Here is a 56,299-nt window from a genome sequence, read left to right on the forward strand (position 1 = left end):
CATATTTACGGCGCCGGTGCCCGGAAACGCTGACTGGGCCGGAACTTCGCGCCACAAATATGCGTAAGCGTCCAGGGCACCACCCCTGCACCCCCACCCCCTCCCGTCTCGTTCGCGGCTCCCCCGCCGTCCTAAGATCCGGGAGAGTCACCACGCCGTACCGGATGGAGAGCCGTGAGCGGAATCGTCTCGCAGCTGGTTGACCTCGTCGGCCGGGGGGAGGCGCGGCATGAGGCCGTCGTGTTGGCGGACCGGGACGACGGCACCGTCGTGCGGCGCGGTCCGGTCGTGGCCAAGGCGCACGCCCCCGGCGTGGATCCGGGGGAGCTGGCCGTCAGGGTGGGGGTCGCTGCCCAGTGTGAGGGCGTCCTGCTTCCGCCGCTGCGGGGGCCCGAGGTCCTGCCCGGCGGGCGGATGGTGACGGTGTGGCCGTACGGGGAGCCGGTGTCACCGGAGGAGCCGGAGGCCGCCCCGTGGGCGGAGGCCGGCGCGCTGCTGGCGCGGCTGCACGCCGTGGCTCCTGGGCCGCTGCCGCCGATGCGCGGGCCTGCCAAGGCCGCCCGTGCCGTGGCCCGGCTGTGCGCGATGGACGGAGGCGGGGCGGCGGCCGAGGCCGTGCTGCGGGCCTGGGCCGCGCTGCCGGGCTGGGCGCGGGGCGAGGGTGCGGCCCCGGAGGGCGCGCTGTGCCATGGCGATTTCCACCTGGGCCAGTTGGTGAGGCGCGCCACGGGGTGGCTGCTGATCGACGTGGACGACCTCGGCCTCGGCGATCCCGCGTGGGACCTCGCGCGCCCCGCCGCCTGGTACGCCGCCGGGCTGCTCGCCCCGGAGGACTGGGCGCGCTTCCTGGAGGCGTACCGCGCGGCGGGTGGTTCGGCCGTGCGGGGCGGCCAAGAGGACCCGTGGGCGCGGCTCGATGTGCCCGCACGCGCCCTGACCGTGCAGATGTCGGCGCTGGCGCTCGCCAAGGGGCGTCCGTTGGACGAGGCCCAGGAGGCCATGGTGGAGTCCTGTGTCCGCATCGCCCGGCTTGCCGCGGCGTAGGGTGAAGTCAACGCCGCCGGGCGGCTGTTCCGGCAGCGCTTTTTGTCTGAATGCTGAGGAGTTGAGCGGACCATGCAGTGTCCCAAGTGCCATGCGCCGATGCACACGTACAACCGCAATGGCGTCCAGATCGAGCAGTGCAGCGGCTGCCGGGGGATCTTTCTGGACTACGGGGAGCTGGAGGCGCTGACCCGGCTCGAGTCGCAGTGGGGCGGGCAGGTTCCGCCGGCCCCGCCGGCCCCGCCCGCCCCTCAGGCGTACCCGGCCGCGCCCGCCTGGGGCGCCCCGCAGCATGGCCACCACGGCCACCACGGTCATCACAAGCGTGGCTTCGGCCACATGCTCTTCTCTTCCTGAGCGCGCATACGACTGAGGGCCGGGGCTCGATGCCCCGGCCCTCGGCCGATCATGTGGACGATACTGGGATTGAACCAGTGACCTCTTCCGTGTCAGGGAAGCGCTCTCCCGCTGAGCTAATCGTCCCGGGCACCGCGATGAAGATCGCGGTGCCGTGGTGTGCGCGATACTGGGATTGAACCAGTGACCTCTTCCGTGTCAGGGAAGCGCTCTCCCGCTGAGCTAATCGCGCGGGTGGGCCCGTGAGGACCCGAGTGGACGATACTGGGATTGAACCAGTGACCTCTTCCGTGTCAGGGAAGCGCTCTCCCGCTGAGCTAATCGTCCGAGGTGGAGACGGGATTTGAACCCGTGTAGACGGCTTTGCAGGCCGTTGCCTCGCCTCTCGGCCACTCCACCAGACGCAGGGGCCGAAACCCCCACTCCGAGCGGACGACGAGATTCGAACTCGCGACCCTCACCTTGGCAAGGTGATGCTCTACCAACTGAGCCACGTCCGCAGGTGTCGTTTCTCCGGGGCGCTCCCGCGTCCCGGCGACGTGTTGAACTCTAGCGGATTCCCGGGCCAGCTCAAATTCCGTTTGCGTACCGTGCTCCCTCCGTTTCCGCAGCGTGCCGCCGTGAACGACCTCCCGCCGCACCGCCGAGGCGGCCGCCATACACTCGCAACCGTGTACGACCTGCCCCCTCTCGCCCGCTTCGGCGGCCTCCTCGCCACCGATCTGCGCGAGGTGACGAGCGATCCCGCGGCCCTGGACTCCAGGGGCTTCTGGGCGGTGGTCGCGGACTTCGAGGGCGGTCTGGTGTGCGCGCGCTTCGGGGACGTCAGGCCTGATCCGGTGCCGGACCCGGTGCCCGGCCGCTGGCGCGGTCCCGCTCCGGCGGACTGGACCTCGTCGCTGGACCGCGCGGCGTACACCGAGGGCGTACGGCGGATCCGGCGGCGCATCGCGACGGGCGAGGTGTACCAGGTGAATCTGTGCCGGGTGCTGTCCGCGCCGCTGCCCGAGCCCGACCGCGCCGACGTGGACGCACTGAGTGCGCTGCTGGCGCTGGGCAACCCCGCCCCGTACGCCGGCACCGTCCGTCTGCCCGCTCGGGGCGTGGAGGTCGCCACGGCCTCGCCCGAGCTCTTTCTACGGCGGGACGGGCGGGTTGTCGAGTCCGGCCCGATCAAGGGCACCGGGCGCGAGGCGACGGACCTGCTGGAGAAGGACCACGCCGAGAACGTGATGATCGTGGACCTGGTCCGCAACGACCTGGGGCGGGTCTGCGCCCCCGGGTCGGTGACGGTTCCCGCGCTCTGCTCGGTCGAGCCGCACCCCGGGCTGGTGCACCTCGTCTCCACGGTGCGCGGGGAGCTGGCGGAGGGCGTGGGCTGGCCGGAGCTGCTCGCGGCGGCGTTTCCGCCCGGGTCGGTCACCGGGGCGCCCAAGTCCAGTGCGCTGCGCATCATCGAGGAGCTGGAGACCGCGCCCCGCGGCCCGTACTGCGGCGGTGTCGGATGGGTCGACGCCGACCGCGGCACCGGCGAGCTGGCGGTGGGGATACGCACCTTCTGGATCGACCGCGGGGCGGTCGGCGGCCCCGCGCTGCGCTTCGGCACCGGGGCGGGCATCACCTGGGGCTCCGACCCGGAGCGCGAATGGGACGAAACCGAACTCAAGGCCGCCCGGCTGCTCGAGGTAGCGTCGGGGGCACATCAGCCGACGGGAGGCACCGCACGATGACAGTCGCCATCTGGCTCGACGGTTCGCTGCGTGAGGCGGACAGCGCGCGGGTGTCCGTTTTCGACCATGGGCTGACGGTCGGCGACGGCGTCTTCGAGACGGTCAAGGCGGTGGACGGGCGGGCCTTCGCGCTCACCCGCCATCTGCACCGGCTGGCCGGCTCGGCCCGCGGCCTGGGGCTGCCGGCCCCGGACCTGGACGAGGTGCGGCGGGGCTGCGAGGCGGTGCTGGACGCCAACGCGGTGCCGCTGGGGCGGCTGCGGATCACCTATACGGGAGGGGTCTCACCGCTCGGCTCCGACCGGGGCACGGCGGGACCCACGCTGGTCGTTGCGGTCGTCGAGACCGAGCGGCGGCCCGATACGACGGCGGTGGTCACCGTCCCGTGGACCCGCAACGAACGCGGGGCGCTGGCGGGCCTGAAGACCACCTCGTACGGCGAGAACGTGGTGGCGCTCGCCCGGGCGCGGGAGCACGGCGCGAGCGAGGCGCTGTTCGGCAACACCGTGGGGCGGCTGTGCGAGGGCACCGGCACCAATGTCTTCGTGGTTCTCGACGGGGAGCTGCACACCCCGCCGCTGGCCTCCGGCTGCCTCGCGGGCATCACCCGGCAGCTGGTGATCGACTGGGTGGGGGCGAAGGAGACCGATCTGCCCTTCGACGTCCTGGAGCGGGCGGAGGAGATCTTCCTCACCTCCACCACCCGGGACGTCCAGGCCGTGCACCGGCTGGACGAGCGGCCGCTGCCGGGCGCGCCGGGCCCGGTGACCGCGGAGGCGATGCGGATCTTCACCGAGCGGGCGGCCGACGACCTCGATCCCTGAGGGCGGTTCGCCGCGAAAATCTGGTGACGATCGTGCGTCGGGTAGGTAGAACACCATCGTGACCACCACCCTGCGGCCCACCGGGCCGGAACAGCACACCGACGCGGGCGGCCGGGCCCGCGCGTACGAGGTCTGTGTCAACGGCCGCGCCGTAGGCACGCTCCGCCTCGCCACCGGCGACCGGCTGGGCCCGGAGGTCGGGCGGATCGAGCGGCTGCACATCGACGAGCCGGACCGGCATCGCGGCCGGGGCACCGTCGCCGCGCTGGCCGCCGAGGAGGTGCTGCGCGGCTGGGGCTGTACGCAGGCCGAGGTGAGCATTCCGGCGCAGGCCACGACCGGGCTCGGGCTCGCGGGCGCGCTCGGCTTCGGCGAGCGCAGCCGCAACATGGTCAAGGAGCTGTCCGAGGCGCCCGAACTGCCGCCGGGCAGCGAGGTGCGGGCCATGGGGGAGGCGGAGTACCCGGCCTGGTTCGAGCACGAGCGGACCGAGCACATCCGCAGCTGGACGGAGCGGGGGGTGGCCGAGGAAGCGGCGCGGGCCAAGGCGGACACCGCCTACGCGACCCTGCTGCCGGACGGCCCCGCGACGCCCGGCACTCTGCTGCGCGTCCTCGCCCACGACGGCACCGACGTGGGCACCGTGTGGGTGGCGATACGCCCCGAGGAGGGGGTGGAGGCAGAGGGCGCCCTCGAGGGCTATGTCTTCGGCGTCGAGGTCGACGAGGAGCACCGCGGGCGCGGCCACGGCCGCACCCTCATGCTGGCCGCCGAGCGCGACGGCTTGGCGGCGGGGGCCCGCACGATCGGGCTGCATGTCTTCGGCGGCAACACCGCGGCGCTGCGGCTGTACGAGTCGCTCGGCTATCGGCCGACCGAGTACCACCTTTTCAAGCAACTGCTCTGAGCCCCGGGCGCCCGCTCACCGGGCGAGCAGCCGGTCGGCGATCGCCTCGATGCGCTCGCGTAGGCCCTCCTGGCTCTTTCCGCCGTCCAGCCGCTCGCCGCCGATCACATAGGTGGGGGTGCCGGCCACCCCGATCGCCTTGCCCTCGGCCTGGTCCGCGTCCACGATCAGGATGTGCCGCCCGTCGATCAGCGCGGTGTCCATCTCCTCGGCGTCGAGACCCAGCTCCCGCGCGACGTCGACCAGCACCACCTCGCCGCGCGCGCCCAGCTCCTCGGCGCGGGCCAGCACGGCCTCGGCGTACGGCCAGCCCCGGCCCTGCACGATGGCCTCCTCGAGGGCCTGGGCCGCGGCGTGGGCGTGCTTGTGCTTCTCCAGCGGGAAATGCCGTATGCGGATCTCCAGGGCCTCGCCGTAGCGGGCGCGCAGCGTGTTCAGGTCCGCCAGCGAACCGCGGCAGTCGGGACACTGGAGCTCGCACCACACGTCGAGCACGACGGGCTCGGGGCTGTGGTGCTCGGCGGCTTCGCCGGAGGCGGGGCGGGCAGGCTGGGGGTCGCTCATGGGGTCAGTCTTCCAGCCCGGAGCCGACTCCTCCGAATCTGCGCCGGAGAGACTGGTCGGGGAGGGGCGTCGGCCCGGGGGAGGAGTCGTTTCCCGGAGATGTCCCTGATCCTCATCCCCGATATGGCCGGAATGGCGCCGCGAGGGTGCAGGATGGAATACCGGTATCCGACGGGCAGGAGGCCCCCGATGCTGACTGACACGGTCTGCGCCGCGGCGTCCGCGGCGGGCCTCGCTGTCGCCTTTGTGACGGCGTACCGCAAGCGGTTCCTGGCCGCGACCCGGATCGCCGCCTATGCGCTGCTCCCCGTGGGCCTGGCGCTGACGGGCATCCTGGGCTGGATCGCCGACCTGGTCTTCAAGCCGAGCGTCTGGCTGGGCTTCGGGGTGCTCGGCCTGTCCTGGCTGCTGTTCCTGGTGGTCCGGGCGGTGGAGCACCGGGGCGACGGCACCCGCAAGGAGCGGCGCGCGGCGGCGGAGCGGGGCGGGGCGCAGGCGCCCGCGCCGGTCGCGGGCGGCCGGCCGAGGGGAATCAAGGGCGCGGCCAAGTCCGGAGGCAGCTCGGGCACGGAGGACTTCTCGGATATCGAGGCCATCCTCAAAAAGCACGGAATCTGACGCTCAAACGATCAATACAGCTCTCGGGTCGCAGGTGGGGTCCCCCTGCGCCATGATCATGCGCGAGATGCTGCAAACACCCGGGGAGCCATCCCCCCTCGAAAGACCCCCTGCACCGCCGAGCGAAGAGCCACGTGGCTGTCTCTTCGCCCTCTCCCAGCCGCCGCTGATGCTCTTCCTCGCGTTCATAGGCACCCTGCTGTTCGTCACCGCCGTCCACGACCTCTACCGGTGGTGAGGGCCGCCCTGGGCCCTGGTCGGGCGTCCTCAGCCCGCGGCCTCCCGGCGCCGGGCCCGGTAGGCCGCCACATGCAGGCGATTGCCGCAGGTGCGGCTGTCGCAGTAGCGCCGTGAGCGGTTGCGCGAGAGGTCGACGAAGGCGTGTCCGCAGTCCGGCGCCTCGCAGCGCCGCAGCCGTTCCCGCTCGCCCGCCACCACGAGAAACGCCAGCGCCATGCCGCCGTCGGCGGCCAGGTGCTCGGCCAGCGACGCCCCTGGGGCGAAGTAGTGCACATGCCAGTCGTAGCCGTCGTGGTCGGTGAGCCGGGGGGTGGTGCCGGCCGCGGCGATCATCGTGTTGAGCAGCTCGGAGGCGCGCCGGGAGTCGGGCGCCGCGAAGACCTCGGCGAATCGGTCGCGCACCGCGCGTGCGGCCTCCAGATCCCGCTCCCCGAGCGTGCCGACGTCGCTGATGGCGTGGTCCGCCACAAAGCGGCGCAGCGTGGCGACATCCGCGAGGGCGTCCGGGCCGTCGTCCTCGGGCGAGGTGTTCACCAGAGCGACGACCGCGTCGAGCGCGCACCGGGTGTCGTGGTTGATCAGCACGGTTGGCTCCCTGGCCGGCCGGATCGGAGGCTGCTGTCGCCTGCCCTTCGATCTGACCGACTCTAGCGGGCCATCCGCCCGGCGGGCGGACGATATGGCGGTGCCGTCGCCGCGGACCGCTCCGCGGCGACGGCACCGCCGCCTGCCGTATGCCGTTGTCGATATGTCGCTGTCTTCCTGTCGCGGCCGGGCTCGCGCCGTCTCCCCGAGTCGGACGGCCGCGCTCAGCTCTCGCCGGGGCTCAGCTCTCCGCCAGGATGTGGGAGAGCTCGGTGTCGAGATCGAAGTGGCGGTGCTCGGTGCCGGGTGGCACCGCGGCGTCGGTCCGCTTCAGGAACGACTCCAGGGCCCGCGCCGGGGCTTCGAGCAGTGCCTCTCCCTCTGGGGAGCTCAGGGCGATGCAGACGACGCCCTGCCCATGGCTGCGGGACGGCCACACGCGGACGTCGCCGGTGCCGGTGGGCCGGTGCAGGCCCTCGGCGAGCAGGTCGCGGGCGAACACCCATTCGACCGTCTCTTCGGCTCCGGTGTGGAAGGTGGCGTGCACGGCGTAGGGATCGGCCGTGTCGTACCGCAGGCCCGCGGGTACAGGCAGTGAGGACTCGCTCGACACAACGAGGCGCAGGTGCAGCTCGCAGCTGACCGTGGTGTTCATAAGCGCCAGGGCCTTTCGCTCAGTGTGCGCTCGGGGATTCGCACGTCGGCGAAATCGACATGCCACCTACGGTGCCGTTGTAAACCCCTCTGACCGTTTTGTGGTCCTTCCAGTAGCTCTAGCAGCGGAGTCTCCGGGCGGCGGGTACCGCCATTCCGGTGACTCTTTTCGATCAGGTAAGTTGGGTCACATGAACGCGGAGAGTGACGAGCGGCAGGAAGTCGCCAAATCGGCGGCCTCGCAGGCCGCAGCGGGGGAGAGCGCCTCTGGTGGGCCGGGTTTCGGCTCGCGGGCGCCGCAGTTCATCCAGAAGTCCCGGGCGCTGCATCTGAGCTGGCAGGTCGGGGTGTTCATCGTCGGGCTCGCGGTCGTGATCATAGGCATCATCATGCTGCCGCTGCCCGGCCCGGGATGGCTGGTGATCTTCGCCGGCATGGCGATCTGGGCGACCGAGTTCGTCTGGGCCCAGCTGGTGCTGCGCTGGACCAAGCGGAAGGTCACGGAGGCGGCGCAGCGCGCCCTGGATCCCCGGGTGCGCAAGCGCAATCTGATTCTGACCACGATCGGGGTGGTGATCTGCGCGGCGGCGGTGACCGTGTACGTGTGGAAGTTCGGGCTGGTCATGCCGTGGAAGATCAAGGAGTGAGTCGCCCCTGGTGAGGCCGGTGCGGTTGGTGAAGGGCACCGTCCGGCATGCGCTAGGGTTGGGCGTGCGCCAGGGCGATTAGCTCAGTGGGAGAGCGCTTCGTTCACACCGAAGAGGTCACTGGTTCGAACCCAGTATCGCCCACCCTGGACCGAGGGCCCGGAGGCTTTGATGCCTCCGGGCCCTCGGCGTTGTCACCCGCGGTGACGACCTGATCGGGTCGCTCGGGTGAAGCGCTTCGAATCGATCCTGTCCGAACCGTTGACGTCTCCGGACCTACCTTCATAACTTAGCCCGGCAAGCGCTTGCCTAAAACGTTTCAAGGCTCGTTGGGCGGTCGGATGACATGCCCGGGAGGGGCGTCTCATGGGTGCTCGATGGGTGCGGGGCGGCAGAGGGTTGCGAGCGGCCGCGGTGGGTCTGCTCGGGCTGGGGCTGCTGGCCTCGGGATGCGGCGGGAGCAGTGGCTCGGGCGATGGCAAGGTGACCATCCGCTACTCCTGGTGGGGCGCGAAGGACCGCGCCGAACTGATCCAGAAGACGGTCGCGCTGTTCGAGAAGAAATATCCGAATATCGAGGTGAAGACGGATTTCGCCGAGTACGCCGACTTCTGGAGCAAGTTCAACACCCAGGCCGCGGGCGGAAACCCGCCCGATGTCTTCCAGAACTCGGTCGCTTTCCTGCGCAAGTACGGCGAGAAGAACATTCTGCTGGACCTGAATCAGCAGGTGAAAGCCGGAAACCTGAGCATGAAGGACTTCCGGTCCGGCCTGGAGAAGGCCGGTGAGGTCGACGGCAAGCTCTACGGTGTGCCGGTCGGCGTCAACACCTTTGCCATGTTCTACAACCCCGCCGAGTTCAAGAAGATCGGGGTGACCCCCAAGGACGGGTGGACCTGGGACGAGTTCTTCTCCGCCGCCGAGAAGGTCAGCCAGGACAAGGGGGACCTCTACGGCGCCAGTGACAACGCCGGGGTGATGTACCTCTACGACCTGTATCTGCGCCAGGAGGGCAAGGCCTTCTTCACCGAGGACAAGAAGCTCGGCTTCACCGAGGACGACCTCAAGAAGTGGTGGGGCGACTGGTACGCGAAGAACAAGGACGGCGTGCTGGTCCCGGCCAAGAAGAGCGAGCAGGTCAAGCCGAAGGCCACGATCAGCGGCGACCTCGCCGCCGCCGAGTTCACCTGGGACAACTTCCTGGTCCGCTTCGCCGCCGAGACCAAGACCGAACTCGACCTCGGCCCGATCCCGACCCTGGACGGGAAGCGGACCGGACAGTACCTCTCCTCGCTGATGCTGAGCGGCTCCAACCGCACCAAGCACCCCAAGGAAGTCGCGCAGTTCATCGACTTCATGACCCATGACCCCGAGGTCGGCAAGATCATGGGCTACAACCGCGGGGTGCTGCCCACCAACGCGCAGTACGACGCGTTCAAGCCCACCGGAGTGAACGCCAAGATCGCCCAGTACGAGGAGAGCGTCACCGACAAGCTGGAGCCGATCACCCCGCACCCGGCCGGCGCGGATGTCGCCGAGGCCGCCTTCCTGCGTATCTACGGCCAGGTCAACCAGGGCAAGACCTCGGTGGACGACGCCGTGGACCAGTTCTTCAGCGAGGCGAAGACCGCGCTCGGCTCCTGAGGAGATCTTCCGTGACCCCTACCAAGACCTCCGTGGCGGACGACCTCGGCCGGAAGGGATCCGCGCCGCGGAAGGCCGAGGCCCCGCCGCCCGCGCCCGCCGCCCTCGCGCGGCGGCGGGCGCGCCGGGAGACGCTGGCCGGGTATCTCTTCCTGACGCCGTGGTGCATCGGGATCCTGCTGCTCACCCTCGGCCCGATGCTCGTCTCGCTCTACCTGGCGTTCACCGACTACAACCTCTTCGACTCGCCCAAGTGGGTCGGGCTGAAGAACTTCCAGGAGATGTTCGACGACGACCGGTGGTGGAACTCGGTCGACGTCACCCTGAAGTACGTCCTGATCGGCACCCCGCTGAAGCTGCTGATCGCGCTCGGCGTGGCGATGCTGCTGGTCAAGCCCCGTAAAGGGCAGGGCTTTTACCGCTCGGCCTTCTACGCCCCGTCCCTGATCGGCGCCAGCGTCAGCATCGGCATCGTGTGGCGGTCGATCTTCCAGGACGATGCGATCGTCGACAAGTCGATGAGTCTCTTCGGCTGGGACGTGGGCGGCTGGATCGGTGACCCGGACTGGATGCTGCCCACGCTCATCACGCTGACCGTCTGGCAGTTCGGCGCCCCGATGGTGATCTTCCTGGCCGGGCTCAAGCAGGTGCCCCGCGAGCTGTACGAGGCCGCGGAGATGGACGGCGCGGGGCCCTGGCGCCGGTTCCGTTCCATCACCCTGCCGATGATTTCCCCGGTGCTCTTCTTCAATCTGCTGCTGGAGATCATCCACTCGTTCCAGGTCTTCACCTCGGCGGTGGTCATCGGCGGCACCGGAGGCTCCGGGGCGGGCGGTCCGGCCGACTCGCTGCTGGTCTACACCTGGTACCTGTACGAGCAGGGCTTCCGCAATATGCGCATGGGCTACGCCTCCGCGATGGCGTGGATGCTGATGCTCGGCATCGGTCTGGTGACGGTGGTGCTGTTCAAGACTCAGCGCGGCTGGGTGCACTACGAGGAGGATGCCCGGTGAGTGCGTTGACCAGTACGGCCCGGCGCAGGGTGCGGTCCGTGGGCTGGCATGTGGGGGCGCTCGCGCTGCTGGCCGTGATCCTCTACCCCGTGGTGTGGGTGATCGGCGCCTCGTTCAAGCCCGGCGACAAGATCGTCGGCAGCCTGGAGCTGCTGCCCACCGACCCCATCACCGACAACTACCGGCGGCTGTCGGAGGGCATCGCCGACATCCCGATCACCAGCTTCTTCTACAACTCGCTGTTCATCTCGGTGGGTTCGGTGATCGGGGTGCTGTTCTCCTGCTCCCTGGCGGCCTACGCCTTCGCCAGGATCCGCTTCGCCGGGCGCAACGCGCTGTTCACGGTCATGATCGCCACGCTGCTGCTGCCCTTCCAGGTGCTGATCATTCCGCAGTACGTGCTGTTCCAGAAGCTCGACCTGATCAACACCTTCTGGCCGTTGCTGCTCGGCAAATACCTGGCCGTGGACGCCTTCTTCGTCTTCCTGATGATGCAGTTCATGCGCAACCTCCCCACGGAGCTGGACGAGGCGGCCCGTATCGACGGCTGCGGCCATCTGCGCATCTACTGGAACATCGTGCTCCCGCTGTGCCGCCCGGCCCTGATCACGAGCGCGATCTTCAGCTTCATCTGGTCCTGGAACGACTTCATCGGACCCCTGCTGTATCTGAACACCACGGACAAGTACACGGTCTCGCTCGGGCTGAAGATGTTCATCGACCAGGACACCGTCGCCGACTACGGCGGCATGGTCGCCATGTCGCTGGTGGCCCTGGCGCCCGTGCTGCTGTTCTTCCTCGCCTTCCAGCGCTATCTGGTCGAGGGCGCGGCGACCTCCGGGCTCAAGGGCTGAGGGGCGGCCCCATGGACGTACGGGAGACCAGCCCCCGGACGCGGGGCGGGCGGGCGGCGTCGCGGCGGGAATCGCGGCTGTTCCTCTTCTCCGTGTTCGCCGAGAGTCTGCTGACCGGGGTGTGGGTGGTGCTCGCCGCGCTGCCCGTGGTCACCCTGCTGCCCGCCTTCGCGGCCGGCTGCGCGCATCTGCGCCGCCACCTGGACGGCGAGCGCTCCACCTGGCGGGACTTCCTCTCCGGGCTGCGGGAGGCGACGCGCAGCGGCTGGCGGTTCTCCCTCCTGTGGTGGGCGGCGCTCGCGCTGCTCGCCTTCGATCTGCGCGTGGCCCGCTCCGGGGCGCTGCCCGGAGGGCCCGTACTGATCGCCGTGAGCGTGACGGGGACGCTCACGGCGATCGTGCTCGGACTGCGCACCGCGGCCCAATGGCGGCCCGGCCTCGGCTGGCCCGCCGTGGCCCGGGCCGCTGTGCGCCGCGGCCTCGGCGCCGACCTGGGCGGGTCGCTGCTGCTCGTCGGCGGGCTCGCGGTGGTCACCGTCGCCACCTGGCAACTGCTGCCGCTGGCCGCACCCGCGGTCGGAGCCCTCGCGGCCTGTGCCGTCGCGGTGGAGCGGCGCGCCCGAGCCTGACGGTGGCCCGCCACAGGGCCCCCTAGCGAGCCACCCATGTGATGCACCTGACCCCCGTTGAAAGGTTGCGCATGTCTCCGATCCCCCGACGCAACGTCCTCAAGGCCGCCGCCGTCGCCGGCGCCGCGGCCCCGTTCTCCTGGCTGCTGGCCGGCAACGCCCAGCAGGCCGCGGCCGCCGACAAGGCGGCTGACGATTCCGTGGACATCACCTGGCTGGAGGACGGCGGCCTCGGCGCGGCCGCGGGCAGCACCTTCGGCGTGCCGTGGCCGAAGGGGGCCCGGCCCGCGGACCAGAAGTTCGCGCTGGCCACGGCCGACGGCAAGGACGTGCCCCTACAGACCTGGGCCACCGCCTACTGGCCGGACGGCTCGCTCAAGTGGACCGCACACGCGGCGGCGGACGGGCTCGACGGCGCCAAGACGTACCGCCTCACGGCCGGCGAGCCCGCGGCGCCCGCCAAGAAGGTCACCGTCGCCGAGAGCGGCGGCAGGATCACCGTGGACACCGGGGTGATCAAGGTCGTGGTCGGCAAGGACGGCGGGGAGCTCGTACGCTCCGTCACCCGCGGCGGCACCGAGATCGCCCGCGACGGCCGGCTGGTCCTGCTCCGCCAGGGCGACATCGACGACGGCGACCACGGCAGCGCCAAGTGGGAGCGGTTCGACGGCGAGATCAGCGGCGCCGAGGTCGAGCAGAAGGGCCCCGTCCGCGCCGTCGTCCGCATCGACGGCAAGCACCGCAAGGGCGGCCGCCGCTGGCTCCCCTTCAGCGTCCGGCTCTACTTCTACGCGGGCGCCGACTCCTTCCGCATGGTCCACACCATCACCTTCGACGGCGACCAGGAGAAGGACTTCATCCGCGGCCTGGGCGTGCGCTTCTCCGTACCCATGCGCGACGAGGCGTACGACCGGCACATCCGGATCGCGGGCGAGGGCAAGGGGTTTCTGACCGAGGCGGTCAAGGGCATCACCGGGCTGCGCCGCGACCCCGGCGCCGCCGTCCGCAAGGCCCAGTTCAAGGGCGAGAAGCTGCCCGACCCGGCCACCTGGGACCAGCGGGTGACCACCCGGCTGCACCTCATCCCCACCTGGGGCGACTACACCCTCTCCCAGCTGTCCGCCGACGGCTTCGCGCTGCGCAAGCGCACCAAGCCGGGCCACGGCTGGATCCCCGCGGGCGGGGGCGGCCGGGCGGGCGGCTTCGGCTATGTGGGCGGCGTCAGCGGCGGACTGTCCTTCGGGCTGCGCGACTTCTGGGAGAAGTTCCCCGCCCAGCTCGACATCCGGGGCGCCGCGGGCGACGAGGCCGAGGTCACCCTGTGGCTGTGGTCGCCCGAGGCCCAGCCGATGGACCTGCGCTTCTACCACGACGGCCTGGGCCAGGACACCTACCCCGAGCAGCTCGAAGGCCTCAACATCACCTACGAGGACTACGAGCCGGAGTTCGGCACCCCGTACGGCATCGCGCGCACCAGCGAGCTGATGTTCTGGGCCAACGAGACCACCCCCGGCGCCGAGGCCCTCGTCGCCCAGGCCGCCGCCGTGCGCACCCCGCCGCAACTGGCCGCCGCCCCCGCCGACCTGGCCCGCGCCAAGGTCTTCGGCGGCCTGTTCGCCCCCGTGGACCGCTCGACCGCCGCCAAGGCGAACATCGAGGACCACCTGGACTTCCTCTTCACCTACCACAAGGGCCAGGTCGAACAGCGCCGCTGGTACGGGTTCTGGGATTACGGCGACATCATGCACACCTACGACGAGGACCGGCACCAGTGGCGGTACGACGTCGGCGGCTACGCCTGGGACAACTCCGAGCTGTCCCCCGACCTGTGGCTCTGGTACGCCTATCTGCGCTCCGGCCGCGCCGACATCTTCCGGTTCGCGGAAGCCATGACCCGCCACACCGGCGAAGTGGACGTCTACCACCTCGGGACATGGGCCGGCCTCGGCACCCGCCACGGCGTACAGCACTTCGCGGACAGCGCCAAGCAGCAGCGCATCTCCACCGCCGTCTACCGGCGCCCCTACTACTACCTCACCGGCGACGAGCGCGTCGGCGACCTGATGAGCGCCCTCGTCGACTCCGACGAGACCTTCCTCGTCCTCGACCCGCAGCGCAAGGTCCGCACCGACCCCGACTACGAGCCGGACCCACACGCCCTGTCCATCGGCTTCGGCACCGACTGGAGCGGGCTCGCCGGGGCGTGGCTCACCGAATGGGAGCGGCGCGGCCCCAAGGCGGAGAAGGCCGAGGCCAGGCTGCGCAGCACCATGGAGACCATCGCCGCCCAGCCCAACGGCTTCGTGCAGGGCTCCGGGCTCTACGACCTCGCCACCGGCAAGTACGCCGTCGAGACCGAGGCGAAGGTCAGCGTCTCGCATCTGTCCGCCGTCTTCGGCCTGGTCGAGATGTGCGCCGAGCTGATCGACCTCGTCGACCTCCCGAAGTTCAAGGAGGCCTGGCTGGACTACTGCCGCTACTTCAACGCCACCAAGGCCGAGCAGAAGGCCCGCTACGGCACGGACTTCGGCTCACTGCTGCTCTTCCAGGGCCACTCGCGGCTCGACGCGTACGCCGGGGTGCAAGCGAAGGACGAGGCCCTGATCAAGCGCGCCTGGCAGAAGTTCTCCCAGGGGGACGGCTACCCCGACGCCACGACCGACTGGAAGACGGCCAAGGTGGAGGGACCCGCGGTGCTGGAGCCCGGTGTCGAGGCCACCTGGGTGTCCACCAACTCCACCGCCCAGTACGGGCTGGCCGCCATCCAGAACCTCGCGCTGATCGGGGACAAGCTGCCGGGCTGACCGGAACCGGAGCGGCCCGTCGGCCCGGCGGGCCGCTCCCGGGCCGGATCCGCCGCAGACTGGTGGGATGGACTGGTGCCGTTACCGCTTCCGGAGCCACTGGGACCTCGACGCCCCGCCCGCCGCCGTCTACCGGCTGCTCGCGGCGGGCGACGACTACCCCGGGTGGTGGCCACAGGTCCGGGAGGCGGTCAGGAGCGACGAGCGGACCGGCACCGCCCGCTTCCGGTCCATGATCCCGTACGACCTGGTCATCACCGTCCGCGGGGCGCGCCAGGACCCGGCGGCCGGGGTGCTGGAGATGACGTTCTCCGGCGATCTGGAGGGGTGGGCGCGCTGGACCGTGACCGCCCGCGGCAGCGGCGCACGCGCCCGCTTCGAGCAGGATGTGGTGGTCCGCAAGCCGCTGCTGCGCCTCTTCGCGCTCCCCGGCCGCCCGCTCTTCCGCCTCAACCACGCGCTGATGATGCGCGGCGGGCGGCGGGGGCTGCGGGCGCGGCTGGCCGCGCGGCCGCCCGGCGCTCATTCGGTTTGAACGAAACCCACCACGACCTGTATTGTTCAGGTCGTTCCACCGGGGAGTACCCCGCCGGGACACCGGGGCGATTAGCTCAGTGGGAGAGCGCTTCGTTCACACCGAAGAGGTCACTGGTTCGAACCCAGTATCGCCCACCTCACGAGGCCGGGCCGCCAGCAGGCGGCCCGGCCTCGACGCATCTGGGGGCGCGTCCGCGGACACCGGACACCTACGCCGCGGCGGGCAGCTCCGGCCGCAGCGGCCAGGCCGGGTCACAGGTCTCCTCGGAGCCGTTGAGCGCGAACCACGCCTGGAGCCCGCGAGCCTGCGCCGCGTACCACACCGTCTGCCGGTCGTGCAGTTCGGTGGGCGTCATCGTCCCCAGGCGGGAGGTGAAGCGGCGGCCCACCGCCCGCACCACGTCCAGGGCGGCCGTGGCGTCCGCGGCCGCGTCGTGGGCGCCCGTCAACTCCACACCGTAATGCGCACACAGGTCGGTGAGGGTGCGGCGGCCCTTGCGGTACCGGTCGAGGTGCTTGTCCAGCACCCGGGGGTCGAGGATGGCCAGCGAGCGCAGCGAGACATACGAGGACAGGCTCGAGTTGCGATGCCGCCGCAACTCCCGGTCCAGCAAGGTCAGATCGAACGGGGCGTTCATCACCACCACCGGGGTGCCCCGCGCGGCCTGCTCGGCGAGCGCCCGCGCCACCTCGTCCACCACCGGGGCGGGCCACCTGCCGTGCCGCTGGAGATGGGCGTCGGTCAACCCGTGTATCGCGCTCGCCGCTTCGGGCACCGGTATGCCCGGGCTCACCAGCCAGCGCCGTGTCTCCGGCAGGCTTCCGGCCCCACGCTGGACCACCAGCGCGGCGGACACGATCCGGTCCTGCTCGACGTCGATTCCCGTGGTCTCCGTGTCGAATGCGGCGAGAGGCCCCTCGAACCAGGACGGCATGGCCTCAACTCCTCGTGCTCGCTCACCAAATGGCACCTACAACCCCGCCCCACCTGGTGATACCCGAGGACAACGGCTCGAACCGCCGCCGTTTGCACACGGCCTGACGCGGAGACAACACACATGTATGGGCTATAACGCCCCTGTCGTAGCCGGGGGATGACCGAGCCCTGCGGAACTGACCGGCAACACCGGAAGGCGCTCGACGACATGGCGCTCGCGCAGCCCGACCCGGCCGCGTCGGCGAGCAGTCTGCTGCCCGAGCGGATCGCCCCGCCGCGAGGCTCCCTCGCCACCACCGCCTGCATGGAGACCCTTCAGGTGGGCTATCTGCACGCGGTCGCCGCGGCGGCCGGCTGCTCCCTGGCGCAGCCCTTCCCCGACCACGGCATCGACTGGCACCTCAGCCACAGCGCGCGCGGCCACACCGTCGACGACGAAGTGACGATCAAGGTGCAGCTCAAGGCCACCTACCAGCTCGCGCCCCGCCCGCCCGGGCCGACCTTCTCCTTCACGCTCGACAACGATCACCTGATCAAGCTGGCCCGCACCCCGGTGTCGGTCCACAAGATCCTCGTCGTGATGATCGTGCCCCGCGCCCGCGACGACTGGGTACGCGCAAGCCACGACCGGCTCGCCCTGCGCCACTGCTGCTACTGGACCAATCTGGCCGGCCACCCTGTCACGGGCAGCCGCCGGACCACCGTGCGGATCCCGACCTCGCGGGTCTTCGACGACCGCGCGCTCTGCGAGATCATGGCCCGGGTCGGGGCGGGAGGGAGACCCTGATGGACCGGTACCGACGCGAGCCCGTACCCACCCCAGCCACCCCGCCCTTCCCAGCCACCCCGCCCGTCCCGTCCCCGGACGAGGTGGACCCCGCCGTGCTCGGCGCACTGCTGGCCCGCCACGGCTGGCGGCGGCGCGGGGGAGCGGCGGGGCGGTACGGGCGGTGGACCCCGCCGGGCGACCCGGCCGGCGGCACCAGCCTGCTGGTGCCGCAGAGCCGGGAGTTCCCCGACAGCGCCGACCTGCTCGGCGAGGCGATGACCGCGCTGGCCCGCAGCGCCGCGCCGTCCGCCCGCGAGGTGCTGATCGGCCTGGCCGTGCCCAGCGACGAGATCCGCTGGCGGCGCGAGGTGCCCGAGCCCCGCGCGGGCGCCCCCGCCTGGAGCGCGCAGGAGCGGCTGCGCGCCGCCGCCCGCGCCACGCTGCTGGCCGGTGCGCTCGCCGCCCGGGGGCGGGCGGGCTACCACGGGGCGCGGCACCGCCGCGAGGCCGAGGCGGCCCTGGAGCGCGTCCTGGTCGGCCCGGCCGGCCCCGACGGGCGCGAGCTGACCGTCTTCGTGCCGGTGGAGCGCGGGCGGGCCGTCACCGCGACCCTGCTGCACGCGCTGTACGGGCTCCGCGACGCGGTGGACTACCAGCGGGCCACCGGCAGGCAGGAGGCCTTCGACGCCGCCGTCGAGGCGGGCGTGAGCCGTGAGCTGACCGAGGCGGTCGTCGCCCTCGTCGAGGGGACGGAGGGGGCCCGGGTGGCGCTGGAGTGGTCGCCCGGGGCCGGGCCGCCGCGCGGCTCGGCGGCCCGGCCGGACCCGGTGGAGTTCAGCCCCGGCGACCTGCCGGCCCTGCGGGAGGCCGGCGCCCGCTACGAACGGGCCGAGCCGCCCGTGCCGGTGCGGGTCACCGGCGCGGTGGTGCGGCTGCGCCGCACGGGGCCCGGCGGCCCCGGCACGGTCCGGCTGCGGGTGCTCGCCGGCGCCGAGGTGGCCCAGGTGCGGATCACGCTGGGGGAGGACGACTACCGGATCGCCGTCCACGCCCATCTGGTGGGGCTGCCGATCCGGGTGAGCGGCAGGCTGGAGAGCCGGGGCGGGTTCCGGCGGATCACGGGGGCCACGGACGTCACACCGGTGCAGGTCGACGAGGCCGAGCGGGACCGGCTGCTGAAGTCGATGCAAGAGCATTTGGGCGTCGCGGCCTTCTTCGAGGAGGCGTGCGGCGGGCCCGAGGAGGCGCGCGACGAGCCCTGACACCCTGACCAGGACCCCCGGCGCCCCGAAGGCGGGCTCCGGCCGGGCCCATGCGCGGCCGTGATCGTCCCCGTAACCGTTTCGCGGTCCGGCCCCCGGGCTCGGTACGATTCACGCTGCGCAGCAATCGCTGCTCCGAGTGATCCATCAGTCAGGAGAGACCGGTGTCAGACGTCCGTGTGATCATCCAACGCGATTCCGAGCGGGAAGAGCGCGTGGTGACCACGGGCACGACGGCGGCGGCCCTGTTCGACGGCGACCGCTCGATCGTGGCCGCGCGCGTGGGCGGGCAGCTGAAGGACCTGGCGTACGAGGTCGCCGAGGGCGACGAGGTCGAGCCGGTCGAGATCACCAGCCAGGACGGCCTGGACATCCTGCGCCACTCCACCGCGCATGTGATGGCGCAGGCCGTGCAGGAGCTCTTCCCGGAGGCCAAGCTCGGCATCGGCCCGCCGATCAAGGACGGCTTCTACTACGACTTCGACGTCGAGACCCCGTTCCACCCGGACGATCTCAAGCGCATCGAGAAGAAGATGCAGGAGATCATCAAGCGGGGCCAGAAGTTCTCCCGCCGCCCCGTCACCGACGAGGCCGCGCGCGAGGAGCTGGCGGCCGAGCCGTACAAGCTGGAGCTGATCGGGCTCAAGGGATCGGCCGCGGAGGCCGCCGAGGGCGCGTCCGCCGAGGTCGGCGCCGGTGAGCTGACCATCTACGACAACCTCGACGCGAAGAGCGGCGAGCTGTGCTGGAAGGACCTGTGCCGGGGGCCGCACCTGCCCACCACCCGGAACATCCCGGCGTTCAAGCTGATGCGCAGCGCCGCCGCGTACTGGCGCGGCAGCGAGAAGAACCCGCAGCTCCAGCGGATCTACGGCACCGCCTGGCCGACCAAGGACGAGCTGAAGGCGTATCTGGACTTCCTGGTGGAGGCCGAGAAGCGCGACCACCGCAAGCTGGGCTCCGAGCTGGACCTGTTCTCCTTCCCCGACGAGCTGGGGTCGGGCCTCGCGGTGTTCCATCCCAAGGGCGGGATCATCCGCCGGGAGATGGAGGCGTACTCGCGGAAGCGGCACGAAGAGGCCGGCTACGAGTTCGTCAACACCCCGCACATCACCAAGGCCAAGCTGTTCGAGACCTCGGGGCACCTGCCGCACTACATGGAGGGCATGTTCCCCCCCATGGAGTTCGAGGGGCAGGACTACTACCTCAAGGCCATGAACTGCCCGATGCACAACCTGATCTTCAGGGCGCGCGGGCGGTCCTACCGAGAGCTGCCGCTGCGGCTGTTCGAGTTCGGCACGGTCTACCGCTACGAGAAGTCGGGCGTCGTGCACGGCCTCACCCGGGCCCGCGGCTTCACCCAGGACGACTCGCACATCTACTGCACCAGGGAGCAGGCGCCGGACGAGCTGGACTCCCTGCTCACCTTCGTGCTCGACCTGCTCCGCGACTACGGCCTGAGCGACTTCTACCTGGAGCTGTCCACCCGGGACGACAGCGACAAGTTCATCGGGTCGGACGAGCAGTGGGCCGAGGCCACCGACCTGCTGCGGCAGGCCGCTGAGAAGCAGGGCCTCGAGCTGGTCATGGACCCGGGCGGCGCGGCCTACTACGGGCCCAAGATCTCGGTCCAGGCGAAGGACGCGATCGGCCGCACCTGGCAGATGTCGACCATCCAGGTCGACTTCAACCAGCCCGCCCGGTTCGAGCTGGAGTACACGGCGGCGGACGGCTCGCGGCAGCAGCCGATCATGCTCCACCGGGCCCTGTTCGGGAGCATCGAGCGGTTCTTCGCGGTGCTGCTCGAGCACTACGCGGGCGCCTTCCCGGTCTGGCTCGCGCCGGTCCAGGCGGTGGGCATCCCGATCGGCGACAGCCATGTGCCGTACCTGGAGGAGTTCGCGGCGGCGGCCAAGGCGAAGGGGCTGCGGGTGGAGGTGGACTCTTCCTCGGACCGGATGCAGAAGAAGATCCGCAATGCTCAGCGCGCCAAGATCCCGTTCATGATCATCGCTGGTGACGACGACATGGCGGCCGGGGCGGTCAGCTTCCGCTACCGGGACGGCTCGCAGAAGAACGGGATTCCCAAGGCGGAGGCGATCGCCGAGATCCTTGACGCCGTGGAGCGCCGGATCCAGGTGTGATCTCGGCCCCGCACGCGTGGGGCTACGCATTCGAGGGGCGGCCCCGAACGGGGTCGCCCCTCACCGCATCCTCATCGGCCCTGGACGAATATGCTGGCCCGCATGACGAGTGAGCCGGAGCAGCAGATCGGAGTGGGGACGCCCGACGCGTTCCAGCGCCTGTGGACACCCCACCGGATGGCGTACATCCAAGGCGAGAACAAACCCACCGGCCCGGGTGCCGGGGACGGCTGCCCGTTCTGCTCCATCCCGGAGAAGTCCGATGAGGACGGGCTGATCCTCGCTCGGGGCCGGCATGTCTACGCCGTGCTGAACCTGTACCCGTACAACGGCGGACACCTCATGGTCGTCCCCTTCCGGCATGTGGCCGACTACACCGAGCTGGACGCCGCGGAGACGGTCGAGCTCGCGGAGTTCACCAAGGCCGCGATGGTCGCGCTGCGTACCGCCTCGGGCGCGCACGGTTTCAATATTGGGCTGAACCAAGGGGCTTCCGCGGGCGCCGGGATCGCTGCCCATCTGCATCAGCATGTGGTGCCGCGCTGGGGTGGGGACACCAACTTCATGCCCGTGGTCGGCCACACCAAGGTGCTGCCCCAACTGCTGGCCGACACCCGCCGGATGCTCGCCGACGCCTGGCCGCGGGCCTGACCTCCGGCCTTCCCGCGGTGACGGCCCCGGCCCCGGCCGTGCGGCCGGGGCCGGGGCCGGTGACCGGCTACGCGTCGTACAGGTCGGCCTTCTTCGGGGCCGCGTCCTGGACCTGGCCGCTGAGCGCCAGCGAGCGGTTGCCGAAGCGCTCGGTGTTCACACCGTGGTGCTTCAGCACGCCGATCGCCGCCTCGTGGACCACCCGCAGCACCGGGGTGGCGGTGCGCATTGCGTCGTCCGCCATGAACCGGTGGCGCCAGGGCTTGTCCGCCCAGGCGTGGCGCAGGCCGAAAGGCTCGGGCAGGGCCAGCTTGCCGCCCAGGTAGTCCAGCAGCGGCGGGTACCAGGTGAAGGGGGCGCGGACGGCCAGCCGCACCACCTCTTTCGCGTCCACCAGGGGCAGCGGGATGGACTTGGTCTCCCAGAACCTGAAGGTCTTGCTGACCGTCTTGGAGGGCGCGGAGGGCTTGGTGGTGAACAGGGGGTGCACCGGGCCCAGCGCATGGCCGGTGACCTCGATCCGCATGGTCTTGTGCAGGAGGGTCACCGTGATCAGCAAGGTGATCACCAGCTGGCCGTCCCAGAGGACGAACTGCACGCCCAGGTAGTGCCGGTCGCCGGAGTCGAACTGCTGCTCGTCGCAGATCCGCTGGAGCTCGACGCCCTTTATCTGGAAGCCCTCCCCCTCCGAGGTGCCGCCGCGCGCCACCGACTTGGCCCCCTCGCCGACCGCCGAGACCACCCAATGGCGCACCGAGGGGGTGGGGAAGCCTCCGGTGTGCAGGGGGCTGCGCTCCAGCATCCGCAGCTGGTCATGGATCGCGCGTATCACGTCCCAGCTGCGGAACGGGTCGATCTCCTTGTCGGGGTCGGCCGACACCAGATCCTCGGCGAGCTGCCAGCTGCCCCAGCGCGTGCCCATGCCGAGTATCCCCTTGGCGCCGGCGTAGAAGACCACATTGCTGTGCTGCTCGGCGGTGAGCTTGTGCAGCGCCTTGCGCAGCTCCTCGGCCGAGGTCTGGCCGGGGTGGTTCGGCACGGTCTCGGGGACCTTCGCGCCGATCCCGCCGCCCGACAGCAGGCCGCTCCAGGCCTCCCGGAGGTTCTTGGCCGTGCGCTCACTGATCTGCTTGGCCACGTACCACCCGATGACGGGGGCGACGATAACGCCGCGCAGATAGAGGCCCAAGAACCCGTCGAAGGGGAGCTTGATCAGGAAGATGAGGGTCACCACGGCGAGCGCCGCCAGAAAGATGGTGCCGAGCGCCCCCATCCGCTTGTCCTGGGATCCGGCGACGGTGCGCCGCAGCTGGAAGGCGCCGAGCCACAGCAGCACCCCGGGGAGGAAGAGCAGCCCGAAGACCGCCATGACCACGGTGAGCCGGGCATCCCGGGTCTTGCGGATGCGGTTGGCCGCCAGGCAGTGCTCGACCACCGTCTGCGGCTCCATGCCGAAGGACTGGATCACCTGGCCGCGGCCGCCGCCGAGCATCCGCATCTGCACCGCGCGCGAGAACGCCTCGCCCAGATTGGGCTCGAACAGAGAGATCTTCGGTGGTTTGACCTCGGAGACCGTCCACTCCGAGTTGGCATCGAGGAGCTTGTCCGCCGGGCCGTCGCGATAGGCGGCCGAGGCGAGCGCCTGCGTCGCCGCGGTCTGGCCTGCCGCGCCGGAGAGCGGGATCTGCGCCCCCGGGCTGAAGTCGAATACGTCCGCCGTCACCAACGCCCCCAATAGCGCATACTGCTTGAGCTGCGACCTCAGCGTATCGGGGTGTGCGGTCCCTGTCGCCAGGGCGTCGCAAGCCTGTGGACAACCGCGCTCGGCCGCCCGCCCCACGCGAGTTGGGGCGGGCGCTCGGCGAACGTGCCTCAGGCCTCGGCCTGTTCCTGGATCCGGTCGGCCAGCTGCGCGGGCATCGGTTCATGGCGGGCGTACGAGCGGCTGAACCGCCCGGTGCCGTGCGACAGCGATCTCAGGTCGACGGCGTACCGGCCGATCTCGATCTCGGGGACCTCCGCCCGGATCAGCGTCTGGCCGCCGCCCGACTGTTCGGTGCCCACGACCCGGCCGCGCCGGCCCGACAGGTCGCTCATGACCGCGCCGACGTATTCGTCGGACACCAGGACCGACACCTCGACGACCGGCTCCAGGAGATGGATCCGGACGTCGGCGGCGGCTTCCCGCAGCGCGAGCGCGCCCGCCGTCTGGAAGGCGGCGTCGGAGGAGTCCACCGAGTGGGCCTTGCCGTCCAGCAGGGTCACCCGCACATCGACCAGGGGGTAGCCGGCGGCCACGCCCCGCGCCGCCTGCGCGCGCACGCCTTTCTCGACGGAGGGGATGAACTGCCGGGGCACCGCCCCGCCGACGACCTTGTCCACGAATTCGATGCCGGAGCCCTCGGGCAGCGGCTCCACCTCGATCTCGCAGATCGCGTACTGTCCGTGCCCGCCCGACTGCTTGACGTGCCGCCCGCGCCCGGCGGAACGGCCGCCGAACGTCTCGCGCAGCGACACCTTGTACGGCACCGCGTCCACCTGCACGCCGTACCGGGAGCGCAGCCGCTCCAGCGCGACGTCCATATGGGCCTCGCCCAGGCACCACAGCACCACCTGGTGGGTGTCCTGGTTCTGTTCGAGGCGCATCGTCGGGTCCTCGGCGACCAGCCGGCCGAGCCCCTGGGACAGCTTGTCCTCGTCGGCCTTGCTGTGCGCCCGGATCGCGACGGGCAGCAGCGGGTCGGGCATCTCCCAGGGCTCCATCAGCAGCGGCTGGTCCCTGGCGGAGAGGGTGTCCCCGGTCTCGGCGCGGTTCAGCTTGGCGACGCAGGCCAGATCGCCCGCGATGGCCTGGTTGAGCATGCGCTGTGCCTTGCCGAAGGGCGTGGTGAGGGCGCCCACCCGCTCGTCCACGTCATGGTCCTCGTGACCGCGGTCCGTGAGGCCGTGGCCGGACACATGCACGGTCTCGTCCGGGCGCAGCGTCCCGGAGAAGACCCGCACCAGGGAGATCCGGCCGACATACGGGTCCGAGGAGGTCTTGACCACCTCGGCGGCCAGCGGGCCCTGGGGGTCGCAGTCCAGCCGTGGGCGGGGCTTGCCCTCCGGGGTGGTGACGGTGGGGGCCTCCCGTTCCAGGGGGGTCGGGAAGCCGCCGGTGATCAGCTCGAGCAGTTCGGTGGTGCCCAGGCCCTGTTTCGAGCCCTCAAGGGCGGGCGCGGCGGCCAGCACGGGGTGGAAGGAGCCGCGGGCCACGGCCTTCTCCAGATCCCCGATGAGCGTCTTGACGTCGATCTCCTCGCCGCCGAGGTAGCGGTCCATGAGGGTCTCGTCCTCGCTCTCGGCGATGATCCCCTCGATGAGCCGGTTGCGGGCCTCCTCGACCAGCGGCAGCTGGTCGGGCGCGGGCGCCGCGTCGGTCCGTACGCCCGAGGCGTAGTCGTACACCCGCTGGGAGAGGAGTCCGATCAGCCCGGTGACGGGGGCGTGCCCGTCCGGTCCGGGTTCGCCACGCAGCGGCAGATACAGGGGCAGCACCGCGTCGGGGTCGTCGCCGCCGAAGGTCTCCCGGCACAGCTCGGTCATCTCCTCGAAGGAGGCGCGTGCCGCCTCCAGGTGCGTGATGACCAGGGCGCGCGGCATTCCGACGGCCGCGCACTCGTCCCACACCATGCGGGTCGCGCCCGCGATGCCCAGGGCGTCCTGGGACGCCGAGACGACGAAGAGGGCCGCGTCCGCTGCCCGCAGACCGGCCCTCAGCTCCCCGACGAAGTCGGCGTACCCCGGGGTATCCAGAAGGTTGATCTTCACCCCGTCCCAGGCGACGGGGACGAGGGACAGCTGGACCGAGCGCTGCTGCCGGTGCTCGATCTCGTCGTAGTCGGACAGGCATCCGCCGTCCTCGACCCTGCCCGCCCGGTTGATCGCTCCGGTGGCCAGCGCGAGGGCTTCCACCAGTGTTGTCTTTCCGCATCCGCTGTGGCCGACCAGCACCACGTTCCGTACGGAGCTGGGCCGGTCGGCCGTCGCCGCCCTTCCGGCGGCCCCTGATTGCGTGCTCGTTTTGTCGCCCATGTCTCGCCTCCAGGTCGAGATCCGCGATACTTCGAGCTTTCCACCGAGGCCATGGTGCGTCCATACGTCGCACATCCGGGCGTCGCCGGGGCGTCGGCCCCGCGCATCCCGATGCGTGCGCGGTGGCCCCTTGGGGCGTGGCTACGATGGGCCAGCCGGTGGCCCGTTGACCACCCGGTCCGTTTCGACCCCCCGGGAAGGCCATGCTGAACAAGTACGCGCGTGCATTCTTCACGCGTGTTCTCACCCCGTTCGCCGCCCTGCTCATCCGCCTGGGGGTCAGCCCCGACGCGGTGACCCTCGCCGGGACGGGCGGTGTGGTCGCGGGTGCCCTGGTCTTCTACCCGCGGGGGGAGTTCTTCTGGGGCACGGTCGTCATCACCCTTTTCGTCTTCTCGGATCTGGTCGACGGCAATATGGCGCGCCAGCTCGGGCGCTCCAGCCGCTGGGGGGCGTTCCTCGACTCCACGCTCGACCGGGTCGCGGACGGAGCGATCTTCGGCGGTCTCGCGCTGTGGTATGCCGGAGGCGGGAACGACAACGCGCTGTGCGCGGTGGCGATCTTCTGCCTGGCCAGCGGCCAGGTGGTCTCGTACACCAAGGCCAGGGGCGAGAGCATTGGCCTGCCGGTCAAGGTCAACGGGCTGGTCGAGCGCGCCGAGCGGCTGGTGATCTCGCTGGTGGCCTGCGGTTTCTCCGGGCTGCACAAGTTCGGTGTGCCGCATATCGAGGTGCTGCTGCCGATCGCCCTGTGGATCGTGGCCGTCGGCAGCGCGGTGACCTTGATCCAGCGCGTGGTGACGGTGCGCCGTGAGGCGGCCGAGGCGGACGCGGCGGACCGGGCGGTGGTCCAGGGAGGCGAGACGCGGTGAGCGAGAAGCTGACCGACGCGCTGTACGGGCTCGGCTGGAGCACGGTCAAGAAGCTCCCCGAACCGGTCGCGACGGCGCTCGGGCAGCGGATCGCCGATGTGGCGTGGAAGCGGCGCGGCAAGGGGGTGCTGCGCCTGGAGGCCAATCTGGCGCGCGTCGTGCCCGGTGCCTCCCCGCGGCGCCTGGCCGAGCTGTCCCGGGCCGGGATGCGCTCGTATCTGCGCTACTGGATGGAGTCCTTCCGGCTGCCGGCCTGGAGCGAGCGGCGCGTCCGCGGCGGGTTCGACCCCGAGGGCCTGCACAACCTCACGGACGGTCTGGCGAGCGGCCGCGGGGTGGTGCTGGCGCTGCCGCACATGGCCAACTGGGACCTGGCCGGGGCGTGGGTCACCACCGAGCTGGGCGTGCCGTTCACCACCGTCGCGGAGCGGCTCAAGCCCGAGGCGCTGTACGACCGCTTCGTGGCCTACCGGGAGGGCCTGGGCATGGAGGTGCTGCCGCACACCGGCGGGAGCGCCTTCGGGACGCTGGCGCGGCGGCTGCGGGCGGGCGGGCTGGTGTGTCTGGTCGCCGACCGGGATCTGTCGGCGTCTGGAGTTGAGGTGAAGTTCTTCGGCGAGTCGGCCAAGATGCCCGCCGGGCCCGCCATACTGGCGGCAAGGACGGGTGCGCTGCTGCTGCCGGTCACCCTCTGGTACGACGCGTCCCCGGTGATGCGGGGGCGGGTGCATCCGCCGATCGAGGTCCCCTCGATGGGCACCAGTGCGGAGAAGGCCGCGGTCATGACGCAGGAGCTCGCCGACGTGTTCGCCGCCGGGATCGCCGACCACCCACAGGACTGGCACATGCTTCAGCGGCTCTGGCTGGCGGATCTCGGGCCCCGTCCGGGTGGCGCTCCCGGCGCCGGCGACGGCTCCGGAACGGAGGAGCGGTGAGGATCGGGATCGTCTGCCCGTACTCGTGGGATGTCCCCGGTGGCGTCCAGTTCCACATCCGTGACCTGGCCGAGCACCTGATCCGGCGCGGGCACGAGGTGTCGGTGCTGGCTCCGGCGGACGACGAGACGCCGCTGCCGCCGTATGTCGTCTCCGCCGGGCGGGCCGTGCCGGTGCCGTACAACGGCTCGGTCGCGCGGCTCAACTTCGGCTTTCTCTCCGCGGCGCGGGTGCGGCGCTGGCTGCACGACGGCGCGTTCGACGTGATCCACATCCATGAGCCCGCCTCGCCCTCGCTGGGGCTGCTCGCGTGCTGGGCGGCGCAGGGCCCGATCGTGGCGACTTTTCACACCTCGAACCCGCGTTCCCGGGCGATGATCGCGGCGTATCCGATCCTTCAGCCCGCGCTGGAGAAGATCAGCGCCCGGATCGCGGTGAGCGAGTACGCGCGGCGGACGCTGGTCGAGCACCTGGGCGGGGACGCGGTCGTCATCCCCAACGGCGTCGATGTGCGGTTTTTCGCCGGCGCGGAGCCCAAGAAGGAGTGGCAGGGGGAGACGATCGGCTTCATGGGCCGCATCGACGAGCCCAGGAAGGGCCTGCCGGTCCTGATGCGGGCCCTGCCGGAGATCCTCGCCGCCCGGCCCGGGGCGCGGCTGCTGGTCGCCGGGCGTGGTGACGAGGAGGAGGCCGTGGCCACGCTGCCCGAGGAGATGCGCCGCCGGGTGGAGTTCCTGGGCATGGTGAGCGACGAGGACAAGGCGCGGCTGCTGCGCAGCGTGGATGTGTATGTCGCGCCGAACACGGGCGGGGAGAGCTTCGGCATCATCCTCGTCGAGGCGATGTCGGCGGGCGCGCCCGTGCTGGCCAGCGACCTGGACGCGTTCGCGCAGGTGCTGGACGGGGGAGCGGCGGGGCAGCTGTTCGCCAATGAGGACGCGGACGCGCTGGCGCGGGCCGCGATCGGGTTGCTGGGCGACCCGGGGCGGCGCGCGGAGCTGCGGGAGCGGGGCAGTCGGCATGTGCGCCGGTTCGACTGGGAGACGGTCGGGGCGGACATCCTGGCGGTGTACGAGACGGTGGCGGACGGGGCGGCGTCGGTGGCCGCGGACGAGCGCGCGGGGTTGCGGGCCCGGCTGGGGCTGGCCCGGGGTTAGCCCCAGCCTTTGGCTTCCGGCGGTGAGTGGGGGCGCGGTGGGCAGCAGGTAGCGTGGCCCGGCGTGACCACTTTGATCTGGATCGTGGCCCTTCTGGTCGTCGTCGCTGTCTATCTGAGCTGGACCGCGGGGCGGCTGGACCGGCTGCACAGCCGGCTGGACGCGGCGCGCGCGGCGCTCGACGCGCAGCTGCTGCGGCGGGCCTCGGTCGCGCAGGAGCTGGCCACCGCCGGGGTGCTCGATCCGGCGGCCTCGATGGTGCTGTACCAGGCCGCGCACGCGGCGCGGCAGGCGGAGGAGGAGCAGCGCGAGGTCGCCGAGAGCGAGCTGAGCCAGGCGCTGCGCGCGGTGTTCGCGGAGAGTGGACAGGTCGAGGCGGTGCGGGAGGCGCCGGGGGGCGAGGCGGCGCTGGGTGAGCTGACGGAGGCGGTGCGGCGGGTGCCGATGGCCCGGCGGTTCCACAATGACGCGGTGCGCGCGGCGCGGGCCCTGCGCCGGCACCGCAAGGTGCGCTGGTTCCGGCTCGCGGGCCATGCCCCTTTCCCGATGGCGTTCGAGATGGACGACGAGCCTCCGGCGGCCCTGACGGCGCAGGTCGGTTGAGGCCACCGCCCCGCGATTGGCCCTTGTCCGGGGACCACCCGGGCGGCTTTTGTCTATCGAACGGCCCTACGATGGGCTCATCGCACCATTCATCATCGAGTGAGGTCAAACGTGTCCATCACGCCCGCCAGCACGCCCCAGACCCCCGAGACCGGCACCGCGCGCGTCAAGCGCGGCATGGCCGAGCAGCTCAAGGGCGGCGTGATCATGGACGTCGTCACGCCGGAGGAAGCGAAGATCGCTGAGGACGCGGGCGCCGTCGCGGTCATGGCCCTCGAGCGCGTTCCGGCCGACATCCGCAAGGACGGCGGCGTGGCCCGGATGTCCGACCCGGACATGATCGACGGGATCATCAGCGCGGTCTCCATCCCGGTGATGGCCAAGTCCCGGATCGGCCACTTCGTCGAGGCGCAGGTGCTCCAGGCCCTGGGCGTGGACTACATCGACGAGTCCGAGGTCCTCACCCCCGCCGACGAGGTCAACCACAGCGACAAGTGGTCCTTCACCACGCCGTTCGTCTGTGGCGCCACCAACCTGGGCGAGGCGCTGCGCCGGATCGCCGAGGGTGCGGCGATGATCCGTTCGAAGGGCGAGGCCGGCACCGGCAACGTCGTCGAGGCGGTCCGCCACCTGCGGCAGATCAAGGGCGAGATCGCCCGGCTCAAGGGCCTGGACAACCACGAGCTGTACGCCGCGGCCAAGGAGCTGCGCGCCCCGTACGAGCTGGTCAAGGAGGTCGCCGAGCTCGGCAAGCTGCCGGTGGTGCTGTTCTCCGCCGGTGGTGTGGCCACCCCGGCCGACGCCGCTCTGATGCGTCAGCTCGGCGCCGAGGGCGTCTTCGTGGGCTCCGGCATCTTCAAGTCCGGCGACCCGGCCAAGCGCGCCGCCGCGATCGTCAAGGCCACCACCTTCTACGACGACCCGAAGGTCGTCGCTGAGGTGTCCCGCAACCTGGGTGAGGCCATGGTCGGCATCAACTGCGACACCCTCCCCGAGGGCGAGCGCTACGCCAACCGCGGCTGGTAAAGGACCGGCTGGTAACCGCACCGACCGCTTGCCGGTGGACGGCCCGCGCGGGCCGTCTGCCCCTTTCCCGCTCCGTCCCGAGAGGTTCCATGTCCATCGGAGTGCTCGCCCTTCAGGGCGATGTCCGCGAACACCTCGCCGCGCTCGCCGCGGCCGGCACCGAGGCCCGGCCGGTTCGCCGGGCCGAGGAGCTCGCTGAGGTCAGCGGCCTGGTGATCCCCGGTGGGGAGTCCACCACCATGTCCAAGCTCGCCGTCATCTTCGGGATGCTGGAGCCGCTGCGCGAGCGGGTGCGGGCCGGGATGCCGGTGTACGGCACCTGCGCGGGCATGATCATGGTCGCGGACAAGATCCTCGACGGCCGGGACGACCAGGAGACCTTCGGCGGCATCGACATGACGGTGCGCCGCAATGCCTTCGGTCGCCAGAACGAGTCCTTCGAGGCTGCGGTCGAGGTCGCGGGCGTCGAGGGCGGCCCGGTCGAGGGCGTCTTCATCCGGGCGCCGTGGGTGGAGTCCGTGGGCGCGGGCGTCGAGGTGCTCGCCACATACGGGGACCACGCCGTCGCCGTGCGGCAGGGCAATGTGCTCGCGACGTCGTTCCACCCCGAACTGACCGGCGATCACCGGGTACACGCGCTGTTCGTCGACATCGTGAGGTCCGCCGGATGACACGGTCCCGGTAGGATCTCAGACGTTCGTACAGCACTGGGTTAAGCGAAGGAGACAGGCGGATGTCCGGCCACTCTAAATGGGCTACGACGAAGCACAAGAAGGCCGTGATCGACGCCAAGCGCGGCAAGCTCTTCGCCAAGCTCATCAAGAACGTCGAGGTCGCTGCCCGCATGGGCGGCGCCGACCCCGACGGCAACCCCACCCTCTTCGACGCCATCCAGAAGGCGAAGAAGCAGTCCGTGCCGAACAAGAACATCGACAGCGCGGTCAAGCGCGGCGCCGGGCTCGAGGCGGGTGGCGCCGAATACGAGACGATCATGTACGAGGGCTACGGGCCGAACGGTGTCGCGGTGCTCATCGAGTGCCTGACCGACAACCGCAACCGCGCCGCCTCCGACGTGCGCGTCGCCATGACGCGCAACGGCGGATCCATGGCGGACCCGGGGTCGGTGTCGTACCTGTTCAACCGCAAGGGCGTGGTGATCGTCCCCAAGGGTGAGCTGACCGAGGACGACGTGCTGGGCGCGGTGCTGGAGGCGGGCGCCGAGGAGGTCAACGACCTCGGCGAGTCCTTCGAGGTGATCAGCGAGGCCACCGACCTGGTCGCGGTCCGCACCGCGCTCCAGAAGGAGGGCATCGACTACGACTCCGCCGAGGCCAACTTCGTGCCCACCATGCAGGTCGAGCTGGAGGAGGAGGCGGCGCGGAAGATCTTCAGGCTGATCGACGCGCTGGAGGACAGCGACGACGTGCAGAACGTCTTCGCCAACTTCGACGTCTCCGACGAGGTCATGGCCAAGGTGGACGCCTGAGGCGAGACCAGCGGCGCACGGGCCGGCGGGGACACACCCCACCGGCCCGTCGTTGTCGGTGGGGCCCTTTGTCAGTGGCGCCCGCTACGCTCCGAGCAGGTGATCGAAAGCGGCGATGGGGAGGGGCGCGGTGCGGGTGCTGGGCGTGGACCCGGGGCTGACCCGGTGTGGCGTCGGCGTGGTCGAGGGGGTCGCGGGGCGGCCGCTGCGCATGCTCGGGGTCGGTGTCATACGGACTCCGGCGGACGCCCAGATCGGCGACCGACTGGTGCTCGTCGAGCGTGGCCTGGAGGAGTGGCTGGAGGCCCACCGGCCCGAAGTCGTGGCGGTGGAGCGGGTGTTCAGCCAGCACAATGTGCGAACGGTCATGGGCACCGCCCAGGCGAGCGCGGTCGCGATGCTCTGCGCCGCCCGCCGGGGGCTGCCGGTCGTGCTCCACACGCCGAGCGAGGTCAAGGCGGCCGTGACCGGATCCGGGCGCGCCGACAAGGCGCAGGTCGGCTCGATGGTCACCCGGCTGCTGCGGCTCGACGCCCCGCCGAAACCCGCCGACGCCGCCGACGCGCTGGCGCTGGCCATCTGCCACATCTGGCGGGCGCCCGCGACCAACCGGCTCCAGCAGGCCGTCGCCGCCCACCGCACCACGAAAGGCCGTATTTCATGATCGCGTTCGTCTCCGGCCCGGTCGCGGCCGTCGGCCCGGATATCGCCGTCGTCGAGGTCGGCGGGGTCGGTATGGCCCTCCAGTGCACTCCGAACACGCTGTCCGGGCTGCGCGTCGGCCAGCCCGCCCGGCTCGCCACCTCCCTCGTGGTCCGCGAGGACTCCCTCACCCTCTACGGCTTCGCGGACGACGACGAGCGCCAGGTCTTCGAGCTGCTCCAGACCGCCAGCGGGGTCGGCCCCCGGCTCGCCCAGGCGATGCTGGCCGTCCACTCGCCCGACGCGCTGCGGCTCGCCGTGTCCACCGGCGACGAGAAGGCGCTGACCGCCGTCCCCGGGATCGGCAAGAAGGGCGCGCAGCGGCTGCTGCTCGAGCTCAAGGACCGGCTCGGCGAGCCGGTGGGCCGCCCCGCCGCGGCCGCCGCCGCCCCCGGCTGGGGCGACCAGCTGCACGCCGCCCTCGTCGGCCTCGGATACGCGCCCCGCGAGGCCGAGGACGCGGTCGCGGCCGTCGCCCCGCAGGCCGAGGCCGCCGTGGCCGCGGGCGGCACCCCGCAGGTGGCGCAGCTGCTGCGGGCCGCCCTCCAGACCCTGAACCGGGCCCGCTGAGGGCCTTCGAACCGGGCCGGGCGACCGCCCCGTGCGCCCGGCCGCACTGCCCGATACGACATCGCGAGGCGAGACTTCCGTGAACTGGGACGAAACCGCACCGGCCGCCGCCGACGACGCCCTCGCCGGCCGGCTGGTGGGCGCCGACGCCGACGGCGAGGACCAGGCGGTCGAGGCCGCGCTGCGCCCGAAGGACCTGGGGGAGTTCGTCGGCCAGGAGCGGGTTCGCGTCCAGCTCGACCTGGTCCTCAAGGCGGCCCGGCAGCGCGGCGGCACCGCCGACCATGTGCTGCTGTCCGGCGCGCCCGGCCTCGGCAAGACCACCCTCTCGATGATCATCGCCGCCGAGATGGGCGCCCCCATCCGGATCACCTCGGGGCCCGCCATCCAGCACGCCGGCGACCTCGCCGCGATCCTGTCCTCGCTCACCGAGGGCGAGGTGCTCTTCCTCGACGAGATCCACCGCATGTCGCGGCCCGCCGAGGAGATGCTGTACATGGCGATGGAGGACTTCCGCGTCGACGTGATCGTCGGCAAGGGCCCCGGCGCCACCGCCATCCCCCTGGAGCTGCCGCCCTTCACCCTGGTCGGCGCGACCACCCGGGCCGGGCTGCTGCCGCCCCCGCTGCGCGACCGCTTCGGCTTCACCGGCCATATGGAGTTCTACGCCCCGGCCGAGCTGGAGCGCGTCATCCACCGCTCCGCCGGGCTCCTGGACGTCGCCATCGAGCCCGCGGGCGCGGGCGAGATCGCCGGGCGCTCCCGCGGCACCCCGCGCATCGCCAACCGCCTGCTGCGCCGGGTGCGCGACTACGCCCAGGTCAAGGCGGACGGCGTGATCACCGCCGAGATCGCCGCCCGCGCCCTGGAGGTGTACGACGTGGACGGCCGGGGCCTGGACCGGCTGGACCGCGCGGTGCTGACCGCCCTGCTCAAGCTGTTCGGCGGGGGCCCGGTGGGGCTGTCGACGCTGGCGGTCGCGGTGGGGGAGGAGCGGGAGACGGTCGAGGAGGTCGCCGAGCCCTTCCTGGTGCGCGAGGGGCTACTGGCCCGTACGCCCAGGGGCCGGGTGGCCACCCCCGCGGCCTGGACCCATCTGGGGCTGGCCGCGCCGCAGCACGGCGGCGGTGCCCAGCCCGGACTCTTCGAGGGCTGAGCGGGCGAATAGCCGATTCTGGCCGGGTCAGGAACCCAACGGCCGCGCCGGGCGTTGTTCCATAGGCGCGGGCTCGCTTAGACTCCGCCGATGCCGTCCGTATGCCGTCCGTGTCCGGCTCGGCATGACCACCATCCCATAGCCCAGGTCGCGTCCCCGCGGTCATGTGAAGGAATTTCCGTCCCGTGTATATGACTCTCCTGCCGTTCATCGTGCTCATCGGGGCCATGTTCCTGATGACCCGGTCGGCCAAGAACAAGCAGCGCCAGGCCGCACAGATGCGTGACCAGATGGGACCCGGCACCGGCGTGCGGACCATCGGCGGCATGTACGCCACGGTCAAGGAGGTCCATGACGACGCGGTCCTCCTCGAGGTCGCTCCCGGCGTGCACGCCTTCTACGCGAAGAACGCGGTGGGTGCCGTCCTCGACGACGCCGAGTACAACCGGATCGTGCACGGGATCGACCCTGACGACACTGACGACGACACCCCCGTCGTCCCCGACGACGCCTCCTCGCTCACCGAGGCCGAGGCCGAGGGTGAGACCGGGACGGCCGACGGCGACGCCGAGGCCGCGGACGAGGGCAAGAAGACCGACCTCAGCAAGCCGTCGGCCGCGGCCGACGCGCCGAAGGAGGACAAGCGGGACGGCGACTCCGACGCCAAGTAATGCCGCTCCGGGGACCGCGGCGCGCCACCGCTCGGTGCGCCGCGGTCCTCGGACGGTCTAGGCTCCGGCGGGGGTTCGTCCCACAAGACTTCGTGGCCGCCCGGCGCACACCCGGTGCCGGGCGGTTGGACAGGGAGATTACGAGAAGGTGGCAGCACCGAAGAAGGGCCGCAGGTCCTCCGGGTCACAGGGCAGGCCCGGGCGCGCCCTGGTCACGATCCTGGTCGCCATCGTGGCGCTCACCGCGGGGATGTTCATCTCCGGTCACACCACGCCACGGCTGGGCATCGACCTGGCGGGCGGCACCAGCTTCACGCTGGAGGCCAAGAACCAGCCGGGCAAGCCCAACGCGATCAACGCGGACAACATGAACACCGCCGTCGGCATCATCGAGCGGCGGGTCAACGGTCTGGGCGTGTCCGAGGCCGAGGTCCAGACGCAGGGCGACAAGCACATCATCGTGAACATCCCCAAGGGGATGAACGCGAAACAGGCCCGCACGCAGGTCGGCACCACCGCCCAGCTCTACTTCCGCCCCGTGGTGACCTACACGGACGGCAAGAAGACCGAGCCCACCACCAGCCCCTCGCCGAGCCCGACCGGCAAGGGCAAGAACGACAAGGGCAAGGCGTCGGACACCCCGACCGCCAAGGGCAGCTCGAGCGCGTCCAACAGCCCGAGCGCTTCGAACAGCCCCAGCGCGTCGAGCAGCGCGAGCGCGTCCAGCAGCAGCCAGGGGCGGGCCGTCTCCGAGGGGCTGAAGGCCGACGAGACGCCGACTCCCTCGCAGAGCCCGAGCGCCTCGGGGAGCCCCAAGGCGTCCAAGACCCCGAAGAGCGACTCCTCCAGCGCCGACGACCTGAGCAAGCAGCTCGCGGACCTGGACTGCTCCACCCCGGCGGCCCGGGCCAAGGCCCGGGAGAAGGCCGCGGGCACCAAGCCGACCGACTCCATCGTCGCCTGTGACCGGGACGGCTCGCGCAAGTTCATCCTCGGCCCGTCCAAGGTCGAGGGCACCGACGTCAAGGACGCCTCCTCCGTCTACGACAGCCAGAGCGGCCAGGGCTGGATCGTCCAGCTGAACTTCACCGGCAAGGGCGGCAAGAAGTTCGCCGATGTGACCGGTCAGCTGGCCACGCAGCAGCCGCCGCAGAACCAGTTCGCGATCGTCCTGGACGGCGAGGTCTACTCCGACCCCAAGGTCGACGAGTCCATCGTCGGCGGCCGGGCCACCATCTCCGGTCCGGACTTCAACCAGCAGAACACCGGGGACCTGGCCAACGTCCTGTCCTACGGCGCGCTGCCGCTGTCGTTCGACATCGCGGACGAGACCACCGTCTCCGCCGCGCTCGGCGGTGAGCAGCTGGAGGCCGGCCTGGTCGCCGGCGCCATCGGCCTGGCGCTCGTGGTCATCTACCTGGTGGTGTACTACCGCGGCCTGGCACTGGTCGCCATGGCCAGCCTCGGGGTCTCCGCCATCCTGACGTACACGATCATGGTGCTGCTCGGCCCGGGCATCGGCTTCGCGCTGAACCTGCCGGCCGTCTGTGGTGCGATCGTCGCGATCGGTATCACGGCCGACTCCTTCATCGTGTACTTCGAGCGCATAAGGGACGAGATCCGCGAGGGTCGCTCGCTGCGCCCGGCCGTCGAGCGCGGCTGGCCGCGAGCCCGGCGCACCATCCTGGTGTCGGACTTCGTGTCCTTCCTCGCGGCGGCGGTGCTGTTCGTCGTGACGGTCGGCAAGGTGCAGGGCTTCGCCTTCACCCTGGGCCTCACCACGCTGCTGGACGTCGTGGTGGTGTTCCTGTTCACCAAGCCGCTGATGACGATCCTGGCCGGGCGCAAGTTCTTCGCGAGCGGTCACCCGTGGTCCGGCCTGGACCCGCGGCGCCTGGGCGTCAAGCCGCCGCTGCGCCGCGGCCGCCGCACCCCCGCCCCCGCCCCCGCCGACCCGAAGGAGGCGTGAGATGTCGCGACTCGGCACTCTCGGCGCCAAGCTCTACCGAGGCGAGGTCGGCTACGACTTCGTCGGCAAGCGGAAGCTCTGGTACGGCGTCTCGATACTGATCACCATCACGGCCATCGTGGGCCTGGCGGTGCGCGGGCTCAACATGGGCATCGAGTTCTCCGGCGGAGCGGTCTTCACCACCCCGAAGACCAGCGTGTCGGCCTCCGACGCTCGCCATGTGGCGGAGTCGGCGTCCGGCGGCCACACCGCGGTCGTCCAGGAGCTCGGCCGCGGCGGTCTGCGGATCCAGATCAGCGAGCTGGGCACCAAGGAGGCTCTGCCGGTCCAGGAGAAGCTCGCCAAGGAGCTGGACGTCCAGACCAGCAAGATCGACACCCAGCTGGTCGGCCCCAGCTGGGGCAAGGAGATCGCCGGCAAGGCCTGGCAAGGTCTGGCGATCTTCATGGTCCTGGTGGTGATCTATCTGGCCATCGCCTTCGAGTGGCGTATGGCGCTGGCCGCCCTGATCGCGCTGATCCACGACCTCACCATCACGGTCGGCGTCTACGCGCTGGTCGGGTTCGAGGTCACCCCGGGCACCGTGATCGGTCTGCTGACCATCCTCGGTTACTCGCTCTATGACACCGTCGTCGTCTTCGACGGTCTCAAGGAAGCGTCGAAGGACATCACCAAGCAGAGCCGCTTCACCTACAGCGAGCTCGCCAACCGCAGCCTCAACTCGACCCTGGTGCGCTCCATCAACACCACGGTCGTGGCGCTGCTGCCGGTCGGCGCGCTGCTGTTCATCGGTGGCGGTGCGCTCGGCGCGGGCATGCTCAACGACATCTCGCTGGCGCTGTTCGTCGGCCTCGCCGCCGGTGCGTACTCCTCGATCTTCATCGCCACCCCGCTGGTGGCGGACCTGAAGGAGCGCGACCCGCAGATGAAGGCCCTGACCAAGCGGGTGCGCGCCAAGCGTGCCTCGGTCGCGGCCAAGGCCGACTCGGACGCCGAGCAGGCGCCGGAGGACGTCACCCCGCCGTCCGTCGAGGACGGCGACGCGCCGACCCCCGCGGCCGCGGGCGCCGGCCAGCGCCGTCAGCCCGCCTCGCGCAGCCGGGGCCGTGGCCGGCCGTCGGGGAAGCGCCGATGAGCGCCGCTACGACGGATCCCGCGCTCGGCGGCCTGGGCGGCGAGGAACTGCGCGGCTTGCTGCTCAGCCGGATCCTGGATGTGCCGGACTACCCGAAGCCGGGGGTGATGTTCAAGGACATCACCCCGCTGCTGGCCGACGCGGCCGCCTTCGGCGCGCTGACGCACGCGCTCGCCGAACTGTGTGCCAAGCACGGCGCCACCAAGGTCGTGGGCCTGGAGGCGCGCGGCTTCATCCTGGCCGCTCCGGCCGCCGTGCGCGCCGGGATCGGCTTCGTACCGGTGCGCAAGGCGGGCAAGCTCCCTGGAGCGACCCTGGGCCAGGCGTACGAGCTGGAGTACGGCACGGCGGAGATCGAGATCCACGCCGATGCGCTGGAGCCCGGCGACCGGGTCCTGGTGATCGACGACGTGCTCGCCACCGGCGGCACCGCCGAGGCGTCGCTGCGGCTCATCCGCCGCGCGGGCGCCGAGGTCGCCGCGGTCGCGGTGCTGCTGGAGCTCGGCTTCCTCGACGGTCGTAGCCGCCTCCTCCCCGCGCTCGACAGCGCGCCCCTGGAGGCCCTGATCACGATCTGAGCCGCGCCATCACCCGAGGGTGGGGAGCCTGCCTCACGGCGGCTCCCCACCCTCGTCTTTGTGTGCCTTGGGGCGGCCGGGAGGCAAGTGGCGTGGCGGGATCGATACCATGGCACCCCGGCCTCTTTGAGGCACGGAGATGCACGGACCGCCCGAGGAGTGCTCTTGCCAGACGAGGCCCAGCCGCTCTCCGCCGCGCAGCCGGCAGAGCCGACCGCCGTCACCGAGACCACGGCGGCCCCTGAGGTGCCCAAGAACAGCGGCGAGGCCCCGAAGCCCGCGGCATCCAAGCCACGGCCCGCGGCCGAGCGCACGGCGGGTGCACGGCCCGCCACGGCGGCCCCGCGCCCCCCGCAGAGCCCCGCACCCAGGGCGGGCTCCTCCAACCGCGTCCGCGCCCGCCTGGCCCGGCTCGGCGTGCAGCGCTCCAGCCCGTACAACCCGGTCCTGGAGCCGCTGCTGCGGATCGTGCGCGGGAACGACCCCAAGGCCGACGCCTCGACGCTGCGCCAGATCGAGCGCGCGTACCAGGTCGCCGAGCGCTGGCACCGCGGCCAGAAGCGCAAGAGCGGCGATCCGTACATCACCCACCCGCTCGCGGTGACCACGATCCTGGCCGAGCTGGGTATGGATCCGGCCACGTTGATGGCCGGTCTGCTGCATGACACCGTCGAGGACACCGAGTACGGCCTGGACACCCTGCGCCGCGACTTCGGCGACCAGGTGGCCCTCCTCGTGGACGGCGTCACCAAGCTGGACAAGGTCAAGTTCGGCGAGGCCGCCCAGGCCGAGACCGTGCGCAAGATGGTCGTCGCGATGGCCAAGGACCCGCGCGTCCTGGTCATCAAGCTCGCCGACCGGCTGCACAACATGCGCACCATGCGCTACCTGAAGCGGGAGAAGCAGGAGAAGAAGGCCCGCGAGACGCTGGAGATCTACGCCCCGCTCGCCCATCGCCTGGGCATGAACACGATCAAGTGGGAGCTGGAGGACCTCGCCTTCGCGATCCTCTACCCCAAGATGTACGACGAGATCGTGCGGCTGGTCGCGGAGCGGGCCCCCAAGCGCGACGAATACCTCGCCATCGTCACCGACCAGGTCCAGGGCGATCTGCGCGCGGCCCGCATCAAGGCGACCGTCACCGGCCGCCCGAAGCACTACTACTCGGTCTACCAGAAGATGATCGTGCGGGGCCGCGACTTCGCCGAGATCTACGACCTGGTGGGCATCCGGGTGCTCGTCGACACCGTCCGCGACTGCTACGCGGCGCTCGGGACCATCCACGCGCGGTGGAACCCGGTGCCCGGGCGGTTCAAGGACTACATCGCGATGCCCAAGTTCAACATGTACCAGTCGCTGCACACGACGGTCATCGGGCCCAGCGGCAAGCCGGTCGAGCTCCAGATCCGCACCTTCGACATGCACCGCCGCGCCGAGTACGGCATCGCCGCGCACTGGAAGTACAAGCAGGAGGCCGTCGCGGGCGCCTCCAAGGTGCGCACCGACGTCCCCCGCAAGGCCGGCAAGGACGACGCCGTCAACGACATGGCGTGGCTGCGGCAGCTGCTGGACTGGCAGAAGGAGACCGAGGACCCGGGCGAGTTCCTGGAGTCGCTGCGCTTCGACCTGTCCCGCAACGAGGTCTTCGTCTTCACGCCCAAGGGCGATGTCATAGCGCTGCCGGCCGGGGCCACCCCGGTGGACTTCGCGTACGCCGTACACACCGAGGTCGGCCACCGCACGATAGGGGCCCGGGTGAACGGGCGGCTGGTGCCGCTCGAGTCGACGCTGGACAACGGCGACTTGGTGGAGGTCTTCACCTCCAAGGCTGCCGGGGCCGGTCCGTCCCGGGACTGGCTTGGCTTCGTCAAGTCCCCGCGCGCCCGCAACAAGATCCGCGCCTGGTTCTCGAAGGAGCGCCGCGACGAGGCCATCGAGCAGGGCAAGGACGCCATCGTGCGGGCCATGCGCAAGCAGAACCTGCCGATCCAGCGGATCCTGACGGGCGACTCGCTGGTCACCCTCGCCCATGAGATGCGCTACCCCGACATCTCCTCGCTGTACGCGGCCATCGGCGAGGGCCATGTCTCGGCGCAGAGCGTCGTCGGCAAGCTGGTGCAGGCCCTCGGCGGCGAGGAGGCCGCCAACGAGGACATCGCCGAGACCACACCGCCGATCCGCGGCCGCGGCAAGCGGCGCTCCAGCGCCGACCCGGGCGTCGTGGTCAAGGGCGTCGACGACGTGTGGGTCAAGCTGGCCCGCTGCTGCACGCCCGTCCCCGGCGACCCCATCATCGGCTTCGTCACCCGCGGCAGCGGCGTCTCGGTGCACCGCGCCGACTGCGTCAACGTGGACTCGCTCTCGCAGCAGCCGGAGCGGATCCTGGACGTGGAGTGGGCGCCCACCCAGTCCTCGGTCTTCCTGGTCGCCATCCAGGTCGAGGCCCTGGACCGGTCCCGGCTGCTGTCGGATGTCACCCGCGTGCTGTCCGACCAGCACGTCAACATCCTGTCCGCCGCCGTGCAGACCTCCCGCGACCGGGTGGCCACCTCGCGCTTCACCTTCGAGATGGGCGACCCCAAGCACCTGGGCCATGTGCTGAAGGCCGTCCGGGGCGTCGAGGGCGTCTACGACGTGTACCGGGTGACCTCGGCGCGCCAGCGCTGAGACAAGCGGCAGCGGCCCCGGCGCATCGCGCCGGGGCCGCTGCCGTTTGGCACCTCAGCCATCAATTGAGGAACCCCGATGGCGAGTAACCACCTCCGCGAGAGCGGCGGCGGCTTAGCCGCAAAGAGGTGCGCGCCTCAGCCGCCGAACTCCTCCAGGCCCTTGAGCGCCTGGTCAAGCAGCGCCTGCCGGCCCTCCAGCTCCTTGGCCAGCTTGTCGGCCTTGGCGTTGTTGCCGGCCGCGCGGGCGGCGTCGATCTGCCCGCGCAGCTTGTCCACGGCGTCCTGGAGCTGTCCGGTCAGCCCCTGGGCGCGCGCCCGCGCCTCAGGGTTGGTGCGCCGCCACTCGGCCTCCTCGGCCTCCTGGATGGCGCGCTCCACCGCGTGCAGCCGGCCCTCGATCCGCGGCCGGGCGTCCCGCGGCACATGGCCGATGGCCTCCCAGCGCTCATTGACCGAGCGGAAGGCCGAGCGCGCCGCCTTCAGGTCGGAGATCGGCAGCAGCTTCTCCGCCTCGGCGACCAGCTCCTCCTTGCGGGTCAGGTTCTCCCGCTGCTCGGCGTCGCGCTCGGCGAACACCGCGCTGCGCGCCTGGAAGAAGACGTCCTGCGCGCCGCGGAACCGGTTCCACAGGTCGTCCTCGGACTCGCGCTGGGCGCGGCCCGCCGCCTTCCACTCCGCCATCAGCTCCCGGTAGCGGGCGGCGGTCGGACCCCAGTCGGTGGAGTCGGACAGCGACTCGGCCTCGGCGACCAGCTTCTCCTTGGCCTGCCGGGCCGTCTCGCGCTGCGCGTCCAGCGAGGCGAAGTGCGCCTTGCGCCGCTTGGAGAACGCCGAGCGGGCGTGCGAGAAGCGGTGCCACAGCTCGTCGTCCGCGCGGCGGTCCAGACGCGGCAGGCCCTTCCAGGTGTCGACCAGGGCGCGCAGCCGCTCCCCGGCGGCCCGCCACTGCTCGCTGGCGGCCAGCTCCTCGGCCTCGGTGACCAGCGCCTCCTTGGCCCGGCGGGCCTCGTCGGCCTGGACCGCCTTGGCCGCGCGGCGCTCCTCGCGGCGCGCATCGACATCGCTCGTGAGCTTGTCGAGCCGCTTCTTGAGCGCCTCCAGGTCGCCGACCACATGGTGCTCGTCGACCTGGTGCCGGATGTGTTCGATGGCCGCCGTCGCGTCCTTGGCCGACAGGTCCGTGGTCTGGACCCGGCGCTCGAGGAGGCCGATCTCGACGACCAGGCCTTCGTACTTGCGCTCGAAGTAGGCGAGGGCCTCTTCAGGAGATCCCGCCTGCCACGACCCGACGACCTGCTCACCGTCGGCCGTACGCACGTACACGGTCCCCGCCTCGTCGACGCGGCCCCAAGGCTCGCTGCTCACAGCGCCTCCTCCACATGATGCCGAGGCGGGCGCGCGGCCCGCCGGCATCGTCCACAGTTTCTTCCGGCCGGGATCCACCCGGACCGGCCTCGCAGCAGGGTGCGCCCGCCGAGGCAGCCTCCCTGCACAACGCCAACATAGGCGAACGGTGGCCCGGCTGTCCGTATCCTGCGCGACCGAAATTTCGCAGTACGCGCGCCGGAGGCGATCAGGACGTGCCGACCGTCGCCTTGTTGATCAGCACGGTGGCGTTCGGGGCGGTGTTCCCGGTCTGCGGGTCCGGCGCCGCCGCGCCCCCGTCGGCGATCTTCTTGAGGACCTGCATGCTTTCCTTGTCGAGGGTGCCGAAGGGTGTGTAGTACGGCGGGAGCTGGCTGTCCTTGTAGACCAGGAAGAACTGGCTGCCGCCGCTGTCCTTGCCCTTCTTGGTCTGGGGGTCGTACTGGTTGGCCATCGCGACCGTGCCGGCCGGGTACGTGTTGCCCTTGATGCTCGCGTCCTTCAGGTTCTCGTCCGGGATGGTGTAGCCCGGGTCGCCCATGCCGGTGCCCATCGGGTCACCGCACTGGAGCACGAAGATCCCCTGGTTCGTCAGCCGGTGGCACTTGGTGTGATCGAAGTAGCCCTTCCCGGCCAGGAAGTTGAACGAGTTCACGGTGTGCGGGGCCTTGGCCGCGTCCATGGTGACGGTCATGTCACCGCAGGTGGTCTGGAGCTTCATGGCGTACGAAGCCGACTTGTCGACAGTGAGCTCCGGCTCCTTCTTCCACGACATGGTCTTCGGCTTCTTGTCGCCCGCCTCCTTGGCCCCCTTGGCGCACGGGTCCGGCGCCTTGGTCGTGGGGGTCGGCGTGGGCGTGGGCATCGTGGGCTCGCTCGCCTTGTCGGACTTCTTGTCCCCATCGCCGCCGGACAGCGCGCTGACGGCGGTCACGACCCCGCCCGCCGCCAGGACCACGGCCAGTGTGGACGCGATCACCACATAGCGCCGGCGCTGCTTGTGCCGGGCGGTCTCCCGGCGCTGCTGCTGCCGAAGGTACTTCTCCCGTGCGAGCTGCCGCCGACGCTGCTCGTTACTGACCACCGGGTCGTCTCCCTCATGCCGTATGCCGTCGCTGACGTATGTGATGACTCGGCCGTACCGTATACGGGTTCGCTGTGGCGGGAGCGCCGCCGGTAGGCTCTGAACGGCCGACTTCCACCTTTGCCGGACGACTCTTAAGGACGATCGTGCTTATTGCCGGGTTCCCCGCCGGGGCCTGGGGGACCAACTGCTACCTGGTCGCCCCCGCCGCCGGTGAGGAGTGTGTGATCATCGACCCGGGCCATCAGGCGGCCCAGGGCGTCGAGGAGACACTGGCCAAGCATCGGCTCAAGCCCGTCGCCGTCGTCCTCACCCACGGCCACATCGACCACGTCGCCTCGGTGGTCCCGGTCTGCGGCGCCCATGACGTACCGGCCTGGATCCACCCGGCCGACCGCTACATGATGAGCGACCCGGAGAAGGCCTTCGGACGCTCGATCGGGATGCCGCTCATGGGCGAGCTGACCGTGGGCGAGCCGGACGACCTCAAGGAGCTGACCGACGGCGCGCGGCTGGACCTGGCCGGTCTCGAGTTCTCCGTCGCGCACGCCCCGGGCCATACCAAGGGGTCGGTGACCTTCAGGCTGCCCGAGCGGGCGGACATCCCGTCCGTCTTCTTCTCGGGCGACCTGCTCTTCGCCGGCTCCATCGGACGCACCGATCTGCCCGGCGGCGACCACGCCGAGATCCTCGAGTCCCTGGGCCGTGTGGTCCTGCCGCTCGACGACTCGACCGTGGTGCTGTCCGGCCACGGCCCCCAGACCAGCATCGGCCGAGAGCGCGCCACCAACCCGTTTCTGCGACAGGTGGCCGACGGCCTCGGAGACGGCGCCCCGGCGCCCGCTCCGCGACGAGGAATGTGACGAGAGACTTTCCGTGAGCACCTTCCAGGCCCCCCGGGGCACCTACGACCTGATCCCGCCGGACTCCGCGGCCTACCTCGCGGTCCGCGACGCCATTTCCGGGCCGCTCAAGCGCTCGGGCTACGGCTATGTCGAGACGCCCGGCTTCGAGAACGTCGAGCTGTTCGCGCGCGGTGTCGGCGAGTCCACCGACATCGTCACCAAGGAGATGTACACCCTCACCACCAAGGGCGGCGACCAGCTCGCGCTGCGCCCCGAGGGCACCGCGTCCGTGCTGCGCGCCGCGCTGGAGGCCAACCTCCACAAGGCCGGAAACCTGCCGGTCAAGCTCTGGTACTCCGGCTCCTACTACCGCTACGAACGCCCGCAGAAGGGCCGCTACCGCCACTTCTCGCAGGTCGGCGCCGAGGCGATCGGCGCCGAGGACCCGGCGCTCGACGCCGAGCTGATCGTCCTGGCCCACGACGCGTACCGCTCGCTCGGGCTGCGGAACTTCCGGATCCTGCTGAACTCGCTGGGCGACGCCACCTGCCGCCCCGCCTACCGGGCCGCCCTCCAGGACTTCCTGCGCGGCCTCGAGCTGGACGAGGACACCCGGCGCCGGATCGAGATCAACCCGCTGCGGGTCCTGGACGACAAGCGCGAGGCGGTGCAGAAGCAACTGGTCGGCGCGCCGCTGCTGGGCGACCACCTCTGCGAGGAGTGCAAGCAGTACCACGAGCAGGTGCGCGAGCTGCTGACCGCCGAGGGCGTGGCCTTCGAGGACGACCCCAAGCTGGTGCGCGGCCTGGACTACTACACCCGCACCACCTTCGAGTTCGTCCACGACGGGCTCGGCTCGCAGTCCGCGGTCGGCGGCGGCGGCCGCTACGACGGCCTGTCGGAGATGATCGGCGGGCCCGCGCTGCCCTCGGTGGGCTGGGCGCTCGGCGTGGACCGTACGGTGCTGGCGCTGGAGGCCGAGGGCATCGAGCTCGACCTGCCGGCCGCCACCAGCGTGTTCGCGGTGCCGCTCGGCGAGGAGGCGCGCAAGGTGCTGTTCGGCGCGGTCACCGGGCTGCGCCGGGCGGGGGTCGCCACGGACTTCGCGTACGGCGGCAAGGGCGTGAAGGCCGCGATGAAGGCGGCGAACCGCAGCGGGGCGCGGCTCGCGGTCATCGCGGGGGAGCGGGATCTCGCGGAGGGCGTCGTCCAGCTCAAGGACCTCGGGTCCGGCGAGCAGACGGCGGTTCCGCTGGACGGCCTGGTCGAGGCGGTCCGCGCCCGTCTCGGCTGACCCGACGGCGTCAGCCTGCGAATCCGCGACGAGTCCGCGCCCAATCCGCGACGAATCCGCGCCCAATCCGTGCCCGCCGTCAACTCGGCGGGCGCGGATTCACTCTGTCAAGGAGAGACGACGGTGGTGGTCCGGGAACCGTCCACGCGCACCCTGCTGAGGTGGCTTATGCCCACCGAACGGGGGGCGGAGGAGGATGGCCGAGACCGTGCCGCATTTCGGCGAGGGGCGGTCCGGACGTCCCCGATGCGGCAGAATGTCCGTGCTTGACGGGGGCGACACATGGACTCGGTGGGATGGCGGAACGGCGATATGGCGACGACAGCGGTGGATGAGGTGCGCTCCGACGAGGCCCGGCAGGACGGCGACGCACGGGTCGTGGTCGGAGGCGGTCGCGCCTTCGCCCTGCTGCTCGTGATCGCCGGCGCGCTCGGGCTGCTCGCGGCGTGGGTCATCACGATCGACAAGAACAAGATCCTCGAGGCCAAGGCCGTGGGCAAGAGCTTCACGCCCGGCTGTAGCCTCAACCCGATCGTGTCCTGCGGCAACATCATGGAGAGCGAGCAGGCCCATGCGTTCGGCTTCCCGAACCCGATGCTCGGCCTGGTCGCCTACGGAATCGTGATCTGTGTCGGGATGTCCCTGCTGGCCGGGGCCCGCTTCCCCCGCTGGTACTGGCTGACCTTCAACGCGGGCACCGTATTCGGCGTCGGATTCTGCACCTGGCTCCAGTACCAGTCGCTGTATGTCATCGGCTCGCTGTGCCTGTGGTGCTGCCTGGCCTGGGTCGCCACCATCGTGATGTTCTGCTACGTCACCGGCAAGAACATCAAGCACGGGTTCCTGCCCGCGCCGGACGGGCTGCGGCGCGGGCTGCTGGAGTTCCACTGGGTGGTGCCGGTGGTGTGGGTCGGCGTCATCGGCATGCTGATCCTGACGCGGTGGTGGGACTTCTGGACCGGCGCCCAGGGGTGAGGCGCCCTTCCCGCCAGGCGCTGTCAGTGTTGTCAGGACTGACATAGGCTTCCCGCGTGGAGCCAGACCTGTTCACCGCCGCCGCAGAGGAACGCCAGGAGAAGGACCCGGCCAGCAGTCCGCTGGCCGTGCGCATGCGCCCGCGCACGCTCGACGAGGTCGTGGGCCAGCAGCATCTGCTGCGGCCCGGCTCTCCGCTGCGGCGGCTCGTCGGCGAGGGCAGCGGCGGCCCGGCCGGGCCGTCCTCGGTCATCCTGTGGGGCCCGCCCGGCATCGGCAAGACGACCCTCGCGTATGTCGTCAGCCAGGCCACCAAGAAGCGCTTCGTCGAGCTGTCGGCGATCACGGCGGGGGTGAAGGAGGTGCGGGCCGTCATCGACGGCGCGCGCCGCTCCTCCGGGGCGTACGGGCGGGAGACCGTCCTCTTCCTCGACGAGATCCACCGTTTCAGCAAGGCCCAGCAGGACTCGCTGCTGCCCGCCGTCGAGAACCGCTGGGTCACGCTCATCGCGGCCACGACGGAGAACCCGTACTTCTCGATCATCTCCCCCCTGCTGTCCCGCTCGCTGCTGCTCACCCTGGAGTCGCTGACCGACGACGACCTGCGCGGGCTGCTGCGCCGAGCCCTCGCCGACGAGCGCGGCCTCGGCGGCGCGGTCACGCTCTCCGAGGACGCCGAGGGGCATCTGCTGCGCATCGCGGGCGGCGACGCGCGGCGTGCGCTGACCGCGCTGGAGGCGGGCGCGGGCGCCGCGCTGGCCAAGAGCGAGTCCGCGATCACCCTCACGACCCTGGAGGAGGCGGTCGACCGCGCCGCGGTCACGTACGACCGCGACGGCGACCAGCACTACGACGTCGCCAGCGCGCTCATCAAGTCCATCCGCGGCTCGGACGTCGACGCGGCGCTGCACTACCTGGCCCGGATGATCGAGGCGGGCGAGGACCCCCGGTTCATCGCGCGGCGGCTGATGATCTCCGCGAGCGAGGACATCGGGCTCGCCGATCCGACCGCTCTGCAGACGGCCGTCGCCGCGGCCCAGGCCGTGGCGCTGATCGGCTTCCCCGAGGCGGCGCTGACCCTCGGCCATGCCACGGTGGCGCTGGCGCTGGCCCCGAAGTCCAACGCGGTCACGCGCGCGATCGGCGACGCGCTCGCCGACGTCCGGGCCGGGCTGGCCGGGCCGGTCCCGCCGCATCTGCGCGACGGCCACTACAAGGGCGCCGAGAAGCTCGGCCACGCGCAGGGCTATCTGTACCCGCACGACCTGCCCGGGGGCATCGCGGCACAGCAGTACGCGCCGGACAAGCTCCACGGCAAGCGGTACTACGAGCCGACGCGCTACGGGGCGGAGGCGCGGTACGCGGACGTGGTGGAGCGCGTGCGCGCCCGCCTCCGCGGCGAGCCGCCACGCCCGGCTCAGCCCGCCCCGCCGGAGCCCTCCGCACCGGCCGGCGCGGAGGGCGAGGCCGACTCGGGGGCGTCCGGCGGATCCTGACGACAGGCCCTAGCCCGCCGCCTCGAAGAGCGCGTGCATCGCGCGGCGGAGTTCGGAGATGTCGCGCACCGGCTCCGGGAAGTCGAAGCGCGCGTCGAAGGGGCTGCCGGGCGCGTCGGGGAAGCGGACGCGGAGGCCGAAGCGGTCCAGGGCCACCGGGATCGCGCGGCCGCGCGCCCCGCAGGCGCGGTCCGGGTGGTCGTCGAGCAGCGTGCACAGGCGGCGCAGCTGGTCGTCGTGCGCCGCGTGCAGATGCTGGAGGAGCTCGGCCTCGTGCGGGGCGAGCGGGTCGGGGGCCGCCGTCGTGAGGGCCTCGGGCTCGACTGCCTCCGCGCCCCAGAGGTCGTCCACGCACGCCTCGCCCACCTCGAGCCGCAGCAGCGCCCACCCGCCGCCGCCCCCGGCCGGCGCCTCGCCGATGCCGAGCAGCTCGCCGACCGGCCCGCCGTCCGGGGCCAGCAGCGCGGCGCTCGCCGCGCGCTGCCGCTCGCGTACGGGGGTGAGCCACCCCGCGACCCAGGCGCGCCCGCGGATCCGGTGGGGGATCGCCACCGGGGCGACGTCCGTGATCTCCATCACGCAGGTCAGCTCGTCGTCCTGGGCGTACGCCGCGGCGCGGGCGGCGGCCGAGCCGCTGGGCAGCAGCAGGAGCACATCGCCGTCGGGGGTGACGGCGCGCGCGGCCGGGGCGTCGGCGAGGTGCTCGCCGGGGGTGGCGGCGGCCTCGATTCCGGGAATGGAGAGCGACGCCGTAGCCTTGGACTCCACGAGAGTGCGTACCCGCTCCGCCGCCGATGGCCGCGGAGCTTCTTCCTTGGGACGCGGCTGACCCTCCTCGGTGCTCTGACCAGTGCTGGGCAGGGGGATCCCAGGTCGAAACATGCGTCCTCCTCGGCTAAGGTAAGGCTCACCTAACTTATATCGGAGGTTCGTTCCCCGTGCCCAACCAGTCGCGTCCCAAGGTCAAGAAGTCGCGAGCGCTCGGCATCGCGCTGACCCCGAAGGCCGTCAAGTACTTCGAGACCCGCCCCTACCCGCCGGGCGAGCACGGCCGTGGCCGCAAGCAGAACAGTGACTACAAGGTTCGGCTGCTCGAGAAGCAGCGTCTGCGCGCTCAGTACGACATCAGCGAGCGCCAGATGGCCCGTGCCTACGACCGCGCTCGGAAGGTCGAAGGCAAGACGGGCGAGGCCCTGATCATCGAGCTTGAGCGCCGTCTGGACGCGCTCGTCCTGCGGTCCGGTCTGGCCCGCACCATCTACCAGGCCCGCCAGATGGTGGTCCACGGCCACATCGAGGTCAACGGCCGCAAGGTCGACAAGCCCTCCTTCCGGGTCCGCCCGGACGACGTCGTGATGGTCCGCGAGCGCAGCCGCGACAAGCACCCCTTCCAGGTGGCGCGCGAGGGCGGCTACGCCCTGGACGGCGAGACCCCCCGCTACCTCCAGGTCAACCTCCAGGCGCTCGCCTTCCGCCTGGACCGGGACCCGAACCGCAAGGAGATCCCGGTGATCTGCGACGAGCAGCTCGTCGTCGAGTACTACGCCCGCTGATCCAGCCGGACGGCGCGGACGTACGCAGCGCGTTCCGCGGGCCCCCTTCGACATGGTCGACGGGGGCCCGCGAGGCGTTTCCGGCCGAGGGGAAACCGGTTCGGGCAGGGGTGCCCGGCGCGATAAGGTCGATACCTGCCGCCCGTCCCGGATGACATGGCTCACCCGCCAGTGACGGGCCGATGGACGACCTACCCACGACGAGCAGCAGCAGGGAGCGTGCACCGTGTCCGGTGGAGAGGTGGCCGGGATTCTCGTGGCCGTCTTCTGGGCGATCCTCGTGTCTTTCCTCGCCCTCGCCCTGGTGAGGCTCGCGCAGACGCTCAAGGCGGCGACCAAGCTGGTGGCCGAGGTCACCGAGCAGGCCGTGCCGCTGCTCAGCGAGGCGTCCGCGACCGTGCGCTCCGCCAACACCCAGCTCGCCCGCGTGGACTCGATCGCGGCGGATGTGCAGGAGGTCACCTCCAACGCCTCCGCGCTCTCCTCGACCGTCTCCTCGGCCTTCGGCGGGCCGCTGGTGAAGGTCGCCGCGTTCGGCTACGGCGTGCGCCGCGCGATCGGCCGCAAGGGGCAGCCGCAGCCGGAGGGCGAGACCACGCGCACCGTCGTCGTCGGCAGGACCCTGCCGTCCGCCCGCCGGGGCGGCCGCCGCAACCGTGGATCGAAGGGCTGAGAGACCGGAATGTTCCGCCGCACGTTCTGGTTCACCACCGGGGTCGCAGCCGGTGTGTGGGCCACCACCAAGGTCAACCGCAAGCTGAACCAGCTGACCCCCGAGAGCCTGGCGGCGCAGGCCGCCGACCGGGCGGTGCTGGCGGGGCGGCGGATCAAGGTCTTCGCGCTCGACGTACGCGAGGGCATGGCCGACCGGGAGGCGGCGCTCAAGGACGCCCTCGGCCTGAGCGCGGCGCCCCCGCGGGACCGGAAGCAGCTGCCCGCTCAGCGCGGACGCGCCCAGCTCACGCAGAATTACTTGTACAACCACCCAAAAGCCGGAAATGAGGACCACTGATGGAGTCGGCTGAAATCCGCCGCCGCTGGCTGCGCTTCTTCGAAGAGCGCGGGCACACCGTCGTGCCGTCGGCGTCGCTCATTGCGGACGACCCGACGCTGCTGCTGGTCCCCGCGGGCATGGTCCCCTTCAAGCCGTACTTCCTGGGCGAGGTGAAGCCGCCCTTCGACCGCGCCGTCAGCGTGCAGAAGTGTGTGCGCACGCCGGATATCGAAGAGGTCGGCAAGACCACCCGCCACGGCACGTTCTTCCAGATGTGCGGCAACTTCTCCTTCGGCGACTACTTCAAAGAAGGCGCCATAAAGCTCGCCTGGGAGCTGCTGACCACCTCCGTCGCGGACGGCGGCTACGGCTTGGAGCCCGAGAAGCTCTGGATCACCGTCTACAAGGAGGACGACGAGGCCGAGCGCATCTGGCGTGACGTCATCGGCGTCCCCGCCGAGCGCATCCAGCGCCTGGGCATGGGCCCGAACTTCTGGTCCATGGGCGTCCCCGGCCCCTGCGGCCCCTGCTCGGAGATCAACTACGACCGCGGCCCCGAGTTCGGCGTCGAGGGCGGCCCGGCCGTCAACGACGAGCGGTACGTGGAGATCTGGAACCTGGTCTTCATGCAGTACGAGCGGGGTGCGGGCGAGGGCAAGGAGGACTTCCCGATCCTCGGCGACCTGCCCTCCAAGAACATCGACACCGGTCTCGGCCTCGAACGCCTTGCGATGATCCTCCAGGGCGTCCACAACATGTACGAGACCGACAACCTGCGCGCCGTGATCGACAAGGGCACGGAGCTGACCGGCGTCGCCTACGGCGCCGGCCACGACTCCGATGTCTCGCTGCGCGTGGTCGCCGACCACATGCGCACCTCCGTGATGCTCATCGGCGACGGCGTCACCCCCGGCAACGAGGGCCGCGGCTATGTGCTGCGCCGCATCATGCGCCGCGCCATCCGCAACATGCGCATCCTCGGTGCCACCGAGCCGGTGGTCAACGAGCTCGTCGACGTCGTCCTGAAGTCGATGGGCCAGCAGTACCCGGAGCTGCTGACCGACCGCAAGCGCATCGAGACCGTGGCCCTCGCCGAGGAGGCCGCCTTCCTGAAGACGCTGAAGGCCGGCACCAACATCCTCGACACCGCCGTCACCGACACCAAGGCCGCCGGCGGCACGGTGCTCTCCGGCGACAAGGCGTTCCTGCTCCACGACACCTGGGGCTTCCCGATCGACCTCACCCTCGAGATGGCAGCCGAGCAGGGCCTCTCGGTGGACGAGGACGGCTTCCGCCGCCTGATGAAGGAGCAGCGGGAGCGGGCCAAGGCCGACGCCAGGGCCAAGAAGACCGGCCACGCCGACCTGTCCGCCTACCGCGAGGTCGCCGACACCGCCGGCTCGACCGTCTTCACCGGCTACACCGACACCGAGGGCGAGTCCACCGTCGTCGGCCTGCTGGTCGACGGCGTGCCCTCGCCCGCCGCCACCGAGGGCGACGAGGTGGAGGTCGTGCTCGACCGCACCCCGTTCTACGCCGAGGGCGGCGGCCAGCTCGCCGACTCCGGCCGGATCCGGCTGGACTCCGGCGCCGTCGTCGAGGTGCGGGACGTCCAGCAGCCGGTGCCCGGGGTCAGCGTGCACAAGGGCACCGTCCAGGTGGGCGAGGTGACCCTGGGCGCCGGGGCGTACGCCCAGATCGACGTCAAGCGTCGGCGCGCCATCGCCCGCGCCCACAGCGCCACCCACCTCACCCACCAGGCGCTGCGCGACGCCCTGGGCCCGACCGCCGCCCAGGCGGGTTCGGAGAACTCGCCCGGCCGCTTCCGCTTCGACTTCGGCTCGCCGGCCGCCGTGCCCGGCGCGGTCCTCACCGACGTCGAGCAGAAGATCAACGAGGTGCTCTCCCGCGAGCTCGATGTCACCGCCGAGGTGATGAGCATGGAGGAGGCCAAGAAGCAGGGCGCCATCGCCGAGTTCGGCGAGAAGTACGGCGACCGGGTGCGCGTGGTGACCATCGGCGACTTCTCCAAGGAGCTGTGCGGTGGCACGCATGTGCACAACACCGCCCAGCTGGGTCTGGTGAAGCTGCTCGGCGAGTCCTCGATCGGCTCCGGCGTGCGCCGGGTCGAGGCCCTGGTCGGCGTGGACGCGTACAACTTCCTGGCTCGCGAGCACACCGTCGTCTCCCAGCTCACCGACCTGGTCAAGGGTCGGCCTGAGGAGCTGCCGGAGAAGATCTCCGGGATGCTGGCCAAGCTCAAGGAGGCCGAGAAGGAGATCGAGCGGTTCCGCGCCGAGAAGGTTCTCCAGGCCGCCGCCGGGCTGGCCGCGGGCGCCAAGGACGTCCGGGGCGTGGCCCTGGTCACCGGCCGGGTGCCGGACGGCACGGCCGCCGACGACCTGCGCAAGCTGGTGCTGGACGTGCGCGGACGGCTGGGTCAATCGTCGGGGGCTGGTGACCGCCCGGCTGTCGTCGCCCTGTTCTCCGTCGCAGGCGGCCGCCCGGTGACCGTCATCGCCACCAACGAGGCCGCCCGCGAGCGCGGCATCAAGGCCGGCGACCTGGTCCGCGCCGCCGCCAAGACCCTCGGCGGCGGAGGCGGCGGCAAGCCGGACGTCGCCCAGGGCGGCGGCCAGAACCCCGAGGCCGTCGACGAGGCCGCCGCCGCCGTCGAGCGGCTCGTCGCGGAAGCGGCCTGAGCGCCGTGCGACGCGGCAGGCGCATCGCGATCGACGTCGGGGACGCCCGGGTCGGGGTCGCCTCGTGCGACCCCGACGGGATCCTCGCCACCCCGGTGGAGACCGTGCCGGGGCGGGACATCCCGGCCGCCCACAAGCGGCTGGTGGCCATCGTCGAGGAGTACGAGCCGATCGAGGTGGTGGTCGGCCTTCCCCGCTCGCTCAGCGGGCGGGAGGGGCCGGCCGCGGCCAAGGTGCGCACCTTCGCGCGGGAGCTGGCGCGCCGCGTCGCGCCGGTCCCGGTGCGGCTGGTCGACGAGCGTATGACGACGGTCACAGCGGCCCAGGGTCTGCGGGCTTCCGGCGTGACATCGAAGAAGGGCCGCGCGGTCGTTGATCAGGCGGCCGCGGTGGTCATTCTGCAAAGCGCACTGGAGACCGAGCGTGTCTCCGGGCGGGCGCCGGGCGAGGCCGTCGAAGTGGTCATCTGATCGCGATACGGTAACGTTCCGCGCGGCCAAGGCAGCCGTCGCCTGGCGTGAGAACGGGCGACTCCTCGGCTGCCGACGTGCGTCGCTAGGGGTTTGATGACTGACTACCGCCGGGGTACCGGCTCCCAGCCGTGGGATCCTGAGGACCCGCTGTACGGGGACCAGGGATGGGGCGGGCACCAGACGGTGGCCGGTCATGATCAGTACGCCCAGGGGACCTACGCGCAGGAGCCGCACGCCCAGCACGGCTCATACGGCCACGACGGCTACGACGGCTACGGCCAGGACCCTTACGGCCAGGGCGGCCAGCAGCAGGGTGGCCAGCAGGGGCAGTATCCGCAGCAGGGGTACGGGCAGGACGGCTACGGACAGCAGGGCTACGCCCAGGACCCGTACGCCGCTCAGGATCCGTATGGCCACGACCCGTACGCGCACCAGCAGTACCCTCAGGGCTACCCGCAGGATCCCCAGCAACAGCAACAACAACAGCCTCAGCAGCCCCACCAGCCGCACTGGGACGGCCACGACACCGGCAGCTACCCGCAGCAGGCCCAGCAGCCGCAGCAGCAGTACGGCAACGGCGGCTGGGAGGGCGGCCACGCCGCGCCCGGCGACCCTTACGGCGGACAACAGCAGGCCCCCCAGGAGCCCGTCGCGGCCCAGGTCCCGCAGGCCAGACAGGCCGAGCACGACCAACCCGACGAGCCCGACGACGACCACCCGTTCTTCCGGGACGACGACGGCGCGGGCGACACCCGCCGCGACGACCGGCCCGACCGCGGCGGCCGGGCCGGCCGTGACGACCGCGGCGACGACGAGTACGACGACGACTACGACGAGGATGAGGACGAGTCGCGCGGCGGCCGGGAGGGCCGCAACAAGCCCCCCAAGCGCCGCAGCGGTGTGGCCTGCCTGTTCGTGACCGTGGTGCTGGTCGGCGTCGTCGGCGGAGGCGGTTACTTCGCCTACCAGTTCTGGCAGAGCCGCTTCGGCCCGGCGCCGGACTACTCGGGCGACGGCAGCGGTGAGATCACGGTCGAGATCCCCGCAGAGGCGAGCGTGACCGCCATGGGGAACATCCTCAAGGACAAGGGCGTCGTGAAGAGCACCGGCGCGTTCATCGAGGCCGCCGACGCGAACCCGAAGGGCGGCAGCATCCAGCCCGGCTCGTACACGCTGCGCAAGCAGATGTCCGCGGCGGCGGCCGTGAAGCTGATGATCGACCCGGCGAGCAGCAACGGCCTGATCGTCACCGAGGGCATGCGCAACGCGCAGGTCTACGCCGCGATCGACAAGAAGATCGGCCTCAAGGCGGGCACGACCAAGGACATCGCGGCCAAGGAGGCCAAGAACCTCGGGCTGCCGGACTGGGCCGACGACAACTCCAAGATCAAGGATCCGCTGGAAGGGTTCCTCTACCCGTCCCGCTACAGCGTCGGCAAGGACGCCAAGCCCAAGGACGTCCTGCGGCAGATGGTCGCCCAGGCGAAGAAGAACTACGCCAACTTCGACATCGAGGGCAAGGCCAAGGACCTGGGCCTGAAGTCGCCGCTCGAACTCCTCACCGTCGCCAGCCTGGTCCAGGCGGAGGGCGTCACCCATGACGACTTCCGCCAGATGGCCGAGGTGATCTACAACCGCCTCGAACCCGGCAACACCCAGACCAATGGCAAGCTGGAATTCGACTCGACGTACAACTACATCAAGAACCAGAGCAAGATCGATATCTCGCTGCAAGAGATCAAGAACTACGACAACCCCTACAACACGTACTTCTACCGGGGGCTGACGCCGGGTCCGATCGGGAACCCCGGGGAGGACGCGCTGGTGGCGGCGACCAAGCCCACCAAGAGCGGCTGGTTCTACTTCATCTCGCTCGACGGCAAGACGACCAAGTTCACCAAGACGTACGCCGATCACCAGAAGCTCGTCGACGAGTTCAACCGGCAGCGCAAGAACAGCTGAGGAAAGATGTCGGAAAACCGCAGGGCCGCGGTGCTCGGCTCGCCGATCGCCCACTCCCTGTCCCCGGTGCTCCACCGCGCCGCCTACGAGAAGCTGGGCCTGGCCGGTTGGGCCTACGACCGCCACGAGGTGGACGAGGCCGCGCTGCCCGGCTTCTTCGAGCGGCTGGAGGAGACGGCGGGAGCCCGCCCCTGGGCGGGGCTGTCCCTGACCATGCCGCTCAAGCGCGCGGTCATCCCGCTGCTCGACGGGATCAGCGACACGGCGGCGTCGGTCGAGGCGGTCAACACGGTCGTCTTCACCGACGACGGCCGCCGGACCGGCGACAACACCGATATCCCGGGCATGGTGGCGGCGCTGCGCGAGCGCGGCGTGGAGCGGGTGGCGGGCGCCGCGGTGCTGGGCGCCGGGGCCACCGCCTCCTCGGCGCTGGCCGCGCTGTCCCGCGTCTGCGAGGGCGAGGTCACCGCGTATGTCCGCAGCGAGGCGCGGGCCGCGGAGATGCGGCAGTGGGGCGAGCGGCTGGGGGTGGCGGTCCG

At 71.1% G+C, this 56,299-nt stretch carries 53 protein-coding genes and 7 tRNA genes (1 of these 60 cut by a window edge); 46 read left to right on the forward strand and 14 right to left on the reverse strand.

All coding sequences use genetic code 11. The annotated features are described in order from the left end of the window. The first annotated feature begins 183 nt into the window (after positions 1-183). A complete protein-coding gene (locus tag ACH4S9_RS33935) occupies positions 184-1,044 on the forward strand; it encodes a phosphotransferase (protein WP_398375629.1) in 861 nt (286 codons plus the stop codon). 72 nt (positions 1,045-1,116) lie between these two features. Beyond that, a complete protein-coding gene (locus ACH4S9_RS33940; protein WP_385345584.1) occupies positions 1,117-1,401 on the forward strand; it encodes a zf-TFIIB domain-containing protein in 285 nt (94 codons plus the stop codon). Positions 1,402-1,455: 54 nt separating this feature from the next. On the opposite strand, the gene ACH4S9_RS33945 is transcribed toward ACH4S9_RS33940, so the two are convergent. From ACH4S9_RS33945 to ACH4S9_RS33965, 5 genes are all read right to left on the reverse strand, one after another. Then, a tRNA-Val gene (locus ACH4S9_RS33945) sits at positions 1,456-1,527 on the reverse strand. A gap of 34 nt (positions 1,528-1,561) precedes the next feature. Further along, positions 1,562-1,633 (reverse strand) — tRNA-Val (locus ACH4S9_RS33950). Between the two features lie 23 nt (positions 1,634-1,656). Further along, a tRNA-Val gene (locus tag ACH4S9_RS33955) sits at positions 1,657-1,728 on the reverse strand. A 1-nt stretch (position 1,729) separates the two neighbouring features. After that, a tRNA-Cys gene (locus ACH4S9_RS33960) sits at positions 1,730-1,800 on the reverse strand. A 28-nt stretch (positions 1,801-1,828) separates the two neighbouring features. Then, positions 1,829-1,901, reverse strand: a tRNA-Gly gene (locus tag ACH4S9_RS33965). 171 nt (positions 1,902-2,072) lie between these two features. Between ACH4S9_RS33965 and ACH4S9_RS33970 the strand changes: the two genes are divergently transcribed. The 3 genes from ACH4S9_RS33970 to ACH4S9_RS33980 are packed head-to-tail and all read left to right on the forward strand — an operon-like array spanning position 2,073 to position 4,862. Further along, on the forward strand, positions 2,073-3,131 hold the full coding sequence (locus ACH4S9_RS33970) for a chorismate-binding protein (RefSeq protein ID WP_398375429.1): 1,059 nt from the start codon (positions 2,073-2,075) through the stop codon (positions 3,129-3,131). Then, positions 3,128-3,955 carry an aminotransferase class IV gene (locus tag ACH4S9_RS33975; RefSeq protein ID WP_398375430.1) on the forward strand — a complete coding sequence of 276 codons (828 nt, stop codon included), beginning with the start codon at positions 3,128-3,130 and terminating at the stop codon, positions 3,953-3,955. The genes ACH4S9_RS33970 and ACH4S9_RS33975 overlap by 4 nt, the downstream gene beginning before the upstream one ends. A gap of 58 nt (positions 3,956-4,013) precedes the next feature. Further along, positions 4,014-4,862 (forward strand): GNAT family N-acetyltransferase, encoded by an 849-nt coding sequence (locus tag ACH4S9_RS33980; RefSeq protein WP_398375432.1) that lies wholly within the window; start codon positions 4,014-4,016, stop codon positions 4,860-4,862. A gap of 15 nt (positions 4,863-4,877) precedes the next feature. On the opposite strand, the gene ACH4S9_RS33985 is transcribed toward ACH4S9_RS33980, so the two are convergent. Further along, a complete protein-coding gene (locus ACH4S9_RS33985; RefSeq protein ID WP_398375434.1) occupies positions 4,878-5,426 on the reverse strand; it encodes a DsbA family protein in 549 nt (182 codons plus the stop codon). A gap of 189 nt (positions 5,427-5,615) precedes the next feature. Between ACH4S9_RS33985 and ACH4S9_RS33990 the strand changes: the two genes are divergently transcribed. Together ACH4S9_RS33990 and ACH4S9_RS33995 are read left to right on the forward strand one after the other, a co-directional pair. After that, positions 5,616-6,044, forward strand: a complete 429-nt coding sequence (locus ACH4S9_RS33990) for a hypothetical protein (RefSeq protein ID WP_311725770.1) — start codon at positions 5,616-5,618, stop codon at positions 6,042-6,044. Positions 6,045-6,111: 67 nt separating this feature from the next. Next, positions 6,112-6,282: a hypothetical protein gene (locus ACH4S9_RS33995; protein WP_311725771.1), complete on the forward strand. Its 171-nt coding sequence runs from the start codon at positions 6,112-6,114 to the stop codon at positions 6,280-6,282. A 29-nt stretch (positions 6,283-6,311) separates the two neighbouring features. Here ACH4S9_RS33995 and ACH4S9_RS34000 read toward each other — a convergent pair whose 3' ends face one another. Together ACH4S9_RS34000 and ACH4S9_RS34005 are read right to left on the reverse strand one after the other, a co-directional pair. Further along, positions 6,312-6,869, reverse strand: coding sequence for a CGNR zinc finger domain-containing protein (locus tag ACH4S9_RS34000; protein WP_311725772.1), 558 nt, complete (start codon positions 6,867-6,869; stop codon positions 6,312-6,314). Between the two features lie 241 nt (positions 6,870-7,110). After that, positions 7,111-7,524 carry an SsgA family sporulation/cell division regulator gene (locus ACH4S9_RS34005; protein WP_003959770.1) on the reverse strand — a complete coding sequence of 138 codons (414 nt, stop codon included), beginning with the start codon at positions 7,522-7,524 and terminating at the stop codon, positions 7,111-7,113. Positions 7,525-7,714: 190 nt separating this feature from the next. Here ACH4S9_RS34005 and ACH4S9_RS34010 point away from each other — a divergent pair, with 190 nt between their 5' ends. The 9 genes from ACH4S9_RS34010 (at position 7,715) to ACH4S9_RS34050 (ending at position 15,786) form a co-directional block, all read left to right on the forward strand. Then, positions 7,715-8,170, forward strand: a complete 456-nt coding sequence (locus tag ACH4S9_RS34010) for a TIGR02611 family protein (protein WP_311725773.1) — start codon at positions 7,715-7,717, stop codon at positions 8,168-8,170. Positions 8,171-8,242: 72 nt separating this feature from the next. Next, positions 8,243-8,314 (forward strand) — tRNA-Val (locus ACH4S9_RS34015). A 222-nt stretch (positions 8,315-8,536) separates the two neighbouring features. Further along, complete coding sequence (locus ACH4S9_RS34020) at positions 8,537-9,814, forward strand: sugar ABC transporter substrate-binding protein (RefSeq protein WP_311725774.1); 1,278 nt, start codon at positions 8,537-8,539, stop codon at positions 9,812-9,814. Positions 9,815-9,825: 11 nt separating this feature from the next. After that, a complete protein-coding gene (locus ACH4S9_RS34025) occupies positions 9,826-10,827 on the forward strand; it encodes a sugar ABC transporter permease (protein ID WP_311725775.1) in 1,002 nt (333 codons plus the stop codon). Continuing rightward, the gene (locus ACH4S9_RS34030; protein WP_311725776.1) at positions 10,824-11,681 is read left to right on the forward strand and encodes a carbohydrate ABC transporter permease; all 858 of its coding nucleotides are present in this window, start codon (positions 10,824-10,826) and stop codon (positions 11,679-11,681) included. Before ACH4S9_RS34025 ends, ACH4S9_RS34030 begins: the two co-directional genes overlap by 4 nt. An 11-nt stretch (positions 11,682-11,692) precedes the next feature. Further along, the gene (locus ACH4S9_RS34035; protein WP_311725777.1) at positions 11,693-12,310 is read left to right on the forward strand and encodes a DUF624 domain-containing protein; all 618 of its coding nucleotides are present in this window, start codon (positions 11,693-11,695) and stop codon (positions 12,308-12,310) included. Between the two features lie 71 nt (positions 12,311-12,381). Continuing rightward, positions 12,382-15,114, forward strand: coding sequence for a Tat pathway signal sequence domain protein (locus ACH4S9_RS34040; protein ID WP_398375438.1), 2,733 nt, complete (start codon positions 12,382-12,384; stop codon positions 15,112-15,114). Positions 15,115-15,181: 67 nt separating this feature from the next. Then, positions 15,182-15,649, forward strand: a complete 468-nt coding sequence (locus ACH4S9_RS34045) for an SRPBCC family protein (RefSeq protein WP_398375440.1) — start codon at positions 15,182-15,184, stop codon at positions 15,647-15,649. Between the two features lie 65 nt (positions 15,650-15,714). Beyond that, positions 15,715-15,786, forward strand: a tRNA-Val gene (locus ACH4S9_RS34050). Between the two features lie 74 nt (positions 15,787-15,860). Here the strand turns inward: ACH4S9_RS34050 and ACH4S9_RS34055 are convergent. Continuing rightward, entirely contained in the window at positions 15,861-16,586 is a 726-nt protein-coding gene (locus tag ACH4S9_RS34055; protein ID WP_311725780.1) for a 3'-5' exonuclease, read from the reverse strand. 210 nt (positions 16,587-16,796) lie between these two features. Between ACH4S9_RS34055 and ACH4S9_RS34060 the strand changes: the two genes are divergently transcribed. From ACH4S9_RS34060 to ACH4S9_RS34075, 4 genes are all read left to right on the forward strand, one after another. After that, a complete protein-coding gene (locus ACH4S9_RS34060; protein ID WP_311725781.1) occupies positions 16,797-17,375 on the forward strand; it encodes a DUF4365 domain-containing protein in 579 nt (192 codons plus the stop codon). After that, positions 17,375-18,619, forward strand: coding sequence for a hypothetical protein (locus ACH4S9_RS34065; RefSeq protein WP_311725782.1), 1,245 nt, complete (start codon positions 17,375-17,377; stop codon positions 18,617-18,619). Before ACH4S9_RS34060 ends, ACH4S9_RS34065 begins: the two co-directional genes overlap by 1 nt. Positions 18,620-18,783: 164 nt before the next feature. Further along, the gene (thrS, locus tag ACH4S9_RS34070; protein WP_398375443.1) at positions 18,784-20,763 is read left to right on the forward strand and encodes a threonine--tRNA ligase; all 1,980 of its coding nucleotides are present in this window, start codon (positions 18,784-18,786) and stop codon (positions 20,761-20,763) included. A 90-nt stretch (positions 20,764-20,853) separates the two neighbouring features. Continuing rightward, positions 20,854-21,414, forward strand: a complete 561-nt coding sequence (locus tag ACH4S9_RS34075; RefSeq protein WP_311725784.1) for an HIT domain-containing protein — start codon at positions 20,854-20,856, stop codon at positions 21,412-21,414. A 67-nt stretch (positions 21,415-21,481) separates the two neighbouring features. On the opposite strand, the gene ACH4S9_RS34080 is transcribed toward ACH4S9_RS34075, so the two are convergent. Next, positions 21,482-23,137 carry a hypothetical protein gene (locus tag ACH4S9_RS34080; RefSeq protein ID WP_311725785.1) on the reverse strand — a complete coding sequence of 552 codons (1,656 nt, stop codon included), beginning with the start codon at positions 23,135-23,137 and terminating at the stop codon, positions 21,482-21,484. 149 nt (positions 23,138-23,286) lie between these two features. Then, complete coding sequence (locus ACH4S9_RS34085) at positions 23,287-25,488, reverse strand: elongation factor G-like protein EF-G2 (protein ID WP_398375445.1); 2,202 nt, start codon at positions 25,486-25,488, stop codon at positions 23,287-23,289. Positions 25,489-25,691: 203 nt separating this feature from the next. Here ACH4S9_RS34085 and pgsA point away from each other — a divergent pair, with 203 nt between their 5' ends. From pgsA to ACH4S9_RS34160, 15 genes are all read left to right on the forward strand, one after another. Next, entirely contained in the window at positions 25,692-26,360 is a 669-nt protein-coding gene (pgsA, locus tag ACH4S9_RS34090) for a phosphatidylinositol phosphate synthase (protein WP_311725787.1), read from the forward strand. After that, positions 26,357-27,295, forward strand: a complete 939-nt coding sequence (locus tag ACH4S9_RS34095; RefSeq protein ID WP_398375447.1) for a phosphatidylinositol mannoside acyltransferase — start codon at positions 26,357-26,359, stop codon at positions 27,293-27,295. The genes pgsA and ACH4S9_RS34095 overlap by 4 nt, the downstream gene beginning before the upstream one ends. Continuing rightward, positions 27,292-28,452, forward strand: coding sequence for a glycosyltransferase family 4 protein (locus ACH4S9_RS34100; protein ID WP_385345608.1), 1,161 nt, complete (start codon positions 27,292-27,294; stop codon positions 28,450-28,452). The genes ACH4S9_RS34095 and ACH4S9_RS34100 overlap by 4 nt, the downstream gene beginning before the upstream one ends. Positions 28,453-28,515: 63 nt before the next feature. Continuing rightward, the gene (locus ACH4S9_RS34105; RefSeq protein ID WP_311725790.1) at positions 28,516-29,055 is read left to right on the forward strand and encodes a hypothetical protein; all 540 of its coding nucleotides are present in this window, start codon (positions 28,516-28,518) and stop codon (positions 29,053-29,055) included. A gap of 111 nt (positions 29,056-29,166) precedes the next feature. Continuing rightward, complete coding sequence (gene pdxS / locus ACH4S9_RS34110; RefSeq protein ID WP_311725791.1) at positions 29,167-30,081, forward strand: pyridoxal 5'-phosphate synthase lyase subunit PdxS; 915 nt, start codon at positions 29,167-29,169, stop codon at positions 30,079-30,081. Between the two features lie 89 nt (positions 30,082-30,170). Next, complete coding sequence (gene pdxT, locus ACH4S9_RS34115) at positions 30,171-30,752, forward strand: pyridoxal 5'-phosphate synthase glutaminase subunit PdxT (protein ID WP_311725792.1); 582 nt, start codon at positions 30,171-30,173, stop codon at positions 30,750-30,752. 62 nt (positions 30,753-30,814) lie between these two features. Next, on the forward strand, positions 30,815-31,567 hold the full coding sequence (locus ACH4S9_RS34120) for a YebC/PmpR family DNA-binding transcriptional regulator (RefSeq protein WP_311725793.1): 753 nt from the start codon (positions 30,815-30,817) through the stop codon (positions 31,565-31,567). A 130-nt stretch (positions 31,568-31,697) separates the two neighbouring features. After that, on the forward strand, positions 31,698-32,231 hold the full coding sequence (gene ruvC / locus ACH4S9_RS34125) for a crossover junction endodeoxyribonuclease RuvC (RefSeq protein WP_311725906.1): 534 nt from the start codon (positions 31,698-31,700) through the stop codon (positions 32,229-32,231). Further along, positions 32,228-32,839 carry a Holliday junction branch migration protein RuvA gene (ruvA, locus tag ACH4S9_RS34130; RefSeq protein ID WP_398375449.1) on the forward strand — a complete coding sequence of 204 codons (612 nt, stop codon included), beginning with the start codon at positions 32,228-32,230 and terminating at the stop codon, positions 32,837-32,839. The genes ruvC and ruvA overlap by 4 nt, the downstream gene beginning before the upstream one ends. A 79-nt stretch (positions 32,840-32,918) precedes the next feature. Beyond that, positions 32,919-33,995 (forward strand): Holliday junction branch migration DNA helicase RuvB, encoded by a 1,077-nt coding sequence (gene ruvB / locus ACH4S9_RS34135; RefSeq protein ID WP_311725795.1) that lies wholly within the window; start codon positions 32,919-32,921, stop codon positions 33,993-33,995. A 191-nt stretch (positions 33,996-34,186) separates the two neighbouring features. Next, positions 34,187-34,666, forward strand: a complete 480-nt coding sequence (gene yajC, locus ACH4S9_RS34140; protein WP_311725908.1) for a preprotein translocase subunit YajC — start codon at positions 34,187-34,189, stop codon at positions 34,664-34,666. Positions 34,667-34,814: 148 nt separating this feature from the next. Next, positions 34,815-36,635, forward strand: a complete 1,821-nt coding sequence (secD, locus tag ACH4S9_RS34145) for a protein translocase subunit SecD (protein ID WP_385345612.1) — start codon at positions 34,815-34,817, stop codon at positions 36,633-36,635. A 1-nt stretch (position 36,636) separates the two neighbouring features. Then, positions 36,637-37,770 (forward strand): protein translocase subunit SecF, encoded by a 1,134-nt coding sequence (gene secF / locus ACH4S9_RS34150; protein WP_385345614.1) that lies wholly within the window; start codon positions 36,637-36,639, stop codon positions 37,768-37,770. Continuing rightward, positions 37,767-38,348: an adenine phosphoribosyltransferase gene (locus ACH4S9_RS34155; RefSeq protein ID WP_352129150.1), complete on the forward strand. Its 582-nt coding sequence runs from the start codon at positions 37,767-37,769 to the stop codon at positions 38,346-38,348. Before secF ends, ACH4S9_RS34155 begins: the two co-directional genes overlap by 4 nt. A 165-nt stretch (positions 38,349-38,513) precedes the next feature. Then, a complete protein-coding gene (locus tag ACH4S9_RS34160) occupies positions 38,514-41,015 on the forward strand; it encodes a RelA/SpoT family protein (protein WP_385345616.1) in 2,502 nt (833 codons plus the stop codon). Positions 41,016-41,152: 137 nt separating this feature from the next. Here ACH4S9_RS34160 and ACH4S9_RS34165 read toward each other — a convergent pair whose 3' ends face one another. Further along, positions 41,153-42,382, reverse strand: coding sequence for a DUF349 domain-containing protein (locus ACH4S9_RS34165; RefSeq protein WP_385346612.1), 1,230 nt, complete (start codon positions 42,380-42,382; stop codon positions 41,153-41,155). A 208-nt stretch (positions 42,383-42,590) separates the two neighbouring features. Beyond that, positions 42,591-43,466, reverse strand: a complete 876-nt coding sequence (locus tag ACH4S9_RS34170; RefSeq protein WP_385346610.1) for a peptidylprolyl isomerase — start codon at positions 43,464-43,466, stop codon at positions 42,591-42,593. 146 nt (positions 43,467-43,612) lie between these two features. On the opposite strand from ACH4S9_RS34170, the gene ACH4S9_RS34175 reads away from it, so the two are divergent. From ACH4S9_RS34175 to ACH4S9_RS34190, 4 genes are all read left to right on the forward strand, one after another. Then, positions 43,613-44,329, forward strand: a complete 717-nt coding sequence (locus tag ACH4S9_RS34175) for an MBL fold metallo-hydrolase (protein ID WP_311725802.1) — start codon at positions 43,613-43,615, stop codon at positions 44,327-44,329. A 13-nt stretch (positions 44,330-44,342) separates the two neighbouring features. Beyond that, positions 44,343-45,605 (forward strand): histidine--tRNA ligase, encoded by a 1,263-nt coding sequence (hisS, locus tag ACH4S9_RS34180; protein ID WP_311725803.1) that lies wholly within the window; start codon positions 44,343-44,345, stop codon positions 45,603-45,605. 312 nt (positions 45,606-45,917) lie between these two features. Beyond that, positions 45,918-46,580 carry a vitamin K epoxide reductase family protein gene (locus ACH4S9_RS34185; protein ID WP_398375450.1) on the forward strand — a complete coding sequence of 221 codons (663 nt, stop codon included), beginning with the start codon at positions 45,918-45,920 and terminating at the stop codon, positions 46,578-46,580. 56 nt (positions 46,581-46,636) lie between these two features. Further along, positions 46,637-48,076, forward strand: coding sequence for a replication-associated recombination protein A (locus tag ACH4S9_RS34190; RefSeq protein WP_385346604.1), 1,440 nt, complete (start codon positions 46,637-46,639; stop codon positions 48,074-48,076). A gap of 9 nt (positions 48,077-48,085) precedes the next feature. Here the strand turns inward: ACH4S9_RS34190 and ACH4S9_RS34195 are convergent, their stop codons facing one another. After that, positions 48,086-48,958 (reverse strand): DUF2470 domain-containing protein, encoded by an 873-nt coding sequence (locus ACH4S9_RS34195; RefSeq protein ID WP_398375451.1) that lies wholly within the window; start codon positions 48,956-48,958, stop codon positions 48,086-48,088. Between the two features lie 56 nt (positions 48,959-49,014). Between ACH4S9_RS34195 and rpsD the strand changes: the two genes are divergently transcribed. The 7 genes from rpsD to ACH4S9_RS34230 form a co-directional block, all read left to right on the forward strand. Beyond that, the gene (gene rpsD / locus ACH4S9_RS34200) at positions 49,015-49,629 is read left to right on the forward strand and encodes a 30S ribosomal protein S4 (protein WP_311725807.1); all 615 of its coding nucleotides are present in this window, start codon (positions 49,015-49,017) and stop codon (positions 49,627-49,629) included. Between the two features lie 241 nt (positions 49,630-49,870). Then, entirely contained in the window at positions 49,871-50,302 is a 432-nt protein-coding gene (locus tag ACH4S9_RS34205; RefSeq protein WP_311725909.1) for a DUF948 domain-containing protein, read from the forward strand. 9 nt (positions 50,303-50,311) lie between these two features. After that, positions 50,312-50,641: a DUF6167 family protein gene (locus ACH4S9_RS34210; protein WP_398375452.1), complete on the forward strand. Its 330-nt coding sequence runs from the start codon at positions 50,312-50,314 to the stop codon at positions 50,639-50,641. Next, entirely contained in the window at positions 50,641-53,325 is a 2,685-nt protein-coding gene (gene alaS / locus ACH4S9_RS34215) for an alanine--tRNA ligase (protein ID WP_398375454.1), read from the forward strand. Before ACH4S9_RS34210 ends, alaS begins: the two co-directional genes overlap by 1 nt. Continuing rightward, positions 53,322-53,795: a Holliday junction resolvase RuvX gene (ruvX, locus tag ACH4S9_RS34220; RefSeq protein WP_311725910.1), complete on the forward strand. Its 474-nt coding sequence runs from the start codon at positions 53,322-53,324 to the stop codon at positions 53,793-53,795. Before alaS ends, ruvX begins: the two co-directional genes overlap by 4 nt. Before the next feature lie 96 nt (positions 53,796-53,891). Further along, positions 53,892-55,760, forward strand: coding sequence for an endolytic transglycosylase MltG (gene mltG / locus ACH4S9_RS34225; protein ID WP_398375455.1), 1,869 nt, complete (start codon positions 53,892-53,894; stop codon positions 55,758-55,760). A 6-nt stretch (positions 55,761-55,766) separates the two neighbouring features. Next, positions 55,767-56,299, forward strand: partial view of a shikimate dehydrogenase gene (locus tag ACH4S9_RS34230; RefSeq protein ID WP_398375457.1) — the 5' portion only. Its footprint extends 316 nt past the window's final position; 533 of the gene's 849 nt are visible here — the first part of the coding sequence; its start codon is at positions 55,767-55,769; its stop codon lies off the right edge, out of view.

It is taken from the genome of Streptomyces sp. NPDC021225, assembly GCF_044332865.1.
Classification (GTDB): Bacteria; Actinomycetota; Actinomycetes; order Streptomycetales; family Streptomycetaceae; genus Streptomyces.

Bases quoted from the DNA above. Each gene is read 5' to 3' on its own strand.
- ACH4S9_RS34195 (WP_398375451.1), bottom strand. From the start codon at position 48,958: ATGTTTCGACCTGGGATCCCCCTGCCCAGCACTGGTCAGAGCACCGAG.
- ACH4S9_RS33990 (WP_311725770.1), top strand. From the start codon at position 5,616: ATGCTGACTGACACGGTCTGCGCCGCGGCGTCCGCGGCGGGCCTCGCT.
- ACH4S9_RS33940 (WP_385345584.1), top strand. From the start codon at position 1,117: ATGCAGTGTCCCAAGTGCCATGCGCCGATGCACACGTACAACCGCAAT.
- ACH4S9_RS34155 (WP_352129150.1), top strand. From the start codon at position 37,767: ATGAGCGCCGCTACGACGGATCCCGCGCTCGGCGGCCTGGGCGGCGAG.
- ACH4S9_RS34075 (WP_311725784.1), top strand. From the start codon at position 20,854: ATGCTGGCCCGCATGACGAGTGAGCCGGAGCAGCAGATCGGAGTGGGG.
- ACH4S9_RS34060 (WP_311725781.1), top strand. From the start codon at position 16,797: ATGGCGCTCGCGCAGCCCGACCCGGCCGCGTCGGCGAGCAGTCTGCTG.
- ACH4S9_RS34040 (WP_398375438.1), top strand. From the start codon at position 12,382: ATGTCTCCGATCCCCCGACGCAACGTCCTCAAGGCCGCCGCCGTCGCC.
- ACH4S9_RS34010 (WP_311725773.1), top strand. From the start codon at position 7,715: ATGAACGCGGAGAGTGACGAGCGGCAGGAAGTCGCCAAATCGGCGGCC.
- ACH4S9_RS34185 (WP_398375450.1), top strand. From the start codon at position 45,918: ATGGCGACGACAGCGGTGGATGAGGTGCGCTCCGACGAGGCCCGGCAG.
- ACH4S9_RS34120 (WP_311725793.1), top strand. From the start codon at position 30,815: ATGTCCGGCCACTCTAAATGGGCTACGACGAAGCACAAGAAGGCCGTG.
- ACH4S9_RS34035 (WP_311725777.1), top strand. From the start codon at position 11,693: ATGGACGTACGGGAGACCAGCCCCCGGACGCGGGGCGGGCGGGCGGCG.
- ACH4S9_RS34065 (WP_311725782.1), top strand. From the start codon at position 17,375: ATGGACCGGTACCGACGCGAGCCCGTACCCACCCCAGCCACCCCGCCC.
- ACH4S9_RS33975 (WP_398375430.1), top strand. From the start codon at position 3,128: ATGACAGTCGCCATCTGGCTCGACGGTTCGCTGCGTGAGGCGGACAGC.
- ruvA (WP_398375449.1), top strand. From the start codon at position 32,228: ATGATCGCGTTCGTCTCCGGCCCGGTCGCGGCCGTCGGCCCGGATATC.
- ACH4S9_RS33995 (WP_311725771.1), top strand. From the start codon at position 6,112: ATGCTGCAAACACCCGGGGAGCCATCCCCCCTCGAAAGACCCCCTGCA.
- yajC (WP_311725908.1), top strand. From the start codon at position 34,187: ATGACTCTCCTGCCGTTCATCGTGCTCATCGGGGCCATGTTCCTGATG.
- secF (WP_385345614.1), top strand. From the start codon at position 36,637: ATGTCGCGACTCGGCACTCTCGGCGCCAAGCTCTACCGAGGCGAGGTC.
- ACH4S9_RS34020 (WP_311725774.1), top strand. From the start codon at position 8,537: ATGGGTGCTCGATGGGTGCGGGGCGGCAGAGGGTTGCGAGCGGCCGCG.
- ACH4S9_RS34005 (WP_003959770.1), bottom strand. From the start codon at position 7,524: ATGAACACCACGGTCAGCTGCGAGCTGCACCTGCGCCTCGTTGTGTCG.
- alaS (WP_398375454.1), top strand. From the start codon at position 50,641: ATGGAGTCGGCTGAAATCCGCCGCCGCTGGCTGCGCTTCTTCGAAGAG.
- ACH4S9_RS34055 (WP_311725780.1), bottom strand. From the start codon at position 16,586: ATGCCGTCCTGGTTCGAGGGGCCTCTCGCCGCATTCGACACGGAGACC.
- ACH4S9_RS34045 (WP_398375440.1), top strand. From the start codon at position 15,182: ATGGACTGGTGCCGTTACCGCTTCCGGAGCCACTGGGACCTCGACGCC.
- ACH4S9_RS34210 (WP_398375452.1), top strand. From the start codon at position 50,312: ATGTTCCGCCGCACGTTCTGGTTCACCACCGGGGTCGCAGCCGGTGTG.
- ACH4S9_RS34085 (WP_398375445.1), bottom strand. From the start codon at position 25,488: ATGGGCGACAAAACGAGCACGCAATCAGGGGCCGCCGGAAGGGCGGCG.
- pgsA (WP_311725787.1), top strand. From the start codon at position 25,692: ATGCTGAACAAGTACGCGCGTGCATTCTTCACGCGTGTTCTCACCCCG.
- pdxT (WP_311725792.1), top strand. From the start codon at position 30,171: ATGTCCATCGGAGTGCTCGCCCTTCAGGGCGATGTCCGCGAACACCTC.
- ACH4S9_RS33985 (WP_398375434.1), bottom strand. From the start codon at position 5,426: ATGAGCGACCCCCAGCCTGCCCGCCCCGCCTCCGGCGAAGCCGCCGAG.
- mltG (WP_398375455.1), top strand. From the start codon at position 53,892: ATGACTGACTACCGCCGGGGTACCGGCTCCCAGCCGTGGGATCCTGAG.